Here is a 40473-nt window from a genome sequence, read left to right as displayed (position 1 = left end):
AAAGGCCGGGTCGTGGGTGCCTTGGCTGCTGACCAGATCCAGCTGCAGGGCCGGGCGCAGGTCAGCCGTGGGCCGGTTGAAGCTCGGATTCTCACTGGTAGTGGAGCGCCAGGCGCTCAGGAAGCTGAACGAGTTGACCGTCTGGTTGACCCGGATAAAGAAGCCCTGCATCGACCCAATGATGCCATTGGACAGGGTGCCGAAGCCGTTCTGGTAGACCTGGTAGGTTCCGCCGTACTGGTCACTGGATTTGTAGACGTACACGGCGTCAATTACGCCGGTGGGTAAACTTGTCCGAACTTTCTTCCAGTCCAGGGGGGAAGGATACGGGTTGCCCAGCAGCTGCCAGCCCGAGTTGGCCTGGCTACCGCGGGTCAGGGCGCCAACGGCGAGGGTGCCAGTGTTGAGCGTGCCCACCAGGTCCACGAGGCTGCTGGCGTCGATGTTGCCGGTGTAGCCGCGGCCCCGCACGAGGGTCTCACTAAGCGAGCCGGGCGAGAAATAGCCGTAGTCGAAGACTTGAGTAGCGGCGCTGGTGCCCACGATGCGGCTCTCATTGAAGCCGTACACCGTCGGGAACGGATTTACCGTGTTGCCCAGCGTGTTGTAGTCCGGGTTTACCACCGGTGAGTAGGTGGCGGTGGTCAGGTCGGCGAAGGTGGCGGCGGCCACTGGCGAGCTGTAGTGGCGGTAGCCCAGGCCGGGGTTCAGGCTGGGGTCAATGTAGCGCTGCACCACGGCGGTGTTGCCGCTCACAATACCGCTGCTGCTGTTGACGACCATGGCCGTACCGGCGCTGGAAGACAGCAGCGTCAGCGCGTTGCCGTTCAGCACCAGGTTGCCCGACGAGCCGATGGTCACGGTCTGCGTCACGCTTACCGGCGCCGAAAGCGTCAAGGTGCCGAAGCTCGTCGTTGTCAGGGTGCGCACCTGACTGGGCAAGCCCGAGCCCGTCATCTGAGCTCCGCTTACATACACGTAGCTGGCATCCAAGGAATAGGAACGGACGCCGGTGGTCTGGATGGCTCCGGTAGTGCCGCTGGCCGAAATACCGCCGGCGTTGCCCGTGCTCAGGGTGCCCCCCGCGGCCAGGGTGAAGGTACCCGGGCCACTCACCACAAAAGAACCGGTGATGAGCGTGCCGCCATCGGCAATGGTCAGGCTTTGACTTACCGTTACGTTGCTGGAAAGCGTAGCCGTGGCGCCGCTGCCGATGGTAATGCTGGCGTAGCTACCGGCGGGAATAGTTTGGTTGCCGGTTATTACCAAGTCGCGGATCAGGCTGAAGAAGCGGGGGCTGCTGGTACCATTCGGCGAGGTCACCGTAAGGTCGCCGCTCTTGGCTCCTACCGGCACCACGATGCCCGTAATCTGGGTACCGGCGGCGTTTATCACGAAGCCTGAAGTAGTTGTGGGGTAAGTCGGTACGGCGGGGCTTTTCTCGAAGGTAATCGTCGTGACGCCCGTCAGGTTGGTACCCATCAGGGCAATAGTGCCGCCCTCCGGCGCCGAGCCGGGCGTAATAGTATTGAGCGTGGGCGTCAGGTCCACGGTGAAGGTCGTGGCGGCGGAGGCTGGACCGGCGTTACCGGCCACGTCCTGGACAGCCGCGCTGACCGAGTGGGAACCGGCCGTCAGCGGCGTGGGCTGGGTCAGGGTCCAGGCACCGGAAGCGGTGGTCGTTGCCGTGCCGATGCTGATGCCGTCAATCAGCACCGTCACCAGGCTCAGGGCCTCGGCCGTGCCGCCGTACACGGGCTGGCCGCTGGTAATGGCGCCGGGCAGCGGCGTGCTGAGCACGGCCGCCGTGGTGGGCGCGGTGCGGTCAATGGTGTAGACTTCGCCTTGCGTGTAGGGCAGGTTGCTGATGGTGCGGGTGGCCCCGGGCGTGTTGGAAGTTACTTGCAGACTGATCGTCCCCTCACCCGTACCAGTATTTACCGTAATAGTGAAGGGTGTATCGTAGCCACCGGTAACGCTGGCAATGCTGGCTCCGGTGATGCCCGGGGAAGTTACCAGGGTGAAGTTGCTGGGCGAAAGCGACGCTATTTGCCCACTAAAAAGCCTCAGCTGAAATGCCACGCTGTTGGCATTGGTCGAAGCCGTAGTGGGCGTTTTACGCGTCAGGCTCGTTACTGTGTTGCGGATGTAGGCATCGAAGAAGATGCCGTTGCTGGTTCCGCCCCCGGTCGTGACGGTAAGCAAGCCGTTGCGGGCCCCCACGGGTATAGTGATGTTCGTAATCTGGGTGCCGTCGGCACTGATGGTGAAGCCGGAAGTAGCGGTAACATCGCCCGGGTTCTGCGGATTCTTCTCGAACTTAATGCTGGTGACGCCAAGCAAATTGGTGCCCGTCAGGGCAAACGTATCCCCTTCCGGCCCGCCCCCGGGCGACGACGACGTGAGCGTGGGAGGCAAGGGGCTGACGGTAAAATTGACTACGTTACTGTTCTGGCTACCTACTATGGCGTAAACGCTATGAAACTGCACGGTTAGGTTGGTAGGCTGCCTTACCTGCCAGTTGCCACTGGCATCAGAGGTGGTCGGAATCTGAGTAGCACCGCCATCAACCCACACCGTCAGGGCGATATTGGGACCGGTAACGCCGCTATACAAGGGCCGAAGGGTGGTGACGGTACTATTGTTAGTGGGCTGGGTAACGCTTACCGTCACAGCAGCCGGCGGCACCTTAGCCGCCGTAGCCGTGAGAGAAACCAGCAGCCCGAGTAGCAGCAACCAACTTAGCCTAAAGGTAAAAAATGAGAAAACGTTGGGCATAAAAGCAATAGGTAGAAGTGAGGAATGAGGACGTGGAACTGAAAAAAGCACTGGAATAGCGGGCAGCCGAGGTCAGCCACCATTCCTGATAAAGCAAAATGGATTAAACAGTGGCCACCAGTACAAGTGTGGCTCCTAAGCCAGCCGGGCCGGCCGACGCTACCCGGCAGGTGGGGCAACAGTATGCCTGCTACCAGCAAGGCGGAGCTGGCAAAAAGGAGTGTGAATACGAAAAGATGAACTGGAAAGAAGAGTAATTACACCAATAGCGAAAAGACCACTGCCTGGCACAGGATAAATCCCAGATACTATGCGATAATCGGATGCGAAGCTACAACACAATTGTTGAGCTCAGTGCTATTATTTTTTTTACTTGAGACTAGTGTGATTCCAGGAATCCATCTCATATATATCTAAAAAACAATATATAATTTCATTTTGGCTTTACAACGCTATAATTCCCGCAACACTCACTGCGGCATTCGGGTAGGCTGATTGCTAAAATCAATTGGCTCATCGATGACAGCACATAAATACTCACGCTCTTTTCATCTGCCAGCAAAAGGCCCCGAAGCCACGCCTCCTTGGCGCGGCCCGGGGCCTTATCAATAAAGTGAACCTCACTTATGCCCGGCGGGGCCGTAGGGCCAGGTAGTCGAGGTAGTAGAGGATTTTGACCGACACCGAGTTGTTGTGAGGGGTGTTGATGGTGTTGCTCAGGTTGTCGAAATACAGCGGCGTGGCCTGGTTGGCCTGCAAAAATGTGGAGCCGGCATTTTTCCAGACGATGCTGACCTGGGAGCCGGGCGCAAACCACCACGAGTACACCGCGTCGATGTTGAAGGCGTTGAAGGTATTGTCGCGGTTGCGGGCGTAGGCCACCGGGGTTTCCTCACCGCCGGGCGCCAGGCGGGCAAAGCCCAGGTAGTGCACCGTGCTGGTGTAGTGGCGGGTGCGCACCGTCAAGGACATGCGGTTGGTGAAGGTGTAAGCTCCCTGCAGCACGTTTGATACCGTGACCACGCGGCGCCGGCCCAGCAGAATGGCTTCCGGGAAATCGTGCAGGATTTCCGCATCCTCGGGGTACTTATCACTCAGGCTGCCGCTGTCGTCCTTCGAGGGGTTCACGTAGCCAATCTGGTTGCGGTTGGTGCTCCAGTCGAGGCTATAGCGGAAGTTGAGCTTGTTGTTGACGCGGTAGCGGGGCGAAAAGCCGAAGCCCACGCCCAGGCGGCGGGGCCGCTCCAGCCGGTCATCTTCCTGGTACACCCGCACGCCGGCGTTCAGGTCCAGGGCCAGCTTCTTGCGGTAGTCTGACGAGACGAAGGCGCCGAAGTTGCCGTTGGCCGGCACGAGCACGTAGTACTTGCCCAGCGGATTCACGCGCGGCTCGTAGTAGTCGCGGTTCATGGGGTTCACGTCGAAGTTGAAGCCCGTGGTAATGAAGCTCTTGGTAAAGGTGGTGTTGGCCCCGCCGTAGAGGTTGGTTTTCTGGTAGAGCGTGGGCTTGTAGAGGTACGACTGGTCGAGGCCGAAGAACGAGTAGAAGTTGTTGACCTTCCAGAAGGGCTTGTAGTGGTTGTAGTTGCCGTAAATGCCCTGGCTGATGTTGTTGTTGCCAAACAGAATGCCCAGGTCGTTGGGGTTGTAGGTGTGCGACTCAATGCCCTGATTCAGGCCCCAGGTGAAGCTGCCGCTGATTTTGCTCACTCCCACCTGGTACTTGTAGCCGTCCTGGTCGTCAACCAGCTCCTGGTCGTGGAAGAAGTAGCCGCGGCGGCGCGAGTACACCACTTTGCCATCCACGGCGTAGGAGTTCTTCTTGTTGGCAAACCGAAACAGGCCGCCCGTCACGTTGGCGTCGTAAGTGCGCCCGAAGCGCGTCACGTTGGTATTGATGAGCGACACGTAGGAGTTGTTTTTCAAACTCTGGTCGAGCACGGCAATGTTGTAATTGCTGAAGGGCTGGGTCAGTTCCTGGCGCTCCTCCCCCGTTTCGGTGTTCTGGATGGTAGCGTACACGTCGTTGCTCACCGCGTTGAACACGCCCACGCCCAGCCCCTTGCTCGTGCGACCCGATACCTTGGTGGCGTTCAGCAAACGGGTTTCCTGGGGGTTTTTCACGATTTTCTCGTTGTCGGCCGCTTCCACGTTGTAGAAGCCGATGGGCGTGGCCCCCACCCGGCGGGAGTAGAACAGGTTGCCCTTGTTGAAGAGCTCGGTGCCTTCGGTAAAGAACTGCCGGTTTTCGTTGAACTGCACCTCAAACGGCGACAAGTTCAGCACTTGGTTGTCGCTCTGCACCTGCCCGAAGTCGGGCACCAAGGTGGCGTCCAGGGTGAAGCTCTCGTTGATGCCCCACTTGATGTCGGCCCCGCCGTTGAAGCTGGTCGTGGTGCGGCGCGTGCCCTCGGCGTTCAGGGGGTTGTGGTTTACGTAGCCCGAAATGTAGGGCGTCAAAGACAGGCGCAGCGGGGGCTCGATGTTGCGCAGGCCTTCGAGCGTGCCCCACTGGTTTACGAAGCCGTCCACGGCGGGCTTTACTTCGTTCCAGAAGAAGGCCTGGTTGTCGCGCTTGCGCTGCCGCATAAAATTGAGGCCCCAGACTTGGTCGGCGGTTTTGCTGAAGCGGATGGCCGAGTACGGAATCCGCATTTCGGCGTACCAGTCGGTGCCTTTCACCGTGGTGCGCGAGTCCCAGACGGCGTTCCAGTTGAAGTCTTCCCCGCCCGCTGGCGAGTAGCGGCAGTCCATCTGCACGCCGCCGGTCGTCACGAAAAAGCCGTAGCCGTTGAGCTTATCCTGGTAGGTATCGAGGAAAATCCCGATAAAATCGGTGTTGCCGAAATTGTCGCGCGCGGTCAGCTCCCGCATAATTGAGTCGCCGGCTACGTCGTGCATCACGGCCCCCACGTAAATGTTGGCGTCGTCGTAGAGGACCCGCACCTCGGTCGGGTGCTTCTCGTGCGGGCCGGGGTTGGGCCGGTTCTGAATAAAGTCGGTGGCAATGGGCGCCTGCTGCCAAATTTCTTCGTCCAGCACCCCATCCAGCTTCACGGGAGTAGTGATGCGCAGGGCCTGCAGGTGCTTTTTGGGGGCCGGGAAAGCCGCTGCCGTCGGAGCGGCCTCAGCACCGGGCGTTTGGGCGTCCGCCGAATACGTGAGCAGCCCTAAAAAACAACAAAGGAGGACACGTAAAAACATGAACGCAGGATGAAGTAGGTGGTGAGTGGGGAAATAGATGATAGCCGATGCCTAATGGTTGCTCAGCCGGCTTTTAAAAGGGTATAAAAAAAGGCCTGCCAGCTGGCAGGCCCTTTTCCGGGGGAGCCGTATTACTCCGTAATGACGACGTCCATGTTGAAGGTTTTGCCGTCGTTTTTGCCGAGCAGCTCCCGGTAGCGCTTGGCCGTTTCGGCCGACTGCCGCTGGCCGTTCACGCTCATTCCCGACGGGTTCAGCTGAAACTGGTACGAGCGGGCGTTGGGCTCAATCAGGCCGTCTTTGCGCAGCTGCTCGCCCAGAGCCACCGAATTCACCTTCACGTTGCGGGGTGCCCGCGGGGCGCGGGGCGGCGTGGGTGCCATTGGGGCCAGCGGCGCCAGGCTGGTGCGCGGGGCCCGCGGCGAACGGGGGGCCGCCGGGGGCGTGGGCGGAGAGGGCACGTAGCTCGAGCCGCCCGTGGTGTTGGAGTAGATGCGGTTCTTGTCGTTGCCGGTGTTGCTGAACACGACCGAGCCATTGGCGCCGATGGTGCGGCCGGTGCCGTCTTCGAACAGCTGGCGGTACTTGGCGGCCACGGCGTCGGGCTGCTTCTGCCCGTCGACCACCATTTCGTTGCCCTTCAGCACCAGCTGAAAGTACTTCTTGTCCTTGATGAGCTTGTCTTTTTGTAGCTCCTCAATCATAGCTTCTTCCACCTTGTTGTTCTGCTCTTCCCGGATGGCCTGCAGCCGCTCCCGTTCGGCCTGAGCCCGTTCACGCTCGGCCTGCCGCTGCTCCCGATCAGCCTGCTGCTGCTCCCGATCAGCTTGCTGCCGTTCCCGCTCAGCTTGCTGCCGCTCCCGGGCGGCCTCACTGGCCTCCTGCTGCCGCTCCCGCAGTTCCTCGCGTCGCTCCCGCACGCGGTCCAGCTCTTCGCGGATTTTGTTGCGGGCTTCGCTGTTGGTTTCGCTACGCTCGGCGTCGCGCAGGGAGTTTTCGGCTTCCTGCAGGGCCTTAGCCGCTATCCGGTCGTTGGCGGCGCTGGCGTCCTTACCAGTGCGGATTTCCACCCGGTTGCCGTCGGCCAGCACGTAGGTGCGGCCGGTGCGGCTCCGGACTTCCTCGCCGGTACGGGCCAGGTCCAGCTCCAGGCGCTGCATCGAGCGGCGCAACTCTTCCTGGTCGCGGGCCGACATGCCGTAGTTACGGGAGTCGAAATCGAAGTTGAAATTGGAGCCGGAAGGCGAGGTAGAGCGGCGGGCCGTGCGGCTGTTCGGGGCCAGGCGAATAACTTCGGTGGTGTTAGCCTTGGCTTTCGACTTAGCCTTGGCCTCTTCCATGTCGATGCGCTGCCCGTCGACGTAGAGCTCGGTTACGCGGCCTTTGTTGTCGCGCTTCACTACCACGGTGCCGCCGTCTTTGCCCCGGCGGAGCTCGGGCCCGTCCTCGTTGGCGTCGCGCACAATGACCACGCCTTTATCCTTGGACTTGTTCTTGCGCTTTTTCTTGTCGTCATCGTCATCGGCGGCGGCAGAAACAACGGCCGCCGGAGTAGCTGCGGGCTGGAAAGCGGGCAGGCTGTTGGCCCACATGCTGTTCTCGGGACCAAACACGGCGCCGACCAATTCTTTGGCGCGCTCGGGCCAGGGCCGGGGGTTGGCCATGGCCACGACGGTCGTCAGGCCAATCAACGCCAAACCGCCGACGACAACCAGAGCGGCCATGAAGCCTTCCGAGAAAGTAGGCACGGCGCGGCGCTGCACCAGCCGCCGGATACGGCCCAGCAAGGAACCGTCGGGGCCCACGGCCGACAATGCCAGGCGGGGCGCGGGGTATACGTCCTGCCCCATTTCGGCCAGGGCAGCCAGGGCCTTGGCCAGCGTGAGCGGGTCGCCGCAGATGGCGGTGGCTTCGTCGTCGCAGCAGTTTTCGCGCTCCGTGCGCATGCAGGCCGTAATAAACCAGACGGCGGGGTGGTAGAAAAACAGGATTTCGGCCACCGACTGCAGAATGTTCATCAGATAGTCGCGGCGGGCAATGTGGGCCAGCTCGTGGGCCAGGATGGCTTCCAGCTGGGCCTGGCTCAGGCCCATAACCGTGCCCAGGGGCAGCAGAATTACCGGCTTGAGGTGGCCGGCCACCAGCGGGGCCTTCACCAGCGCCGACTCCAGCAAGCTCACCGTGCGCTTGATGCCGGCGCGGTCGGCCAGGGCCTTAAACCGCTCGTTCCACTGCTCCGACAAAGGCTCGACGCGGTAGTGGCGCAGGCGCTGCACGTAGGCCAGGCCCCCGAGCATACGCAGCGTCATGGCCAGCAAACCCAGAAACCAGGCCGCCACAATCAGGGGCAGGTGCTGGTCGAAGTACTGCCGACCCGTTTCCAGCAACGACACCGACTGCTCGGCCACGGCGGCCGACGTAGCGGCGGGCACTAGGTTCAACGCAGTAGCAGCTTCGGCCGGGGAAGTAGTTACCGTTGCCGCCACGGCGGATTTGGTGGCCAAGGCCAGGGCGTAGTGTCGCCCAAACGTAACCAGCGCCAGCCCGAGCATGATAAGCAGGGCCAGGCCGGCCACGTTGTAGCGCACCTGGGCCGAGTGCCGGCGCAGCACCAGCAACAGCCCCACCAACGCCAACCCGACAATGGCGCCCTGCCAGAGGGAATGCACTATCGTCCAGCCCACGGCCCGGACCAGCTCCGGCGTCAAGGTATGCTCAAGCCAGTTCATTGGGGCCTCCTTTCTCGGTTTCGGGTTTGTCCTGTTCGATTTCGTTGAGCAGCGTCCGGATCTGGCGCAGCTCTTCCTTGGAGGTGCGGCGGTTGCCCAAGGCCTGCATCACCAGCTTCATGGCCGAGCCCCCGAAAGCCGCTTCCACAAACCGGTCGAGCAGCTGGCTCTGGGTTTCCTCTTCCCGCACGGCGGCGCGGTACACGTGGGTGCGGCTCTCGTCGTCGCGCAGCACCAGGCCCTTGTCGAGCATGAGCTGCAACAGCTTCAGGGTGGTGGTATAGCCTACTTCGCGCTTCTGGCTGAGCTCGTCGTTCACGAACCGGACGGTGCTCGGGCCGTGCTGCCAGAGAACCTGCAGGATTTCCAATTCCGATTCGGTGGGTTTGGGAAGGGATGCCTTACTCATAATGGGGTGCTTTTCTTGATACGAACTACTTCGTACATCAAACATATACGAAGTGAATCGTAGATGCAAATTTTATCTACGATTTATTTCGTATATCCTTTTCAGCCGCGGCTCCCATCCTCGTTACCCAGCGGCTGCAAGCCGGCTAAAAGCATAAAAACCAGCCGCAAAGCTGGTTTTTATGCAAAAGACCGGGCACATTATCTTACGGCTGCACCTTACCGCGCTTGCGCTTCATCGTCACGCGGGAGCGGGCACAGACGCCCCCGAACGGCGGGTTGTGCTTGGCTACGCTCACCTTCACCGATTTCACGTGGGCAAACTGCGCCAGCACCCGGTCCAGAATGCGGTGGCCCACGTGCTCCAGCAGGCGAGCGGGCACCGCCATTTCCTGCTGCACAATGCCGTAGAGCTCCACGTAGTTGACCGTCGCGGCCAGGTCGTCGGAAGTACCGGCCGCGTGCAGGTCGGTGCCCACGTATAAGTCGACGGTGTAGCGGTTGCCGAGTTTCTGCTCTTCGTCGAAAAAGCCGTGGTAGGCAAAAAACTCCATTTCCTCCAGTGCAATCTGGCCCATGTGGTGAAGTGGTGAGGTGGTGAGTTGTGAAGCCGTATTTTACCCCGGCAGTATTGGTTTTAGCAGGCAGCTGCTAAAAGTATTCTGTAGTCTCCTAAAGCAGCAAAGCCCGCCCCGAAAGGCAGGCTTACTTAGGTATCGGACACACAATCCGACTAATCCGTGGTTTAGATTTCGTCGAAGAAGGACTTTTCAGCGGCTGTAGCGGCGGCCATGCCCGGGTGCGTAGCGGGCGAAGGCTGGGTGATTTCGGGGTGGCCGGGGCCAATGGGCTGAATATCCGGGGCCGTGGGCTCGATACGAGGGCCGGTGGGGTCGGGCACGCGGGAAGGCTCGGGGTTATAGATGCGCGAAGGGTCGACGTGGCCGGGGTTTTCGTTGGGGGTACGCATGGGCTCAATGTCGGGGCCGGGCGTCTGGGCCGGAGCACCGGGGTCGGGCTGCTGACCGGGCTTGGGGTTGTAGCTGCCGGGCTGCGGCCCGATGGGTCGGGCGGCGGGGGCGGTGTCGCGCAGGGCTACGCCGCCGGCAGTGGCAGCAGTAGCACCCGCTACGGCGGCTACGGAAGAGGAAGAAGCTGAGCCTACGTACATGGCAGTATCGGTTTCGGGTGAGGATTCAGGTTTGCTCACCTTTACGCTAGCGGCCCGGGAAAGGATGGCCGCCGCCTCGGTTTTCGGCCGAGCTTTTACTTTTTCCACCTTGTCGAGCGTATCGTTGGCCAGGCGCTGCAAATCCCGCACGAGGCCTTCGAGCTGCCCTTCCAGGCGCTGGCACTCCTGGCCCAGCCCGTTGACTTCGGTTTTCATCTCGCCCACCGTCTTTTCGGCCTGCTTGTAGGCATCGTCCATCACCTGCCGGGCTTTCTGGCGGGCATCGGCCAGGAGCTGCTCGGCCTTGAGCTGGGCCTCGCGCACGCGCAGCTCGGCCTCGCGCTGGGCCTGCTCGGTGATGCTGTTGCCGGTGTCCTCGGCCGTTTTCAGGGTGCGGTAGAGCGAGGTTTCCACTTCCCGCATCTTGCTTACTTCCTGGGTGGCGTGCTCCAGCTTGAGGCGCAGCTCCCGGTTTTCGTCGCCCATCCGCTCCCACTGCTGCGAGAGAGTTACCAGAAATGCTTCTACTTCTTCTTTGTTGAGGCCGCGGAAGGCTTTTTCAAAGGTTTTCTGCCGGATATCGAGGGCGGTAATTTTCATGGGAGACGAGGGGGGGTAATAAGATTTCGGTACTGCGTAGGGAAGTGCGTAGTTCAGTGGAGCTCGGGGCCAAGACCGACGGGCCATTTTCCTTTTTCTACCGCTGCTGCTCCCCTATTCGTTACCAAGCTGCCAAACCGCCAGGCTGCGGTCGTCGCTACACGAAACTAGCCGTTTCCGCGGTCCGGACCAAAATAACTTGTTGACCGAGGTGCCGTGGCCGGCGTGCCGGGCCCGGTCGAGCACGCGCAGGAGCCGGAAGCCGTCGGCCTCCCAGAGCTTAATGGATTTATCCATGCTGCAGGTGGCAAAAAACTGCCCGTCGGGGCTGTAGGCCACGTGGTTGATGGCAAACAGGTGGGCAATAATGGTCTGCTGCTCCCGGTAATCGTGCTGCACGTCCCAGATGCGCAAGTGGGCGTCGCGGCCGGCCGTGAGCAGCCAGCGGCCGTCGGGCGAGTAGGCGGCGGTAAACACCGAGTTGGTAGAGCCTTCCAGGGTGTATTTCACGGCCAGCGTGTCGGCGTCGAGCACCCGGATGAGCTGGTCGCTGCCGCCCACGGCCAGTTCCCCGCGCTCTTCGTGCAGGGCCAGGCAGCGCAGGTTTTTCTCGGAGAGGCGCAGCAGCTGCAGCAACCGGAAATCCTGGGCATCCAGCACGGCCAGCGTGCCGTCGGCCAGGGCCACGTAGATGCGCTGCCGCGGCTCCGAATAGGCAATATCGAAGATGGCCAACGGCGGCAGGGCCGTGGCGTGCACCAGCTTTTTCTGGGTTAAGTCAATCACCTGCAAACCCTGGAAGTTGTGACCAATGAGCAGCAGGTGGCGGCCGGGCACGTAGCGCAGGGCGTACACCGAGTTTTCAACCCGGGCCACTAATTCGCCGTCCTGCTCGGGCTGCTCGGTGTTCCAGGCCACCACGAAGCCGTCGGAGCCGGCCGAGTACACCACGGGCTGGGCCGGGTCGCCGGTCAGGGCGTACACGCAGTCGTGGTGCCCACTCAGGGTGGCAAGTTTGTGAACCTCCGGACGATACAGCAGCGGCATGGGCTTGGGTTAGGATTTAGGGCAAAAATACGCCAGTTTTGACGAGGCCGCGCGTTGCTTAGCCTTCAGCCGGGCTTCTAGCCTTTGTACTTCTCTTTATTTGCGGGCCGCCAATCTGCCCGGGCGCCGCTCCCGTTTATCCCGTTATGCCCCTGCACTCCGTCACGCCGCTTTCCGACCACGCCCTGCTGGGGCTGTGGCAGCTGACGGAGCAGCCCGCCGAATTGCTGAACCAGGTACCGCGGCCCGAAATCTACAGCCAACTCCAGCCCACGGCCCGCGACGAGGCCCGGACCCTGCAGTGGCTCGGCGGCCGGGCATTGGCCCACGCCCTACTTGCCGAAGTAAATCCGCAGGCCCGGGCCGTGCTGCGCAACGACGAAAACGGCCGCCCCTACTTCGAGCAGCTACCGGATTACGCCGTTTCCTTGTCGCACTCGGGCCAGTGGCTGGCGGGCATCGTGGCTACCCACGGGCGCGTTGGCACAGATATTGAACTGATTCGCACCAAAGCGCAAATGTTGGCTCCCCGGTTTTTATCGAAAGACGAGCTAGCCAACACCGGCGACGATGTAGCCAAACACAGTCTCTACTGGAGTGCCAAAGAGACGCTCTATAAGCTACACAGCCGCCGGGGCCTGGTGTTTAAAGAGCAAATTCGGCTCAACCCGTTTGAGCTGCGGGAGGCAGGTGTGTTGACGGGGCACCTGCTGTTAGAAAACTCTCGCAGCCAACACCAGATTCACTACCAGCGCCCCGCCCCCGACTACGTGCTGACTTACTGCGTGGAAGACGCGCGGCCTCCCTCCTTCTGACTTTCGCCCCCTACATGACCTTTCGCCGAATTTCCCTTATTGCCGCCGTAGCCCTGGTTTTTTCCGCTTTGGCCGTGGGCGTGGCCCGCGCCCAGGACGGCCGCACGGTCAGTGACTTCAGCCTGCAAAGCCCTACCAACGCCACGGTCACGCTCAGCAGCTACGCCAAGAACAAGGCCGTGGTGGTAGTATTCGTGAATCCCAACTGCGCCTTTTCCAAGCTTTACCAGAACCGCCTCAATGCCCTGAACTCGGCCTACAGTGGCCGGGGCGTGCAGTTCCTCTTCATCAATACGCCCATCAACCTGGAAGCCACCGCCGATGCATCCGACGCGGAGAAGCTGAAGATGAAAACCACCGGCGCCTCGGATTACCCCTACCTCACCGACGAAGGCCAGAAGGTAAGCGCGCTGCTGGGGGCCACCAAAACGCCCGAAGCCGTGGTGCTGGAGCCCTCCGGCGCGGGCTTCGTGATTCGCTACAAAGGCGCCATCGACGACAACGCCCAGGTGGAAGCCTACGCCAAGGAAAAATACGTGGCTCAGGTGCTGGATAACCTCCTGGCCGGCCGCCCCGCCGGTGTCCCCGATAAGCGCGCCGCCGGCTGCCTGATTAAAAAGCCGTAACCTGACGCCGGTCCGTGCGAGGAACGAAGCCATCCGTCCTCTGCTAATTTCAACCGGCCTTTTATCAGAAAGCCCTCAACCGTACCAACGATTGAGGGCTTTTCATCTTAAAGAGCTTGCTACATTTCAGAGGACGGATGGCTTCGTCCCGCTTTGCAATGGCCTGTTTTGCAACCCATTGCTTTACTCCTCGTCGTCTTCGGCGCTTGTTGCGCTGTCCGTCACGTTGCCGCTTTCGTCGGTGAGGATGGCTAGCAGCTTGCCCACTTCGGCGGATTTGGCGGGTTCCTGCATCTTCTCGAAGCTGAGCATCAGGTTGCGCAGGGCGCGGCGCACGATGTCGAGGTGGGAACAGGGCTCGAAAAAGATGTCGTTGGACGAGAGGTTGAGCTGGGCTACGTAGTGCTCAATGTCGGTGCGTGACAGGATCAGGCCGCGGTTGTAGCAGTTGATGTAGAATGCCGGAAACGTCTTGTCCTGGGGCTGGAAGGTCAGCACGAAGAGGTTGGGCAGGTTCACCCCGTAAATCGGCAGATTCAGGCGCTGGGCCACCAGCAGGTAGATTACGCAGAGCGTCAGCGGGTTTCCCCGCCGGGTTTCCAGCACCAGGTGGAGCATGGAGTTGGCCGGGGAGTGGAAATTCTGGGTGTTGGCGGCAAACTTATGGGTGCGAAACAGCACGTAGTTCAGGGCCTGCACCTGGTCGGCGGGGTGCATATCGGGGCGCAGCAAGGTCCAGACTTCGAAGCGCAGCTGCTCAATGGCGCGGTTCAGGGCCTGCAGGTCGGCGTCGGGATACTGGTAGGAGTTGAGCAGCCACATGCCCTCGAGCAGGTTTTCGCCGCCCGAGTCGCGCCACACCCGCAGGCGCTGCTGCAGGCCGTCGAACTGCAGGTTATGAATCAGATCCTCGAGGCGCTGCTGCTGCTGCGGATCGAGGCTTTCCTCCCACGATTCTTCTAAAAACGGGATAATACTCTCGCCCAGCGTCTGGATGCGGTCCTGAATCTGCGGGGCAATTTCCGGATCGTCCAGCAGGGATATAAGGGCTTTAATTTCTTTGTTGGTCATGGATGAGCGGGCGGGCGACTAGAAAGCCGCCGATAAGCGGGAAGAGCAAATAAACGCAACCGACGCGGTTTGGCCGCAGCCGGCTGCTGGGAATTAACATATATCCGCAGGAATATTGTTCAATTCCGAAGCAGGAAGGTCAGTGACGGTTGGGTTTGGGGCAAGTACAGGTTTTCGGTGGTACGGGCAAAGCATTTGTATTATTCGCCTGTCATCCTGAGCCCAGTGAAGCGCCTTCCTCCCCTAGCACCCTGTAGGTTATGCCCATGTGCTCAAGCTCTTTCCTGCCGGGCTGATGAAGGGCTGGAGCACGTTGCAGCAGCGTTGTCACTTAGATGAGGAAGGTCCTTCGCCGGGCTCAGGATGACAGACGAAACAACCCCAGCAGTTGTGTTACCGCAGCAGATTGGTTTTGGCCAGCTCCAGCACTTCGTCGCCCCGGCCGCTCATAATGGCCTTGAGCGTGTAGAGGCTGAAGCCGAGCACCTGCTCTTTCTGAATGGTGGGCGGCATGGATAGCTCGGTGCGCTTCACTACCGCGTCGAGGATAACCGGGCCGGGGTGGGCCAGCATTTCGGCCAGGGCGGCGGGCAAGTCGGCGGGGTCGGTGACGCGGATGCCACGGATGCCGGCCGCTTCGGCCAGGGCCGCGAAGTTGGGATTTTCCAAATCGGTGCCGTACTGCAGGATGCCCGAGGCCTTCATTTCCAGCTCCACGAAGGCCAGGCTGTTGTTGTTGAAGATGACGACTTTGACCGGGGTGTTGAGTTGCTTCAGCGTCAGCAGCTCGCCCATGAGCATGGCAAAGCCTCCGTCGCCGGCCAGGGCAATAACCTGACGTCCGGGAAAGGCCAGCTGGGCGCCCAGGGCCTGGGGCATGGCGTTGGCCATGCTGCCGTGGTTGAAGGAGCCCACGAGGCGGCGCTTGCCATTAAACTGTAGATACCGGGCGGCCCAGATGGTGGGCGTGCCTACGTCGCAGGTGAAAATGGCGTCTTCGGCGGCCTGCTCATTCAGCAAACGGGCCACGTACTGCGGGTGCATGCTCGTGTCGCCAGCTTCCCCGGTGGCCAGCTCGTCGAGGTCCCGGCGGGCTTCCCGGTAATGGTCGAGGGCCTTTTCCAGGTGGCGGCGGTCCGACTTATGATTCAGCAAGGGCAGCAAAGCCTGCAGCGTCGCGGCCACGTCGCCAATGAGGCCCACTTCGACCCGGGCGCGGCGGCCGATATGCTCGCCGCGCACGTCGACCTGCACGGTGCGGGCTTCCTGGGGCAGAAACTGGACGTAGGGAAAATCGGTGCCGAGCATGAGCATGGCGTCGGCGACCATCAGGGCCTCGTAGCCGGAAGTGAAGCCCAGCAGGCCGCTCATTCCCACGTCGTAGGGGTTGTTGGGCTCCACGTACTCTTTGCCGCGCAGGGCATGGACGACAGGCGCGCCCAGCATTTCGGCCACTTGCAGCAGCTCGGCGTGGGCCTGGGCGCAGCCGGCCCCGGCCATAATGGTGACTTTGGCGCTGGTGTTGAGCAAGTCGGCGGCAGCCCGCAACTCCTCAATGCCGGGCACCAGGGTGGCTTTGCTGCGCAGCACCGGCAGGCGGGGCTCGGGGGCTTCGGCCTGCTGGTGGCTAACGTCGCCGGGCACGACCAGCACCGCCACGCCGCGCTGGGTCAGGGCCGTCTGGATGGCTATTTCGGTGCAGCGCACGGCTTGGTCGGGGTGGCCGATGAGCTCACAGTAGGCGCTGCACTCCTTGAAGGTAACTTCGGGGTGGGTTTCCTGAAAATACTGGCTACCGATTTCAACGCTGGGAATCTGGGCGGCAATGGCCAGCACCGGCACCCGGCTGCGGTGGCAGTCGTAGAGGCCGTTGAGCAAATGGGTGTTGCCGGGCCCGCAGGAGCCGGCGCACACGGCCAGGCTGCCCGTCACGTGAGCCTCGGCCCCGGCGGCAAAGGCTCCGGCTTCCTCGTTGCGCACATGCACCCACTCGATGCCTTCCCGGGCCCGGATAACGTCGGTAATGCCATTGAGCGAGTCGCCCACCACGCCGTAGACCCGGGTTACGCCGGCGGCAATCAGGGTATCGACAATAATTTCGGAGACAGTTTTCTTAGCCATAGTCTGCAGGGCGGGATAAGGCCCCCAGGCTATACGGGCCGGCCCGCAATTGGTAACGGTCCGGTTGAGCTGTCAGCCCCTGGGCTGGAAAAGTGGTTGGGGCATTCCTGCCGGACTATTCCAGCTACCCGCGGCGTTATAGGCCCCGGGCGGCGGCGAGCTGGCGGCCGGTTTCGGCCGCTTCAAATTCCAGGGCGGCAATGCGCACTGTGAGCAGGGTTTGGGCCGCCGGGCCGCACTCGGCCAGACCGTAGCGGGCCTGGGTTTCGATTTTCTGGAGCCAGGCTTCCAGCCCCGGGCCGTCGGGGGCGGTGGTCAGCAGGGCCTGGTAGAGGGCCGGCAGCGCCTGGAGGCGGCGCTGGTACTGGGTGGCCTGGGTTTGGAGTTGGATAAGCTCCTGCCGCAGTCCCTGGGCCTGGCGCAGACATTTGCGCTGGTGCAGGTGCAGGGGCTCCCAGGATGCGGCGGCCAAGGGTGGCGCGGGACAGTTGGCAGAGGTGGTTAGCGGAGCACTGAGCAGCGCCAGGCGGGCCTCGGCAGCCGCCGGCAACGCCCGCCGGCCGGTTTCGACTAAGGCCACCAGTCCGCGCGAGACGCCCAGAAAATCAGCTAGCTCCTGTTGGGCCAAGCCATAATAGGCGCGCACTGCGAGCAGCAGCGGCTCGGTTGCCGGCGAAATAGCCATAACGGAACGGGGAATAATCGGTAAGCAATAACCTGCCCGTCGCCCTAAGTAGCCGCCGGGTCAATAAGCAGCCCGACGCTCGGGCCGTGGGGCCAGCTTCGGGCTGAATAACTAGTATAATATAGGGGAAGGCGTATTGTTTGCGGCCAGGCTTTACCGATTTATTATGCTTTGCCCGCTACGTGGCTCCGATTCACTTGCGCTACAGGCTAAGGCCAAGGATAGTATACCGCCGTGCGCAACAGGAATATCGACTAACGGGGGGCGGCCTTTTCCCATCCTTCCGGGTAATAGCCCGACTGCCTCAGAAAGCCTTCCGTGGCAGCCGGGTCGGCGTACGTCAGCTCGATGATTTCTTTGATGGCCTGCCGCTTGTTGCGGGCCTGGGCATAATAGGCCCGGCAGATGGTATAGCCCATGAAGTAGCCCAGGTCGGAGGTGGGGCCGGCGTTGGACCCGTTGTAGAGCCACCGGCTATAGTTGGCAGTCAGCATTTCCTGCTTGAAGGCTTCCTTTAGCTCCTTCTCGTGGGCATTTCCGTAGATGAGGTAATTGGTTTGCAGGGGCCGGCGTATCACCAGCTCCGTAATAAAGTCGCAGGCTCCTTCCTTCAGCGCCTGCCCCAGCAAGTTCATATCCTCGGTGGGTTGCTGCTGGGTATGCACGTACTCGTGCACGTTCAGCGACACGATATTATTCAGGGCCTGCGCCTTGAAGACCGAACCCAGCCAGGGGTTGGTAAACTCCGATACGTCCGTTTGGGCATTGCCCGTGGCTATTTCCGTCCCGATAAGCACCTTATTCCCATTCACCGTGCCGCCCGAGTTCAACCCGCCCACGGTAAAGTAAATGCTGGCATCGCGCAGCTCCGGATACAGGCGCTTAAACCGCCGGATGCTTTGCTCAAAATCCTTGGCGCTGTTTTTTACGGCCAGCGTATTAGGCCGAATCGAGGCCCAGAACCGGGGGTACTTGGTGATCAGCGTCACCCATCTTTCGGCCGAATTGTTCCGTACTTTTATGAAGTCGGCCAGCCCTACGGTCCCCGGCCTGATGTACAGATCGGTAACGAAGGCCAGCTGCCGGGCATGGTCGGTGGTGGTTTGCACACTATCGTAGGCCACCCAGAACCGGTCGATATCCTCGGTAAACACTTTCTGCGGGCGGGCCCCCTGGGCTACCGCCGTGCTGATGCTGCCGGCCACCAGCAACAGGCTAACTATTCTTTGCATAGTACACCCACGTTTATAATGGGTTCTGCAAGCTACGCCAATATCCGGCAACCTAGATATAGCGGCGGCGCCAGATCTTATACCAGTGCTTGTTGCGGGGGTAGCGGCGGGTGCTGGTAATGTTGTTGAACACCAGGGCCACCAGCAATAGAATAACGACGCCCGTCAGCACCGGCATCAGCATATACCAGTAGCCCAGGGCCTTGAGCTGGGCCGAGCCAATGGTAGCCACCAGGGCCGTAGCGCCGCCGGGCGGGTGCAGGGTCTTGGTGATCTGCATGACCACAATGGTCAAGGACACGGCCAGGGCCGCGGCCAGCCACAGCTCCCCGCCCACCAGCTTCTGCACCGTGACGCCGATAAAGGCCCCAATCAGGTGGCCGCCAATGAGGTTGCGGGGCTGGGCCAGCGGGGAATTGATGTGGCCGTAGAGCAGAACCGAAGTAGCCCCGAACGACCCAATGATCCAGAGCGTATCAGTGCGCTCCAGCACGTAGCTGTTCAGCAGGCCAATGAGCCCGATACCCACGAAAGAGCCCAGAAACGTCCAGATGTGCTCCTTGTAGTCGAACAGGGTTTCCTCGTAGATAATCAGCTTTACGTGGCGGGCCTGCCGCCGCAATCGTCTTTGCATAGTCAGTCTCGTTGGGCCTGGCCAACGGTTATTCTGTGCGGGCAAAGGTAGGCGAGCAGCCTGGCCCGTCAAATTCAGTGCCGCCACGCGGGCGTAGCGACACTAGGGCATCAGGGCAGAAGCAGGTGGCACCAGCTGGGCATGCTTCTACCCCTTCAGGTAGAAGGCCTCGTGATTTTACCTACCTCTTTCTACCTATCCAGGTAGAAGGACTAGAGTATTTCTACCCCTTCTTCTACCAAGCTGGCACTGGAAACTAGTTCGGGCTCTGCAGGCACCTCATTATCTCCCAGAAACCAAACCGGCCCGCCGCAACGGGGGTTGCGGCGGGCCGGGGGGGCGAGTATGCATCTTTCGCAGTCGCTCGGCTACGCCGAGTGACGACTATGCCGGAGGGGCTCTGCCCCGAGCGTCCCGCGCCATCCGGTTGTTCTGCTGGCGCGGGCCAATTCGCAGCAGAGCTGCTCAGGCGTAGTCGTCACTCGGCAATAGCCGAGCGACTACGACGGGGTGTTGCGGCGGGCCGGAGGTGGCTCGGTTGACTCCAGTCAATTGGGTTCTACTCGTTCTACCGTAACGGTGCTACGGACGTAGTTGAGCAGGATGAGCCCGATAACCAATAATAGCGCCTGGGACAAATAAAATTCGATGCTAAAAGAGGAGAAACTATCCAGCATCTCATTTAAGAAACGGCCGGCCAAGCTTAACGCGGGGCCAACTATGAGCCCGATGATTAGCCACCATTTCAGGTTTACCAAAGCATTTCTATGCCTGGTTAAGACAAGATATAGAAGGGCCATCATCCATATCAGCCGAATGCCAACAAGCAGATTAAAGCCCGTTGTCAGAACATAACCAGACAGTAGCAACCCGCCTACCAGCATCACTATCAGTAGCCAATACACTACAGCGTTATTGAAGACTGTTTTCTCCATTTATAATGTATTCTTTATTGCAGTTGCTCAGCGGTACTGAGCAACTGCGGGGAGCGGAAGGCAAGTTTGCCACGTGAAGCTCACGCAGCTTTGGGGGTAGTTGATGGCAGCGAATCGGGCATTACTTCCACTACTTGCCCGTCGCGCACAATAACCACGGGGGTCTTTTTGTAACGCTTGAAGGCCAGCATGCTTTCGTAGGCTGTTTCCAGCGCAGCTTGCAGCTGCTGGCTGGTATAGGTCACTTGTTGCGGCTGGCTCATTGGTAAAAACTAGTTAAGGATTGCCAAATTACTGAATCCTGGACGGTGATAGTATCGGCGGTGCCGTTTGCTATACGGCGAGGCAGCCCGGCTGAATTATCTATAAACGTCCAGTTATTCACAACTGCCTTGTACTCGGATAAACGCTAGGTAGTGGCGCGTCGCCAGCGTCGTTTCCAGCGCGAAAGTTTCGCCCGCCGCCAGCAACTCCTGCAGCCGCGTGAGCATCAGCCGGCCCGCCTGCACGCTCACCGTTTCGGGCTGAAACGGCGAGAGGCCCCGGGCAATTTCATCGGCATTCACGAACTCCCGGCACCCGAGCAGCGTGGGCAGCAGGGCGTAGGCGGCCGTGGTTTTACCCGCCCCGTTGCAGCCGGCCAGGAGGTAGAGGGTTTTCATGGACGGTAAGGTACTGCCTCACTTTGAAACGAAATCGGCCCGCCGCAACGGGGGGTGCGGCGGGCCGGACTATTCAAGAGCCTATCTTGATTAAGCGGCTTAATTGTAAGCCATACTCAGCAAAGCGCCTGTAGGGCGCTCATTATTACATGCTTTGCAGCTCCCTATATGCTGCTATTTGTTCGTCTCTAGAATGGACTTGCATTGTATAATCATCAGGCCATTCTCGAACAGCTTTATCAATGATATTTTGAAAAACTGTATTCGGAATATCTGATGGTTTAGGTTCTTTCATATTGGCTGCTGCTTCCTTTTGCACTTTTACACAATGTATTCGCATCGAAAAATCTTCTGGCCATTGGCTTTCACAATAACTCTTGATACTATCAATATCAGATACGCTACTCACACTACGGATTTTCTCGGCCTCTATTGGAAGTACTCCATTCAGCAAAGTTTCTACTAGTACTTCTATCTTATCCTGATATACTGCTGGAGATTCGCTTTCTAATTTTAAGAAACTAGACAAGTCACTAATCAGTTGATGAACTTGCGCTGTACTAGATATATTAAGAGCATTAATACCACCTAATGGGCCTTTGAGAAGTTGAGTCCCTAGATTATTAGTTACTAGCGGAACAAATGGAAGAGATGTAGCCCACCTTGCTCCAAGTTCGAAGAGTACGTATGTAGAATCCATACTGCTTGCCGAAATCAAAGCCACCATTACTTTAGCATCATGCACTTCCTTTTTCAATTGTTCATCAGTTGATGCACCAGCGGGCAGACGATAACCATCTACGCTCGTGCATCTAATTCTTCTTGCAGACATATTAAATGCAGCTCTAATCAAGTCAATCAAAAGTTTTGCAACGTTAGCATCTTGACTGCTATGACTAATAAATATATCCATATCCTTCTGCTGAGATACTTCAAATTGATTTTTGGCAGGAGACATAAGTGAGATTTTTGGATACGTTGGTGGATTAGGAAGCTGAGGAGCTGGCGGCAACTTAGGCAGCCCAGTTGTTAGAGGTGATTTCAGTTCGATATTGTCAGGATACTTACTTTCTATAAAGTCTCTTATTTCCTGTATGTTATTTTTATCTTGATCAGCGATACTCTTCAACACCTCCAATGCACTTCGTTCGTAATCGTCATCTCTGAAATGCAAACTTTGCAATAACCTATAATGCCCTTTGACCAACTCCTCTGAACCAGTGATATAAGCAATATCTAACCAATCATCATGTGTGAACAGACTACAGACTCTATTCTTTAGAGCGACAATTTCTTTACCACTGACCTTAGTCATTATTTGATTATTTTATCAAATGAAGTTTCGTCTTTCCTTCTCACACCTGAATCACGCCCACGTTATAGGCCTTCTCAATGGGCGCGTGATTCGCCATTGAAATACCCTCCGAAATAACCTTCCGCGTTTCCAGCGGGTCAATAACGGCGTCGACCCAGAGACGGGCTGCCGCGTAGTAGGGCGAGAGCTGCTCCTCGTAGCGGGCCTTGATGCGGTCCAGGAGCTCCTTTTCGGCTTCGGGCGTGATTTCCTCGCCTTTGGCTTTGAGGGAAGCCACCTGAATCTGGAGCAAAGTATTGGCGGCGGCGGCCCCGCTCATTACGGCCAGCTGGGCCGTGGGCCAGGCCACGATGAGGCGGGGGTCGTAGGCCTTGCCGCACATGGCGTAGTTGCCGGCCCCGTAGCTGTTGCCGATAACGACCGAGAACTTGGGCACCACCGAGTTGGCCATGGCATTCACCATCTTCGCCCCGTCCTTGATAATGCCGCCGTGCTCGGATTGGGAGCCCACCATGAAGCCCGACACGTCGTGCAGGAACACCAGCGGAATCTTCTTCTGGTTGCAGTTCATGATAAAGCGCGCGGCTTTGTCGGCCGAGTCGGAGTAGATAACGCCGCCCATCTGCATGGCGCCCTTCTTGGTCTTCACGATCTTGCGCTGGTTGGCCACGATGCCCACGGCCCAGCCATCAATGCGGGCCAGGCCGCAGAGCAGCGTCTGGCCGTAGAGGTCCTTGTACGGCTCAAACTCCGAGTTGTCGACCAGCCGCTCGATGATGTCCATCATGTCGTAGGGCTTCACGCGGTCCGAGGGCAGCAAGCCCAGGATTTCCTTCTCGTCCTTGGCCGGGGCCACGGGCGCTTTGCGCGAGAAGCCGGCCGTGGGGTTGGCTCCGAGCTTGTCGAAGATGTTGCGGATGTGGTCCAGGCACTCCTCGTCGGTGGCAAACTTGTAGTCCGTCACGCCCGAAATTTCGGAGTGCGTGGTAGCCCCGCCCAGGGTTTCGTTGTCGATGGTTTCACCGATGGCCGACTTCACCAGGTAGGAGCCCGCCAGAAATACCGAGCCGGTGCCGTCCACAATCATGGCCTCGTCGGACATAATGGGCAGATACGCCCCGCCGGCCACGCAGGGGCCCATAATGGCGGCCAGCTGCACGATGCCCATGGAGCTCATCACGGCGTTGTTGCGGAAAATGCGGCCGAAGTGCTCCTTGTCGGGGAAGATTTCGTCCTGCATCGGCAGATACACCCCGGCCGAGTCGACAAGGTAAATGATGGGCAGCTTGTTTTCGATGCTGATTTCCTGGGCCCGCAGGTTTTTTTTGGCCGTAATCGGAAACCAGGCCCCGGCCTTCACCGTGGCATCGTTGGCCACAATGACGCACTGCCGGCCCTGCACGTAGCCGATAACGACCACCACGCCGCCCGAGGGGCAGCCGCCTTCTTCCTTATACATTCCCTCCCCGGCAAACGCCCCGATTTCGACCGTAGCCGAGCCTTTGTCAATCAAATACTCAATCCGCTCCCGGGCCGTAAGCTTGCCTTTGGCCTTGTGGGCGGCAATGCGCTTCTCACCGCCGCCGAGCTGCACCTTCTTCAGGCGCTGGGAAAGTTGAAAAGTAAGCTGCTTAATGCTGTCTTCGTTCTTGTTGAATTCCAGGTTCATCGTGGGTGGGAGGTGGATGTGGTGAAGTTGTGAAAAGTGAAGTTGTGAATTGTCGTTCTTCTGACACCATTTACACGGCTTGAACCTCAATTCACAACTTCACCTTTCACAACTTCACTGTGAGTTCGTGCATAAAAAAATCCGCCCTGGAGGAGGCGGATTCAAAGGTAAGCAAGTAGCGCGAAGCGGCAGCTTCGCGCTACTGCGGTAGTCAGGGCTATTTTACGGTGGAGTCGGTGGCGCCGATGCTGGGCGTAGTTTCCACTTTCTTCTCCTCCACTTTGATTTCGCCGCCGGGCTTCTTGGTGGTTTCTTTCTTGGTCTTGTCCTTGCCCCCACCCCCGAACACGGAGAAGTGCACGTAGCGCTTGGGGTTGGCCTTCAGGTCCACGAGCAGGGCGTTGGAGCTGGCGGCCGTGGCGTTGAGGTTGGTATAGAGCGAGTCGTTGTTGATGAGCTTGCCCAAGGAGCCTTTCTGGTCGGTCAGGGCCTTGTTGAGGTTGGTCATCGAGCTTTGGGCCTCGGTCATGGTGGCGTTGAGCTTGCGCATGGCCGGCCCCACGGGGGCGTTTTTGAGCGAGTCGCTGAGCTGGGAGAAGTTGGAGGCAATCCGGTCAAACTTGGTGCTGGTCTTGTTCAGCTCAGCCGTGAGCTTGGCCATGTTGGTGGTAATCTGGTTGATGTTGCGCTGATTCATAATCAGCAGGTTTTTCAAGGCCTCCGTCGAGCCCTGGGCGTTGAGCAGGGTGGCCTGCAAGCTCACCTTGGCTTCTTTGCTCAGAAAGCCATTGACCTTCATCAGCGTCGAATCGACGGTGCCGAGCACGGGCAGGGCCTTGGCCTGGAAGGCGTCGGTGATGCTGGCCACGGTGTAGGATTTGAGCTCCTCACCCCCGTCGTACACCTTCGAGTTCTTGCCCAGAAACAGGGTGATGGTTTTGCTGCCCAGCAACGAGCCCGAGAGGCTGGCCACGGTCGAGTCGCCGACGGTGATGCCTTTCTGCAGCTCGAGCGACACGCGGATGCGGTTGCGGTCCTGGGGCAGCAGCTCCATGTTCTTGACCTGCCCCACCTTGATACCGTTGAGGATAACCGGGTTACCCACGGTCAGGCCGTCCACGTTGTCGTACTTGGCGTAGTAGGTGCGGTCCGAGGAAAGCAGGTTGCTGCCCTTCAGAAAGTTGAACCCGATATATAAGGCTGCCAGGGCAACAATGCCCAGCAGGGCTACTTTAATTTCTTTCGACACGTTGCGTCTGATCTTGAGGGTGTAACGGGCGGCAATAAACGCTAACTCAACACAAAATGGATTGAAGCCGGCTTATTCTCCATTCATGGCTTCCAATTCGGTTTTATAATCCCGGAAAGCCCGGTAGATGCCCGAGGCCATATACGATTGCCCGGACTTATCGTTTAGATACTGCTCCTCGGTGCGGTTGGTCAGAAAGCCAGCTTCAATCAGCACCGAGGGCATGGTTGATTTCCAGAGCACCAGAAACCCGGCCTGCTTCACCCCGCGCGAGTGCCGGGCCACGGTGGTGCGAAACTGCCGGTCGACTTTCTGGGCGAAGCGCAGGCTGTTGACCATGTGGGCACTCTGGTAGAGCGAAAACAGGATGTGGCTCTGCGGGGAAGTCGGGTCGAAGCCGCTGTAGCGCTCCTTGTAGTTGTCTTCCTGCAAGATTACGGCATTTTCGCGCTTGGCCACCGACAGGTTGGCGTCGGTCTTGTGCGGCCCCATCGTCCAGACCTCCGTACCGTAGGCCGACGGAGCGCTGGCGTTGCAGTGGACCGAGATGAACAGGTCGGCTCCGTGCTTGTTGGCAATGCCGGCCCGGTCGGCCAGCTCCACAAACACGTCGGTCTTGCGGGTGTACACCACCTTCACGTCGGGCATATTCTCCTCGATGAGCTGGCCCAGCTCCAGGATGATTTTCAGGGCCACATCGGCCTCGCGGGCCTTCACGCCGGTGCAGCCCCGGTCCTTGCCACCGTGGCCGGCATCGAGCACTACAGTGCGCAAATGATACTTGGGCCGGGGCACGCCGGGCGCACCCGGAACCACGGCGCCCGACGAGCCCGAAAGAAAAAGCAGACCCGACAGGCAAAGAGCGACAATATTCCGCACGGAGTTCGTTAGTTGGGGCAGCTACCCGTTACCTTTGCAAACAGCCACAAAATAAACGATAAAAACCACGTGGCCCTGCCTACGCTGTCTATCCTGCCTGTTTTCCGCCTTTATTACCGTGCCTGGCCGCTTCTGCTCCTTGTAACCGGGCTTTGGCTCAGCAGTAGCGCCCCGGCCTGGGCGCAGCGCAAGCCTAAGGTTCCGGCCCCGGCGGGCGTGCCGGGTTTGAGCGCCCCAGCCGGCGCCGACCGTCCTTCCGCGGTGGGTGCCGATACGACCCGGGGGCGCCGCCCGCTGGCCGCCGCCGCCGACACCAGCCGCACCGGCGACTCGCTGCGCGTGTCGGCCCGTCCCAAGGGCGACATCGAAACCACGATTAAGTACTCGGCCAAGGACTCGATTCGGTTTGAAGTGCAGGAGAAAGTGGCCCGGCTTTATAATAAGTCGAACATCGACTACGGCGACATGGAGCTCAAGGCCCAGCGCATTACCGTCGACTACAGCAAAAACCTGCTCACGGCCGAAGGCGCCGCCGATACGACTGGTAAAGTTCTCGGGAAGCCCGTGTTCAAGGATGGGGGTGGCACTTACACGGCTGGCCGTATCAACTACAACTTCAAAACCAAGCGGGGCAAGATTGCCGAGGCCGTTACCCAGCAGGGTGAGGGCTACCTGCACGCCGAAACCATCAAGAAAAACGAGCTGAACGAAATCTTCGGCCGCAACGGGCGCTACACCACCTGCAACCTGGAGAATCCGCACTTCTTCATCAACGCCACCAAGATGAAGGTCATTCCCAAGGAAAAGGTGGTGACCGGGCCCTTCAACATGGTTATCGGCGACATTCCCACGCCGCTGGGCTTTTTGTTTGGCTACTTCCCCACGCCGGGCAAAAGCCGGGCCTCGGGCCTGCTCTTTCCCACCTTCGGCCAAACTTCGGACCGGGGTTTTGCCCTGCGCAACGGCGGCTACTACTGGGTCGTCAACGACAACGTGGGCGTGCGCCTAACCGGCGACATCTACTCGGGCGTGGGCAACTCCTTCGGGGGCTACAACCTGATGGCCGAAACCCAGTACCTGAAGCGCTACTCCTACAACGGGCTGTTCAACTTCTCCTACAGCTCGCGCCCCCCGGATATTATTCTGCCCTCTCCCTCGGTCAATACCAACCTGGAGTACCGCAAGCCCCGCTCGGCCCGTACGCTGTGGGTCAACTGGAGCCACACGCCTACGCCCCGGCCCGGCGGGGGCCGATTTTCGGCCAGCGTAGCCGCGGGTAGTCCCGACTTCAACCGGCAGAACAGCTACGACCCGCGCCGCTACCTGGCCGCGGCCTTCAACTCGACGATTCAGTACTCGAAGACGATTCGCAACTCGCCGGTCAACTACAACGTGCAGCTCACCCAGAGCCAGACCACGAACGGCATCATGACCTTTACTCTGCCCAGCCTCACGGTGGGCGTGGCCCGGCAAAACCCTTACGAGTGGTTTGGACTAGCCCCTCAGGGCCGCTTCTACGAGCAGTTCTCCATCAGCTACGACTTGCAGGCCCGCAACGAGCTCAGCAACCAGGTGACGGCCCGCACCCTGCCTAATGGCCTGCCCCTGCTCGGCGGCACCAACGAAGGCAGCGTAATTCCGGTGCGGTTTTCCAACCTGCGACCTTTCCTGCGCAATGCCCGCAACGGCATGCAACACAACTTCCAGATTTCGCTGGGCAGCTACCCCGTGCTCAAGCACATCATTCTGCAGCCTTCCGTGCGCTACCAGCAGTACTGGTTTGGGCAGCGCCTCACGTATTCCTACAACGACGTGGCCCGGGCCATCCGCATCGATACCGTACGGGGCCTCAACGTCGTGTCGGAAATAGCCGGGGGCCTGAGTTTGAGCACCAACGTGTACGGGACGCTGGTACGCAAAGGCACCCACAAGATTCAGGCTATCCGCCACAAAATCACGCCCAACATCAGCTACAGCTACTCGCCCGACTACACCCAGCGCAGCAGCCTGAACTGGGTAAATCCGGTTTTGGGCGACCTGGCCAACAGCCAGGGCCAGCCCTACAACGTGCGGGACGCGCGCACGGGGCGGATTCTGAATCCGGTAAGCTTCTCACGCTACAACAACTCGCTCTACTCGGTGCCCAACGGGATTCGGGCCAGCCTGATTTCCTTTTCGGTCGACAACCAGGTGGAAATGAAGGTGCGCAACAACAACGACACCACCGGCACCACGCCCTTTAACAAGGTGAGCTTAATCGACGGCTTAAGCCTGGGCACGACCTACAACCTGGTGGCCGACTCCCTGAACCTGGCCCCGCTGAATATGTCGTTTCACACCCAAGTGGCCCGCAAGCTGAGCGTGACGGCCAATGCCAGCTTCTACTTCTACCAGCGCGACTCCACTGGCCGGGAAATTAACCGGTTCCTGTTCGACCAGCCCAACCGCCGCCTGGCCCGCCTCAACAATGCCAACCTCTCGCTGACGTATCAGTTCAACCCGTCGCAGGGCAAGAAGAAGTCGGTGGTGAAGCGCGACGTGGCCCCGACCAATATCCTGGGTTCTCCCAACCAAATCAACCCCTACGAGGAGTACGTGGACTTCGATATTCCCTGGGAGCTGAACTCGAGCTTTCAGCTCAACTACACCGACCCTGGCCCCATTCCTACGCGCCGCAACTACATCCGGCCCCGCCCGATCAGCTCGGCCTCCTTGCAGCTCAATGGCTCGGTGAAGCTCACGCCCAACTTCCGCTTTGGCTACACCACCAGCTACGACTTTATCAGCAAGCGGCCGGTGGCGCCCAACCTGGACTTTTACCGCGACCTGCACTGCTGGCAGATTTCGGGCTACTGGGCGCCCTTCGGCGAATTCCGCGGCTACGGCGTGACGATTTCGGCGAAGTCGTCGTTGCTGCAGGACCTCAAGCTCAACCGCAACCGCAGCTTCTGGAACCGCTAAGCCAGTTCTTGTTCCTTGGCGCCGCCCGCTTTTTTCCTGGGGAGAAGCGGGCGGCTTTTTTCCAGCTAAAGCCCCCGGTTTTGGCTTGGACCGGGCCGCGGCCGGCCCCTGCAACCAGCGGCGGCAACGGGGCGGTAGTTGCTGGTTCTGGCAAAAAATCCGCAGCTTTGCCCTTATTCTTCTCCTTTCGCTTTAGCAGTCCTCACTGATGTCGCAGCACAAAGAAGTTAAGCTCGTCACTACGCACCAGCTCCTGGCCATGAAGCGCCGGGGGGAAAAGATTTCGATGCTCACCGCCTACGACTTCTCGATGGCCACCATCCTCGATGGGGCGGGTATCGACGTGCTGCTGGTCGGCGACTCGGCTTCTAACGTTATGGCGGGCCACGAAACCACGCTGCCCATCACCCTGGACCAGATGATTTACCACGCCCAGAGCGTGGTGCGGGCCGTGAAGCGGGCCTTGGTGGTGGTCGATATGCCCTTCGGCTCCTACCAGGGCAATTCTTCGGAAGCCCTGCGCTCGGCCATCCGCATCATGAAGGAATCGGGTGGGCACGCCATTAAGCTCGAAGGCGGGGCCGAAATCAAGGAGTCGATTACGCGCATCCTGACGGCCGGCATTCCGGTTATGGGCCATTTGGGTCTCACGCCCCAGAGCATCTACAAGTTTGGCACCTACACCGTACGGGCCAAGGAGGAGGCCGAAGCTCAGAAGCTCATCGAAGACGCTCAGTTGCTCCAGGATCTGGGCTGCTTTGCCCTGGTGCTCGAAAAAATTCCCTCAACATTGGCCAAACAGGTAGCCGAAAAGCTTTCCATTCCCGTTATCGGCATTGGTGCCGGCCCCGACGTGGACGGGCAGGTATTGGTGGTGCACGACATGCTGGGCATCACAAAGGAGTTTAAGCCCCGCTTCCTGCGCCGCTACGCCGAGCTGGCCGACCTCATGCACGACGCCGTCACGCGCTACGTGCAGGACGTGAAAAGCCACGACTTTCCCAGCCCCGAGGAAGCGTACTAAATCAATTGTGAATTCTGAATTATGAATGCTGAATTACGGGCTGGCCGAATTAAATCGTGCGCCAATTCATAATGCAACATGCATGATTCATAATTACCCCCTCAGTGAATCGTCCTAATATCTGGTCGGAGCAGAAGGAAATTCTGTTCGAAGACAACCACTTGCTCATCATCAATAAGCCCGCCGGCGTGCTGGTACAGGGCGACAATACCGGGGATGAGCCGCTGTCGGTAAAGGCCGCCGAGTACCTGCGCTTTAAGTATAAAAAGCCCGGCGCGGCCTTCGTGGGCGTGGCCCACCGCCTCGACCGGCCCGTGAGCGGCGTGGTAGCCTTGGCCAAAACCAGCAAGGCTTTGAGCCGGCTGAACGAAATGTTCCGCGACAACAAGGTGCACAAAACCTACTGGGCCCTGGTGGGCAAATGCCCCGAGCCCAGCAGCGGCCACCTCACGCACTGGCTGGTGAAAGACCCGATTCGGAACGTGACCAAGGCCTACCCCAAAATGCACCCCCAGGGCCTAAAGGCTGATTTGGACTACCAGGTGCTGGGCCAGGCCGGCAACCGCTTCCTGATTCAGGTGAACCCCATTACCGGCCGTCCCCACCAGATTCGGGTGCAGCTGGCCACCGGCCTGGGCACGCCCATCGTCGGCGACGTGAAGTACGGCTTCCTAGCCCCCCTGCCCGACGTGAGCATTGCCCTGCACGCCCGGCAGCTGGAGTTTGAGCACCCCGTCACCAAAGAAGCCATGTGCTTTCGGGCCCCGGTGCCGGAAATGGCCCACTGGGAGGCCGCCCAAACCTTCTACACCGTTTAGAAGTTTCTGGGCAGAAGGCGCCGCACTGCTCCACCCAGCTCCCGCTTAACCCGTACGTCCGCACCTGAACAAGATTTTGGCGTTTTGGGTCAAATAATTGACCACCCGTCAACGTGGTCGTAGGTTTGTGTTGGCAAATGTGAACTTATAGCCAACCGTTGGGTTTGTGCGGGCAGTTTGCTGCCGCCTCCGTTAGAGCGTCCCTAATTTTTCTGGCCCATGCCGATACTCATTTTCTTTGTAGCGCATTACTACCTGTCGCTCTTCACGCAGACGTTCTATCTGCACCGCTACGCCGCCCACAAAATGTTCACGATGAACAAATTCTGGGAGCGGTTCTTCTTTTTGTTCACCTACATCTGCCAGGGTTCCTCGTTCCTGTCGCCGCGGGCGTACGCGCTGCTGCACCGCATGCACCACGCCTACTCCGACACGGAAATGGACCCCCATTCGCCGCTTTTCTCGTCGAATGCCTTTAGCATGATGTGGAAGACCAAGAACATCTACAACGATGTGCTGAACCGCAACTACGCCGCCGCCGAGCGGTTTGAGGGCGACTACCCCGAGTGGTCCCTCATCGAAAACATCGGCGACAAGTGGTTTTCGCGCGTGGGCTGGGGCACGCTCTACGTGCTGTTCTACGTGCAGTTTGCCACCGCCTGGTGGATGTTCCTGCTGCTGCCCATCCACTTCCTGATGGGCCCCATCCACGGCGCCATCGTCAACTGGGGCGGCCACAAGTATGGCTACCAGAACTTCGACAACCACGACCACAGCAAGAACACCCTGGCCCTGGACTTCCTGGCCTTCGGGGAGCTGTTCCAGAACAACCACCACAAGCTGCCCATGCGCGTCAACTTCGGCGTGAAGTGGTGGGAATTCGACCCCACCTACATGTTCATCTGGACCCTGGACAAGGCCCGCATCATCAAGATCAAGCGCAAACTAACCGCCCAAAAACTGCAAGCCGCCGCGTAACACGGGTTATTGCGAGCAGCGCGAAGCAATTCGGCCTCTACCAAGGCCGTCACGCTCTTTACCCAGAAAGCCCTTTATTCCAGCCGGAGTAAAGGGCTTTTCACTTTAGTAAGCTCAGCACCTTTCAGAGGACGGATTGACGCCGCTTGATGCGCGGAATGTCGTGCCTTCTCATATTTCCCACATTCAACCACATTAGCACATTAATCATTAGCACATTATTCACATTCTCCCACATTCGCACATTATTTTCCCTTACCTTTGCACCTCATTTTCAACCAGACGCACGAGTTGCGTCGCTTAACCAACCCGGTTTATGGCAGTTAAAATCCGCCTCGCCCGTCGTGGCCGTAAAAAGGCCGCTCAATTTGACATCGTAGTAGCTGACGCCCGCGCCCCGCGTGACGGCCGTTTCATCGAGAAAATCGGTACCTACGACCCCAACACCAACCCTGCTTCCATCAACTTCGACGGCGACAAAGCTTTCGACTGGATCATGAAGGGTGCTCAGCCGACCGATACGGTACGCGCTATGCTCTCCTACCGTGGTGTTCTCTACCGCAAGCACCTGCAGCTGGGTGTTATCAAAGGTGCCATCTCGCAGGACGTAGCCGACGAGCGTTTCTCGGCTTGGAAAGAGCAGAAAGACGCCAAAATCGAAGGCAAGCGTACTTCGCTGGGCTCGGCTAAGGATGAGGCCCGCAAGGCTGCCCTGGCTGCTGAGACCAAAGTGAAAGAAGCTCGCGCCGAGGCTCTGCGTATCAAGAATACGCCTGTAGCCGCTCCGGCTGCTGAAGCTGCCGAAGGTGAAACGACCGAGGCTGCTGCTTCGACCGAAGGCACCGAGGAAGCCGGCGCCTAAGCGTTAGCCCCAGAGTCAGGGAGTTTGGAAGTGTGGTGCCCGCGGGTGCAGCTTCCAAGCTCCCTACTTTTTTGACCCCACTTCTCCCTTTTTGCGCATGACTATCGACGACTGCTACCTGCTGGGCTCTTTGGGCAAAACGCACGGCCTGAAAGGCTTTGTAGTGGCCTTTATGGACGTGGCCGACCTGGATGAGTACCGCAGCCTGAAATCGGTGTACCTGGAGCTGCCCGGCAAGCCCGGCAAGCTCGTGGAGTACGGCGTGGACAAGCTCCAGCCCCAGGCCGACGACCGGGCCCTGCTTAAGCTCACCGGCATCGACTCGATAGAAGCCGCCGAGCCCCTGCGCAACGCCAAGCTCTACCGCCCCCTGGCCGAGCTGCCCAAGCTGGAAGACGACCAGTTCTACTTCCACGACGTCATCGGCTACACTGTGGTGGATGCCGTGCTGGGCGAGCTGGGCACCGTGGAAACTTTCTACGAAATGCCCCAGCAGGACCTGATGGGCATGCGCTACAAGGGCAAGGAGGTATTGGTACCGGTAGTGGATGAGCTGGTTGAGCGGGCTGATCAGGCCGAGAAAAAACTCTACGTGAACCTGCCCGAAGGCCTGCTCGACGTGTACCTGAGTCCGTCTTCTCGGGAGCGGGACGAGCCCGACGAGTTCGACGGGCCCGATACCGACGACGAGCCAGCCGAAGACCAGAAGTAGCCCGTCATGCGTCTCGACATCGTCACCTGCCAGCCCGAATTGTTGACCAGCCCTTTCGCCGTTTCTATCGTGAAGCGGGCCCAGGAAAAAGGCTTGGCCGAAATTCACGTGCACGACTTGCGGCGCTATGCCATCAACAAGCACGGGCAGATTGACGACTACGTCTTCGGCGGCGGGGCCGGCATGGTCCTGCGCGTGGAGCCTATTGCCGCCTGCTTCGACGAGCTACTGGCCCAGCGCAGCTACGACGCCGTCATCTACATGACGCCCGACGGCGAGACGCTGCGGCAGCCGCTGGTCAACCGCCTGTCGTTGGCCGGCAACCTGCTCATTCTCTGCGGCCACTACAAGGGCGTCGACGAACGGATCCGCAAGGCCTACATCACCCACGAAATCAGTGTGGGCGACTACGTGCTGAGCGGCGGGGAGCTGGGCGCGGCCATCCTGGTGGATGCGGTGGTGCGGCTTTTGCCGGGCGTGCTCGGCAACGAGGAGTCGGCCCTGAGCGACTCGTTTCAGGACAACCTGCTGGCTCCGCCGGTCTATACCCGCCCGGCCGAATGGCGGGGTGAGAAAGTGCCCGATATTCTGCTCTCCGGCAACACGCCGCTGGTAGAAACCTGGCGCCACGAGCAAGCCGTGGAACGGACGCGTCAGCGCCGCCCCGACCTGCTCTCGGAAATGTGAGGAATTTGAAAATGTGGGAAATGTGAGAATTAAAGGTCGTAAAGCCTCATTTTCTACATTAACCACATCATTCACATTCAACCACATTCATCTACAGTTGTAATCATCAAAACAGAGCGCTATATTTGCGCCTCTTTAAGCGAAACCCCTTGGGCGGCGGCGCCGTCCTTTTTCAAGTTTTTCCAGCCATGAGCGTATTACTCGATTTTATCCAGCAGGAGTCCCAGGAGCGCCGCGCCAGCTTCCCTGTTTTCGCCGCCGGCGACACCGTTAACGTCCACGTGAAAATTCGTGAGGGCAACAAGGAGCGCATTCAGCAGTTCCAGGGTGTTGTTATCCAGCGCAAAAACGCCAGCACCAACGGCGAAACCTTCACCGTGCGCAAAATCTCGAACCAGATCGGTACCGAACGTATTTTCCCCCTGCTGTCGCCCAACATCGACAAGATCGAGCTGGTGCGTCGCGGCAAAGTACGTCGCGCTCGTCTGTTCTACCTGCGTGGCCTGTCGGGCAAAGCTGCCAAAATCAAAGAGCGTCGCGGTTAATCCCCGCTTCCCTTTCGAAGTACAAAAGCCGGCTCCTTTACGGGAGCCGGCTTTTTTGCTTTCAGGCCAAATCAAGCCGAAGCTGAACTAGCTGCTTTGCTGGTTAGCGTTCTGCAGATCCTGCTCGGCGCTGGTCTGCGGGTGCTGCACCTGCTTGGCCGCTTGCAGCAGGGCTTCGCCGAGCTGTTCCACGCGGGGCTTGGTATTGCCATCGGCAAAGACGGCGGCCTTGATGGTGTTTTCGCCCAGGCGGCCCAGCAGGCGGCCGATGACGTTCTTGTCGTAGGTGCCCGAGCCGAAGTGGGCTTTCAGTTCCTGCAGGTCCACGATGAGCTGGTGCAGTTCGGGGTTATCGGCATCCTTGAGGTCCTGAATCCAGCGTTGCAGCACGTTGTCGAACCCGGCGTGGGAAGCTACTTCCTGTAAGTTGCCGGTGAGCATGCCCGTAGCGGCATCGAGGTGGACTTGGTGTTGCACTTCTTTCTTTTCCATGGTATCGGGGTTTTGGCGGTAAGGGTGAGCAGTACTTTGGGTAGAGTTAACGGCCCGGCGGCGGGGAGGTTCGTGACGGCGCAGCTTTTCCGGGCCGAAAACGTACTTTCGCTACCAATTCCTTTCTACCCTGTTCCTGCTTCATGAAAAAAGTATTTACCGGCGCCGTCCTGCTCGCCCTACCCTACCTGACGTTTGCCCAGCAAAGTCTGGCTCCCAAGGGGTACTGGCAGCAGGAAGCCAATTACTCCATCGACGTTACCCTCGACGACAAGCAGCACGAGCTGCGCGGCACCGAGGAGCTGCAGTACACCAACAACTCACCCGACCAGCTCACCTTTATCTGGTTTCACCTCTGGCCCAACGCCTACAAGGACAACACCACCGCCTTTGCCAAGCAGCAGCTGCGCAACGGCAGCCGTAAGTTCCAGTTTGCCAAAGCCGCCCAGCGCGGCTACATCGACCAGCTCGACTTTAAGGTGAACGGCCAAAGTGCCCAGCTGGCTTACGACCCGGAAAACCCGGACATGGCCAAGCTGATCTTGCCCCAGCCCCTGGCCCCGGGCGCCAAGGCTACGATTTCGACGCCGTTTCACGTCAAGATTCCGAATTCGTTTTCGCGCTTCGGCCACGTGGAGCAATCCTACCAGATAACCCAGTGGTACCCCAAGCCGGCCGTGTACGACCGTAAAGGCTGGCACCAGATGCCCTACCTCGACCAGGGTGAATTCTACTCCGAGTTCGGCTCGTTTGACGTGCGCATCACGCTGCCCGCCAACTACACCGTGGGCGCCACCGGCGTGCTCCAAAACCCCGACGAGCAGCAGCGGATGGACAAGCTGGCGGCGGCCACGGCTTTGAAGAAAACCGCGGCCGACTTTGGCAAGGACCTGTCGTTTCCGGCTTCGGCGGCGGAAACCAAAACCCTGCGCTACGTGCAGGACCGTGTCCACGACTTTGCCTGGTTTGCCGACAAGCGCTTCAACGTGCTCAAGAGCGGCGTCACGCTGCCCTCGGGCCGGCCGGTTACGTCCTGGGTGCTCTTTACTAATGAGAATGCCGAGAAATGGGTCAAAGGCCTGCAGGACGTGAATAATGCCCTGACCTACTACTCCCAATGGGTGGGCGAATACCCGTACTCCGCGGCTACGGCCGTGGATGGGGCCCTGAGTGCCGGCTCGGGCATGGAATACCCGATGGTGACCGTGACCATGCCGTCGGCCATTACCCACGAGGTGGGCCACAACTGGTTTTACGGCATTCTGGGCTCTAACGAGCGGGACCACGCCTGGATGGATGAAGGCGTGAACTCCTACGTGGATGCCCGCCTGACGGAGCAGGTCGACCCGCAGGGCGGCATGTTTGGCAACATGCTCAAAAACCGCAGCCTCACCGCCAAAATCGGCATTGAGGACCTGCCCGCTTCGGCCCTGACCCAGGTGCCCTACCAGGCCGCCGCCAGCCGGGGCCTCGACCAGTCCATAGCAAACCTGCGGGCCGATCAGTACGGCAAGAACAACTATGCCAGTATCGTGTACCTGAAAACGGCCGCCGTGCTGAAGTACCTGGCCGGCTACCTGGGCCAGGAGCAGTTCGACAAGGCCATGCACGCTTACTACGACCAGTGGCAGTTCCGCCACCCCTACCCCGAGGACATGCAGGCCGTCTTTGAAGCCTCCACCGGGCAGCAGCTCGACTGGTTTTTCAAGGACATGCTGCAAAACACTTACCACTACGACGCGGCCGTATCCGACATTCAGGTGACGGATACCCAGGTAAAAGTGCTGGTCCGCAACGACTCACCCGCGCCGTTTGCCGTGCCCGTCAGCACCGTGGATGCCCAGGGCAAAGTGCTCGAAACCCAGTGGACCACCGTAATCAGCACCGAAGATGAGCAGGACGAAGCCCAGGTCAACTTCCGCCGGGAAGGCGTAGCGGCCGTGGTAGTGGATGCGGAGTACCTCACCCCCCAACTCAACCGCCGCGACGACCGAATGAAGCTAACCGGCTCGTTGCGCCGCTTCGAGCCCATAAAGGTCAAGCCCCTAGTCAGCGTGGAGCGCTGGGACCGGGCGACCATCAACTGGGCGCCGGTTATTGGGGCCAACACGTCCGACAAGTTCATGCTCGGTGCCGCGTTTTACAACAATCCGCTGGTGCGCAAAAATCTGAACTACCTGCTGATGCCCATGTACAGCTTCAACCGCAACGAGCTCAACGGCATTGCCAACGTAACGGTGAGCGTACTGCCCAACTCGGTGGTGCGCCAGATTGAGACGGGCCTGACCTTGCAGCGCTTCGAGCGGTACTTCAAGGTGGAGCCCAGCATTACGCTTAAGCTGCCCTTCTCGGGCTTCAACGGTCCGCAGCACACCATCCGCCTGGCCAACACCGCCGTGCGCGAGCAGGACCGCGGCAACGAAACGATGAGCATCCAGACCGGCGAGTACGCCGTGACTGGCGGCAACGCCCTGCAGAAGTGGAGCGCCCACGTGGAGCTCAACCAGCTGACCTCGACGATTTCGCAGGAAACCAACTCCACCAACGCCGTGCTGCTACGGGCTTCGGCCGTCTACTCACGGTTCTACTCCCCCAAGAAGCGGGTGCATGTGCGCCTGTTTGGCGGCCGTTTCCTCGACAGCTCGCCCAATTTTGTCATTGGCCTGAGCGGCAGCCCCGACTATCGCCGCCAGACGGCCTTCCTGGACCGCCAGCAGATTTCCCACGCCTTCACCGCCCAGGTCCACCAGACCGACGACCGGGACGGCGCCTTCAAAGCTTACCTGCCAGTATCCAGCCAGAAGTGGCTGAGCACCCTCAACCTGCAGGCCGACCTGCCCGTGACGCGCCTGGCCGTCTTTGCCGACTTCGGTATTGCCAATGTGCAGCGCACCGACAACTCCTTCACTTCGCGGCAGTACTACGACGCAGGTTTGGTAGTGCCCGTGATACGGGACATATTCCAGCTGTATCTGCCCGTGGCCGGTTCGCAGTACGAAAACGGCCTGCCCAACAGCCGCCAGGATTTCACGGACCGGATTCGCTTCGTGCTGCACCTGGAGCAAGGCAACCCGTTCCAGCTCCTCAACAAGTACCTTGCTGACTAACCAAATGCCTATGCGGTTTGCGTTCGGGAGTATTATCGTGGGCCTGGGGAGCGTGGGGCTGAGCAGCTGCCAGCCCGACTATGCCGAGCTGCCCACATTTTCGCCCGAACGCAAGCTGCTGCAGGTGGTAGTGGAGTTGCCCGCGGGCCACAACCACGCCCAGCGCTACGACGCCAGCAAAAAGGACTTTATGCCCGTGCGGCGGGCCGGCCTCGACCACGTGGTGGAGTATCTGCCCTGCCCCGGCAACCAGGGCTTTGTGCCCGGTACCCGCCTGGAAAGCACCAACGCCCCACTGCAGGCCCTGGTGCTGGCCGAAACCCAGCCCGAAGGCACCGTGGTGGAAGTGCTGCCCATCGGCATGCTTACCCTCGACGACAACGGCGTGCTGGAGCAAGTGGTGGTAGCAGTACCGGCCCGGCCCAGCCAGCGGATTCTGCCCGGCATTACGTCATGGAAGATGTTGGTGAAGCAGTTTCCCGGGGCTAAGGAAGCAGTGGGCCAGTGGTTTCAGCACCAGGGCCGGCCGGGCGAGGTTCGGCTGGTAGGCTGGAAGGATGAGCAGGCCGCCGACCAGCAGGTGCACCAAGCCATGAAGTAGCTGCTTAGCCAAAGCAGAGAAAACCAGCAGCGACAAAAAAGCCCGGTCGAAATGCTCGACCGGGCTTTTTTGTTGGAAGTAGGGTAAGCTACTCAATCTTGTTCATGCGCTCCTTCACGGCTTCCAGCGCTACGCGCATGTTAACAATGTCGGCGCGGGCGGCTTCCTGCTCTTTCAGGTTCATGTCCACCAGGTTGTTGTACTGGAGCAATTCAGCGGCGTTCTGAGCGAGCTGCTGCTGAATTTCCTGCTTCTTCAGCTTGTTCTTCTCGATGTCCTTCTTGATGGCGTCAGCTTTGTTGATAACGGCCATGTGGTTGTTCTGCGACGAAACGAGAGCCTTTTCAGCTTCCGAAACCTGGACGGCCAAGTCTTCGCGGTAGAGCATGCGGGCGAAATCCTTCAGGTATTTCTCCGAAGCTTTCCACTGCACGGGGGTAGCATCTTTGCTCAGGTAGGCGTTGCCCAAGTCAATCGACCACCATACGGTCGTGCCGGTGGGGGTAGCGTCTACTTTGCTGATCACGCGGATCGGCGTCTTGGAAATGTCTTCAATTACTACGCCGTCCATGGTGTAAACACCTTTGTCCGACTTGAACTTGCTGCCGAACTTTTCGTTCAGCATTTTCTGCCAAGAATCATCAACGCGCTTGCTGTCCAGCTGGATGGTAACTCGCTGGCCTTTACGGGGAATACCCTTAATGGCCATGTCTGTTTCATCTACGGGCGATTTCTGCGCGTAGCCAGTCACCGATAGCAAAAGCATCAGTAGCAGAGAGAGGAGTACGCCTGGTTTCATAGTGAAATGAAAAAGTTAAAGAGAATGAGGTTACAAAAGGTGGTGTGGGCTCCGGCGGAGGAATCCAACTCACCAAATTTAACCAGACTCCCCTGATGTTGACGCACGCTACCTTGATTTTTTTTGCAGAATATTGATTTTATTGGATAGTGACTATCGAATATTATCAAAATTCAAATTGCATATTCTTAAAGCCGGAATAAGTAAAACTGCATGGGGACACAAAAACCGCTTAATCTATTTGGAAATCAAAACAAAAGCGCGTATTACCAGTTCAAAGACCCTATGCAAGTAACTGTTGGACGAACCGAACATTTCAATGCCGCCCATCGCCTGCACAACCCGGCGTGGAGTGACGAGCGCAACACCCAGGTATTTGGCAAGTGCAATAATCCTCATTATCACGGCCATAACTACGAGGTTACCGTGCGCCTAACCGGCCCGGTAGACCCCGCTACCGGGTACGTGTATGATTTGAAGCGGCTTAGTGACCTGATCAAACGCGAGATTCTGGATACCTTTGACCACCGGAACCTGAATCTCGATACCGAGGATTTTCGCGAGCTTAACCCTACGGCCGAGAATATTGCTGTCGTGATTTGGAACCGGCTGCGGGCTCACGTCGAGCCCCACCTCGTTCTGTCGGTCACGCTCTATGAAACGGACCGCAACTTTGTTGAATACCATGGATAATTCCGTGTCAGCGGCCGCGGCCGCGCACAGCTTCGGATCCGCCGACGCTCACCTGTCGCCGGACCTGCGCACTCCCCTCCGCCCCGATGCTTTTGCCTTGTCGGAGGAAGAAAAAATTGCCGGCATTGCCGAGCACTTCCACGAAATCATGCAGCTACTGGGCCTCGACCTCAACGACGATAGTCTGAAAGGTACGCCGCGCCGGGTGGCCAAGATGTACGTGCAGGAGTGGTTCCGGGGCCTCGACCCCAAGCACCGCCCCGAGGTGAAGCTTTTCGACAACCGCTACGGATACGGGCAGATGCTGGTTGAAAAGGACATTACCGTGTTTTCGTGCTGCGAGCATCACTTCGTCCCGATTATG

At 59.3% G+C, this 40473-nt stretch carries 34 protein-coding genes (1 of these 34 running past the window's edge); 14 read left to right on the top strand and 20 right to left on the bottom strand.

Going from position 1 to position 40473, the window contains the following annotated elements:
• From CLV45_RS17020 to CLV45_RS16990, 7 genes are all read right to left on the bottom strand, one after another.
• Positions 1-2418, bottom strand: a 2418-nt coding sequence (locus CLV45_RS17020; RefSeq protein WP_211289956.1) for a beta strand repeat-containing protein, incomplete at its 3' end; no start/stop codon positions are given.
• A 984-nt stretch (positions 2419-3402) separates the two neighbouring features.
• Entirely contained in the window at positions 3403-5982 is a 2580-nt protein-coding gene (locus CLV45_RS17015; RefSeq protein WP_100337652.1) for a DUF5916 domain-containing protein, read from the bottom strand.
• Positions 5983-6113: 131 nt separating this feature from the next.
• Positions 6114-8690 (bottom strand): M56 family metallopeptidase, encoded by a 2577-nt coding sequence (locus tag CLV45_RS17010; protein ID WP_170061881.1) that lies wholly within the window; start codon positions 8688-8690, stop codon positions 6114-6116.
• A 7-nt stretch (positions 8691-8697) separates the two neighbouring features.
• Entirely contained in the window at positions 8698-9120 is a 423-nt protein-coding gene (locus tag CLV45_RS17005) for a BlaI/MecI/CopY family transcriptional regulator (protein WP_100337650.1), read from the bottom strand.
• Between the two features lie 205 nt (positions 9121-9325).
• A complete protein-coding gene (gene folB, locus CLV45_RS17000) occupies positions 9326-9697 on the bottom strand; it encodes a dihydroneopterin aldolase (protein WP_100337649.1) in 372 nt (123 codons plus the stop codon).
• Between the two features lie 167 nt (positions 9698-9864).
• Complete coding sequence (locus tag CLV45_RS16995; RefSeq protein WP_170061880.1) at positions 9865-10890, bottom strand: DivIVA domain-containing protein; 1026 nt, start codon at positions 10888-10890, stop codon at positions 9865-9867.
• Between the two features lie 114 nt (positions 10891-11004).
• Positions 11005-11937, bottom strand: a complete 933-nt coding sequence (locus tag CLV45_RS16990; protein ID WP_100337647.1) for a WD40 repeat domain-containing protein — start codon at positions 11935-11937, stop codon at positions 11005-11007.
• A 146-nt stretch (positions 11938-12083) separates the two neighbouring features.
• On the opposite strand from CLV45_RS16990, the gene CLV45_RS16985 reads away from it, so the two are divergent.
• Positions 12084-12752, top strand: a complete 669-nt coding sequence (locus CLV45_RS16985; RefSeq protein ID WP_100337646.1) for a 4'-phosphopantetheinyl transferase superfamily protein — start codon at positions 12084-12086, stop codon at positions 12750-12752.
• Positions 12753-12766: 14 nt separating this feature from the next.
• A complete protein-coding gene (locus CLV45_RS16980) occupies positions 12767-13378 on the top strand; it encodes a redoxin domain-containing protein (protein WP_100337645.1) in 612 nt (203 codons plus the stop codon).
• Between the two features lie 183 nt (positions 13379-13561).
• Here CLV45_RS16980 and CLV45_RS16975 read toward each other — a convergent pair whose 3' ends face one another.
• From CLV45_RS16975 to CLV45_RS16920, 11 genes are all read right to left on the bottom strand, one after another.
• A complete protein-coding gene (locus CLV45_RS16975; protein WP_100337644.1) occupies positions 13562-14449 on the bottom strand; it encodes a transglutaminase-like domain-containing protein in 888 nt (295 codons plus the stop codon).
• A gap of 393 nt (positions 14450-14842) precedes the next feature.
• Entirely contained in the window at positions 14843-16570 is a 1728-nt protein-coding gene (gene poxB, locus CLV45_RS16970; protein ID WP_100337643.1) for a ubiquinone-dependent pyruvate dehydrogenase, read from the bottom strand.
• Between the two features lie 136 nt (positions 16571-16706).
• Positions 16707-17255: a hypothetical protein gene (locus tag CLV45_RS16965; RefSeq protein WP_100337642.1), complete on the bottom strand. Its 549-nt coding sequence runs from the start codon at positions 17253-17255 to the stop codon at positions 16707-16709.
• A gap of 254 nt (positions 17256-17509) precedes the next feature.
• On the bottom strand, positions 17510-18487 hold the full coding sequence (locus CLV45_RS16960; protein ID WP_157807601.1) for a DUF2268 domain-containing putative Zn-dependent protease: 978 nt from the start codon (positions 18485-18487) through the stop codon (positions 17510-17512).
• A 52-nt stretch (positions 18488-18539) separates the two neighbouring features.
• Complete coding sequence (locus CLV45_RS16955) at positions 18540-19121, bottom strand: HPP family protein (protein WP_100337640.1); 582 nt, start codon at positions 19119-19121, stop codon at positions 18540-18542.
• Positions 19122-20136: 1015 nt separating this feature from the next.
• Positions 20137-20319: a hypothetical protein gene (locus CLV45_RS16945; protein ID WP_100337638.1), complete on the bottom strand. Its 183-nt coding sequence runs from the start codon at positions 20317-20319 to the stop codon at positions 20137-20139.
• 114 nt (positions 20320-20433) lie between these two features.
• Complete coding sequence (locus CLV45_RS16940) at positions 20434-20718, bottom strand: hypothetical protein (protein WP_211289955.1); 285 nt, start codon at positions 20716-20718, stop codon at positions 20434-20436.
• A 145-nt stretch (positions 20719-20863) separates the two neighbouring features.
• Positions 20864-22033: a TIR domain-containing protein gene (locus tag CLV45_RS16935; RefSeq protein ID WP_100337637.1), complete on the bottom strand. Its 1170-nt coding sequence runs from the start codon at positions 22031-22033 to the stop codon at positions 20864-20866.
• 40 nt (positions 22034-22073) lie between these two features.
• Positions 22074-23702, bottom strand: coding sequence for an acyl-CoA carboxylase subunit beta (locus CLV45_RS16930; protein ID WP_100337636.1), 1629 nt, complete (start codon positions 23700-23702; stop codon positions 22074-22076).
• 217 nt (positions 23703-23919) lie between these two features.
• On the bottom strand, positions 23920-24951 hold the full coding sequence (locus CLV45_RS16925; RefSeq protein ID WP_157807600.1) for an MlaD family protein: 1032 nt from the start codon (positions 24949-24951) through the stop codon (positions 23920-23922).
• 72 nt (positions 24952-25023) lie between these two features.
• Positions 25024-25830 carry an N-acetylmuramoyl-L-alanine amidase family protein gene (locus CLV45_RS16920; protein WP_100337634.1) on the bottom strand — a complete coding sequence of 269 codons (807 nt, stop codon included), beginning with the start codon at positions 25828-25830 and terminating at the stop codon, positions 25024-25026.
• Positions 25831-26055: 225 nt separating this feature from the next.
• Between CLV45_RS16920 and CLV45_RS16915 the strand changes: the two genes are divergently transcribed.
• The 8 genes from CLV45_RS16915 to rplS all read left to right on the top strand — a co-directional run bounded on the left by CLV45_RS16915 (position 26056) and on the right by rplS (position 34417).
• The gene (locus tag CLV45_RS16915; protein WP_157807599.1) at positions 26056-28791 is read left to right on the top strand and encodes a putative LPS assembly protein LptD; all 2736 of its coding nucleotides are present in this window, start codon (positions 26056-26058) and stop codon (positions 28789-28791) included.
• Between the two features lie 208 nt (positions 28792-28999).
• Positions 29000-29815 carry a 3-methyl-2-oxobutanoate hydroxymethyltransferase gene (panB, locus tag CLV45_RS16910; RefSeq protein WP_100337632.1) on the top strand — a complete coding sequence of 272 codons (816 nt, stop codon included), beginning with the start codon at positions 29000-29002 and terminating at the stop codon, positions 29813-29815.
• A 104-nt stretch (positions 29816-29919) separates the two neighbouring features.
• Positions 29920-30633 (top strand): RluA family pseudouridine synthase, encoded by a 714-nt coding sequence (locus tag CLV45_RS16905; RefSeq protein WP_100337631.1) that lies wholly within the window; start codon positions 29920-29922, stop codon positions 30631-30633.
• A gap of 219 nt (positions 30634-30852) precedes the next feature.
• Entirely contained in the window at positions 30853-31611 is a 759-nt protein-coding gene (locus tag CLV45_RS16900; protein ID WP_100337630.1) for an acyl-CoA desaturase, read from the top strand.
• Between the two features lie 316 nt (positions 31612-31927).
• On the top strand, positions 31928-32473 hold the full coding sequence (locus CLV45_RS16895) for a 30S ribosomal protein S16 (protein ID WP_100337629.1): 546 nt from the start codon (positions 31928-31930) through the stop codon (positions 32471-32473).
• A gap of 97 nt (positions 32474-32570) precedes the next feature.
• Positions 32571-33185 carry a ribosome maturation factor RimM gene (gene rimM / locus CLV45_RS16890; RefSeq protein ID WP_100337628.1) on the top strand — a complete coding sequence of 205 codons (615 nt, stop codon included), beginning with the start codon at positions 32571-32573 and terminating at the stop codon, positions 33183-33185.
• Positions 33186-33191: 6 nt separating this feature from the next.
• Positions 33192-33872 (top strand): tRNA (guanosine(37)-N1)-methyltransferase TrmD, encoded by a 681-nt coding sequence (trmD, locus tag CLV45_RS16885; RefSeq protein WP_100337627.1) that lies wholly within the window; start codon positions 33192-33194, stop codon positions 33870-33872.
• Positions 33873-34060: 188 nt separating this feature from the next.
• Positions 34061-34417 carry a 50S ribosomal protein L19 gene (gene rplS, locus CLV45_RS16880; protein ID WP_100337626.1) on the top strand — a complete coding sequence of 119 codons (357 nt, stop codon included), beginning with the start codon at positions 34061-34063 and terminating at the stop codon, positions 34415-34417.
• Between the two features lie 87 nt (positions 34418-34504).
• On the opposite strand, the gene CLV45_RS16875 is transcribed toward rplS, so the two are convergent.
• Complete coding sequence (locus tag CLV45_RS16875) at positions 34505-34909, bottom strand: hypothetical protein (RefSeq protein ID WP_100337625.1); 405 nt, start codon at positions 34907-34909, stop codon at positions 34505-34507.
• A 143-nt stretch (positions 34910-35052) separates the two neighbouring features.
• Here CLV45_RS16875 and CLV45_RS16870 point away from each other — a divergent pair, with 143 nt between their 5' ends.
• Together CLV45_RS16870 and CLV45_RS16865 are read left to right on the top strand one after the other, a co-directional pair.
• Complete coding sequence (locus CLV45_RS16870; protein WP_100337624.1) at positions 35053-38016, top strand: M1 family metallopeptidase; 2964 nt, start codon at positions 35053-35055, stop codon at positions 38014-38016.
• A 10-nt stretch (positions 38017-38026) separates the two neighbouring features.
• Positions 38027-38617: an inorganic diphosphatase gene (locus CLV45_RS16865; RefSeq protein WP_157807598.1), complete on the top strand. Its 591-nt coding sequence runs from the start codon at positions 38027-38029 to the stop codon at positions 38615-38617.
• Between the two features lie 88 nt (positions 38618-38705).
• Here the strand turns inward: CLV45_RS16865 and CLV45_RS16860 are convergent, their stop codons facing one another.
• The gene (locus tag CLV45_RS16860; RefSeq protein WP_157807597.1) at positions 38706-39242 is read right to left on the bottom strand and encodes a DNA repair ATPase; all 537 of its coding nucleotides are present in this window, start codon (positions 39240-39242) and stop codon (positions 38706-38708) included.
• Between the two features lie 459 nt (positions 39243-39701).
• Here CLV45_RS16860 and CLV45_RS16855 point away from each other — a divergent pair, with 459 nt between their 5' ends.
• Positions 39702-40109, top strand: coding sequence for a 6-pyruvoyl trahydropterin synthase family protein (locus tag CLV45_RS16855; protein ID WP_100337688.1), 408 nt, complete (start codon positions 39702-39704; stop codon positions 40107-40109).
• Positions 40102-40473, top strand: the 5' portion of a protein-coding gene (folE, locus tag CLV45_RS16850; RefSeq protein ID WP_100337621.1) for a GTP cyclohydrolase I FolE. Its footprint extends 306 nt past the window's final position; only the first 372 of its 678 coding nucleotides appear in the window; the start codon lies at positions 40102-40104; its stop codon lies beyond the right edge, outside the window. Before CLV45_RS16855 ends, folE begins: the two co-directional genes overlap by 8 nt.

The organism is Hymenobacter chitinivorans DSM 11115 (assembly GCF_002797555.1).
In the GTDB taxonomy this organism is placed as follows: Bacteria; Bacteroidota; Bacteroidia; order Cytophagales; family Hymenobacteraceae; genus Hymenobacter; species Hymenobacter chitinivorans.
Note: the sequence above shows the minus strand (reverse complement) of the source record. Positions and strands in the feature narration are given on the sequence as shown.

Bases quoted from the DNA above. Each gene is read 5' to 3' on its own strand.
- CLV45_RS16985 (WP_100337646.1), top strand. From the start codon at position 12,084: ATGCCCCTGCACTCCGTCACGCCGCTTTCCGACCACGCCCTGCTGGGG.
- CLV45_RS16855 (WP_100337688.1), top strand. From the start codon at position 39,702: ATGCAAGTAACTGTTGGACGAACCGAACATTTCAATGCCGCCCATCGC.
- CLV45_RS16870 (WP_100337624.1), top strand. From the start codon at position 35,053: ATGAAAAAAGTATTTACCGGCGCCGTCCTGCTCGCCCTACCCTACCTG.
- CLV45_RS16975 (WP_100337644.1), bottom strand. From the start codon at position 14,449: ATGACCAACAAAGAAATTAAAGCCCTTATATCCCTGCTGGACGATCCG.
- CLV45_RS16980 (WP_100337645.1), top strand. From the start codon at position 12,767: ATGACCTTTCGCCGAATTTCCCTTATTGCCGCCGTAGCCCTGGTTTTT.
- CLV45_RS16895 (WP_100337629.1), top strand. From the start codon at position 31,928: ATGGCAGTTAAAATCCGCCTCGCCCGTCGTGGCCGTAAAAAGGCCGCT.
- CLV45_RS17015 (WP_100337652.1), bottom strand. From the start codon at position 5,982: ATGTTTTTACGTGTCCTCCTTTGTTGTTTTTTAGGGCTGCTCACGTAT.
- CLV45_RS16955 (WP_100337640.1), bottom strand. From the start codon at position 19,121: ATGCAAAGACGATTGCGGCGGCAGGCCCGCCACGTAAAGCTGATTATC.
- folB (WP_100337649.1), bottom strand. From the start codon at position 9,697: ATGGGCCAGATTGCACTGGAGGAAATGGAGTTTTTTGCCTACCACGGC.
- CLV45_RS16875 (WP_100337625.1), bottom strand. From the start codon at position 34,909: ATGGAAAAGAAAGAAGTGCAACACCAAGTCCACCTCGATGCCGCTACG.
- CLV45_RS17005 (WP_100337650.1), bottom strand. From the start codon at position 9,120: ATGAGTAAGGCATCCCTTCCCAAACCCACCGAATCGGAATTGGAAATC.
- CLV45_RS16995 (WP_170061880.1), bottom strand. From the start codon at position 10,890: ATGAAAATTACCGCCCTCGATATCCGGCAGAAAACCTTTGAAAAAGCC.
- CLV45_RS16940 (WP_211289955.1), bottom strand. From the start codon at position 20,718: ATGAAAACCCTCTACCTCCTGGCCGGCTGCAACGGGGCGGGTAAAACC.
- trmD (WP_100337627.1), top strand. From the start codon at position 33,192: ATGCGTCTCGACATCGTCACCTGCCAGCCCGAATTGTTGACCAGCCCT.
- CLV45_RS16935 (WP_100337637.1), bottom strand. From the start codon at position 22,033: ATGACTAAGGTCAGTGGTAAAGAAATTGTCGCTCTAAAGAATAGAGTC.
- poxB (WP_100337643.1), bottom strand. From the start codon at position 16,570: ATGGCTAAGAAAACTGTCTCCGAAATTATTGTCGATACCCTGATTGCC.
- panB (WP_100337632.1), top strand. From the start codon at position 29,000: ATGTCGCAGCACAAAGAAGTTAAGCTCGTCACTACGCACCAGCTCCTG.
- rimM (WP_100337628.1), top strand. From the start codon at position 32,571: ATGACTATCGACGACTGCTACCTGCTGGGCTCTTTGGGCAAAACGCAC.
- CLV45_RS16945 (WP_100337638.1), bottom strand. From the start codon at position 20,319: ATGAGCCAGCCGCAACAAGTGACCTATACCAGCCAGCAGCTGCAAGCT.
- rplS (WP_100337626.1), top strand. From the start codon at position 34,061: ATGAGCGTATTACTCGATTTTATCCAGCAGGAGTCCCAGGAGCGCCGC.
- CLV45_RS16930 (WP_100337636.1), bottom strand. From the start codon at position 23,702: ATGAACCTGGAATTCAACAAGAACGAAGACAGCATTAAGCAGCTTACT.
- CLV45_RS16900 (WP_100337630.1), top strand. From the start codon at position 30,853: ATGCCGATACTCATTTTCTTTGTAGCGCATTACTACCTGTCGCTCTTC.
- CLV45_RS16865 (WP_157807598.1), top strand. From the start codon at position 38,027: ATGCGGTTTGCGTTCGGGAGTATTATCGTGGGCCTGGGGAGCGTGGGG.
- CLV45_RS16965 (WP_100337642.1), bottom strand. From the start codon at position 17,255: ATGGCTATTTCGCCGGCAACCGAGCCGCTGCTGCTCGCAGTGCGCGCC.
- CLV45_RS16960 (WP_157807601.1), bottom strand. From the start codon at position 18,487: ATGCAAAGAATAGTTAGCCTGTTGCTGGTGGCCGGCAGCATCAGCACG.
- CLV45_RS16990 (WP_100337647.1), bottom strand. From the start codon at position 11,937: ATGCCGCTGCTGTATCGTCCGGAGGTTCACAAACTTGCCACCCTGAGT.
- CLV45_RS16860 (WP_157807597.1), bottom strand. From the start codon at position 39,242: ATGCTGAACGAAAAGTTCGGCAGCAAGTTCAAGTCGGACAAAGGTGTT.